Below are 57671 nucleotides of genomic sequence, written 5' to 3'. Positions count from 1 at the left end.
CTCCTCCCAAAGCTGGCTGGATTTTATTGATGAATTCCCATCTTACTCCGTGAGGAGCGGGAGTTCATAACATCAGCCTTATTGCAGCCGATGCTGCGGGCCTCGATGTAATCCGCTGGCTTGCTCCTCATTCCTCCGACGAGCTTGACGCTCTGGCGACCATACAGGCTTAGCGAGTCACGGTCTTACCTGTCTTTGTCATCATGATTATTGCCTCCGCAATCTTTCTGCATTCAGCCTTGTCATTACATGTTGAGATTAATCAGTGTCAGGTTTTAATTAAGCGGTCTGACACTGACGTAATCTTTTTGGTAATCCCGCTGATGGGCTACCAGAGCCCAAACAGTACGAGCCAGTTTATTGGCCATCCCCACTATAGCCACGCAGGCCGGCCGTCGTTTTTTGAGTTCAGTCACCCAGGGTAAGGGCGTTTTTGTGGTTAAGGTGGCGACTCTTGCTCCATGGATAAACAGCGTTCTCAGATAGGTAGCTCCCCGTTTACTGCTCCCCAGTAATTTGATCCGGCCTCCCGTCCCCGTCTGTTTCGGCACTAATCCCAGATAGGCCGAAAATTCTCTGCCCGACCGGAACGCACGGGGATCGCCCATTGTGGCTATGGCGGCGGTCGCAATCAGCACACCAACACCGGGTATTTTCATAATCCGCTGGCAATCGGCATTCTGTTTTGCCCACGCTATGAGTTGTTTTTCCACCTGTTCAATTTGTTCATCAATTTCGTTCAAGCGGTGGTATTGTTCTTCAAGAAGATTGAGCAGGAAAGGGGCCAGTTTTTCCCTTAGCCGCTCAAGTATCTCCGGCATCGCTTTATCCAATGAAGCTCTGCCCTTATGCACAGTTTCACCGAACTCCAGTAGCAAACCATGCAGCGCATTGATTTGCGCAGTTCTGAATTTCACTAATTGGTAACGCATCCTGTGTAACGACAGAATAGCCTGGTGTTCTTCGTTTTTGACGGCAACCGATTTACCGGGTTGTTGAACCGCCTGCCATATGGCTCGGGCATCCTGAACATCATTCTTATTTCCCATCCGGAATGCCCTGACGAATCGCGCCTGAAGCAAACGCACTTCATGCCCCAGTTTTCTCAATTCCCGTGCCCAGTAGTGAGCACCGCCACACGCTTCCATGCCAATCAGGCAAGACTCGCGGTTACTGAAGAACGTTAAAAAATCCTGCCGCCGCAGCTGTCTATCAATAACTTCACCGGTGTATTCATCGACAAAATGAATTTGCATCAAATGTTTTGCAATATCGACGCCAAAAGGAGTAAATTTCATGAGTGGTTCCTCCCGTCATCAGGGAGCAACAGGCTCCCGCTTTTAGGCACTATAAGGCCGGAAATCTGCGAGGAACCATGCCTCATCTCTCAATTCCAGCACGGTGCCAAAGGTTCAGTGGTTGGGATGCGTTCATTATATTCCTCCGTGCTCTGGGTTTTGGCGTGAGAAATCCCCGTAAAACCTTTCGTCAACTGGGTATCTAAAAAGAGTTTGATATCATCATGAAACTCGCCCTGATTGCCTTTTAACGCCAGCACATAATCGGCCTGGTTCTCGACAATCTGGTCAGCGATTTTGTACTGGCAACCCATCGCGTCAATCGTGATGGTAGAACCTTCAATATCCAGCAAGGCCAGCAGTTTTGGGATCGCGGTAATTTCGTTCGATTTATCCGAGAATTTCACCTGACCAAAGCAGAGTTGATTCGCGACTGACCAGGCGCTGACCAAATGGAGAGCAGGAACGCCATTGGGTAAAAGCGTGCCCAAATTACTGGGGAGCAAGCCGGTTTATCACATCGTTAAAGGTATCATGGCTGGGGATGCCATTGGGAAGATCCAGAAATTGCCGAAACCAATCTTCTTTGGATTTACCGTATTCTTCAATCGCATTGAAACCTTCACAACCACAGATCACGGCACAAATCGAGATGGTCAGAATATCGATGAGGGTATACTGTTTAGTTCGGCTAACACGTGGATCAGTGAGGTGCCCAAAGGCATGACTCAGGGTGGTTGCTTGCATGGCAGTTTCTACGGTTATTCTTGACAGGATGCTGATTATAAATAACAAACTACCGAATGCACTCAGTTAATCACATTGGTCAATTTAGACCCGTTTGCCCTGGCTATAAAACAGGTTATGTATTGAATAGTTAGTTATTGTAATATGCTCTAACTTTTTAATGGTGGAATCTGGCTAAAGTTGACGTTTATTTTCGTTATTGTCACACAGTAGAACATGTCAAAGGGCATGGAAAAGGAAATGGCGGTCATCGCTGTTATGCCTGCTGTAAGATCTTTCAATTGGAATACACCTATCAAGCCTGCAAACTCGGTGTTAAAAAGCAATCTATTGATATGGCAATGAATACCGCAACACCGCCCGTGTCCTGAAAGTGGCCACAAGCACCATCATGACAACGCTAAAAACTTACACCCCGAAATATGACGACGCGTCCTCTTGGCGGGGATAACATTCAACTTATCTGTGAAATGGATGAGCAAGGGGCGTTTGTGGGAACAAGAAAAATCAACGCTGGCTCTGGTATGCTCGGGAACCCTCTCTGAAACAAAGAGTGGCGCCTGTTTTTGGGATCGCAGCCAGAAAAACATTAGACAAACTACTTACCTTTTTATCGCCCTTTACCTTTAATATTCATTGTACGGATAATGATGCTGTGTATAACAACCTCCCAGAAGCAGAACACCTGACTGGGAAAATATTCACCCAACATTTAGAAAGAAACAATTTAACGCATGAACCCGGATAAAAAGACTGAATCGAAAAATGTAGTGGTCAAGAACTTTCGGACACATTTTTAGCCGCTTCCCACTGTCTTTCGTATTCAGCCGGAGAAATTCCCCCATTAAAGCTATGGGGACGGATGTCGTTGTGACATCCCTCATTGCCTCATGAATATCCCGATAGCCTTCTGGCGGGATCCTTCACTTTTCAAACTCCGGAATACCCGTACCATGGGAGAATTATCGTAGCAATTGTCCTTGCGACTCATGCTTTGGATAATTTTATTTTGCCAGAGTAAGCGGCGAAACTTTTTACTCCTGTATTGACTGCCTTGATCTGAATGAAAAACCAGCCGTCCTTCAAGATGACGCGTTTCCAATTCGTTATTCAATACCCGGCAGACCAGCTCAGCATCCGGCGAGGAGCCGATGGCCATTCCCACCACCCGACGGGAAGTGAGTTCATCCAATTGATAAAACAGAAGTTAAATTGTTATAGGTTGATCCGCTAAACGATCCGGGCAAACGTATCATCAACGGGTACACCTTCTTTGAACATGCCTTGTTGCAGAAACCACTCATGGTAGCCCTCGATATATTCCTGAATATCGTTCCAGCCTTCTGCCCCCGCAATCATTGCACAAAGCGACGCAAACAGGATATCAAATAAGGAATAAGCGACTTTCGCTCTCTGGCGCGGGTCTTGGATCTCTGAAAAATGCAGGCTAAAGTTTTCGAGGTACATGGTATTGATTTTCAACTCTCAAAAAAGAGTATAAGATCACAGCTCTTTACGCGAAGCAACTTGTTTATTTTTGACTAAAAAACATTCGTGATCTTGCCCTGACTGACCACCGGAGGTTCAGCCGTGTGATCAACGCATAGAGCCACTGCGCATCTCGCTCATCAGCACGGCCACCTGCTTTAAGATTTCTTTTTCCATTTCCAGATATTTCACTTGTTTTTCTAATGATTGTATCTGGCGTTGTTCGGGCGTCAGTACCTTACCCACAAGCGTTATTCCCTATATTTCGGCCTGGTACTGGCGAACCCATTTTCCCAGCGTGCTGTTATTGATCCCCAATGAACGGGCGATATCGACAACCCGTTGTTGATGGAGAACAACCTGTTGAACCGCTTCCAGCTTAAATTCAATGGAATAATGGCATTTGGTGAGTTTCACTTTCATTGTCACACGTCATTATCATATGAATAACATTAGAAGGCTTTTGAGGTGTCCAAGATCCTTATACTACTACAAGTGACCTATGTCGGGGGGTATAAAGAAAAACTCTGATTTATTTATCAATATGTTAGAGAAAATTAATCGTCAGTATCGCCAAGCCAAAAGTATCACGTTGATTTTGGATGATTATGGTATTCACAAAAGCCGGAAAGTCAGGGAATGACTAAAACAAAATCCTCAATTTAACCTGCTATTTTTACCGATCTATTCGCCATGGCTAAATAAGATTGAACGCCTGTGGCAGTCTTCGCATAAAACCGTCACACGGAATCATTGCTGTCAGTCTATGTGACAACTTTTAGCGTGCGTTGAAAAACTTATGACTGCATTTTCATTAGGGCAACAACCGGAAATGAGAAAAATGAGTCTATCGTTATTATGAAAGCTTATTTACTTAAATTGATAAATTAAAGATATGTTTTTATTTATAAGTCGTCTAATAATTTTATAGGATAAAGTTAGCCAGTTTATTCAAGAAAAACAAAAAAGCTCACGTTAAGATATTTTACTTATCGCTAAATGGAATAATTAATTCTTAAATAATATAACGACTAACAGGATTAATGATATGTTCAAAGCAGTTGAGCTGTATGAAAGAATAAAAGATGCAAAAGGAGATGCTATAAAATGGATAGTTACAAATAGTGATTTTCTTTATGCCCTTCCAATTGAAGAACAACAGGAATTAAAAACCCACATTATTAGAGATGCTTTTAGATATCATTTTGAAAATAATATTTACTATCGTAAACAATGTGACGAGAAAGGTATCCACCCTAGTGACATCCAAAATTATGCGGACTTAGTAAATATTCCAATTATTCCAGTCTCTACTTTTAAATCTGCAAATAGTCACAGATTGTTAAGCAAACCTCTTTCCAGTATTGAGCATGAAATGCGTTCTACAGGTACTAGTGGTATCCCCAGTGTTGCCCGTCGATGCGATGAAACAATGGACTACGCCACTATAGCTCTCTATAACTCATATCGCGATATGCTTAAGCTCTCTAGTGGAGCAGGACTCTGTCTATGTCCTTCGACAGAGGAAATCCCTGAAATGGGAATGATAAAAGCGTTCAACTGGCTGGCCGGATTGTTAGATACCAATCGTTTTATGGTTAAAAAAGAGCGTTTTGTTCCGGAAGAGGCAATTAGCCAATTAAAAGAATGGCAAGGAAAATTTACTCGCCATGTAATAGGCCCCCCGTTTCTTATTCATCGCTTTATTAGTTTCTTAAAAGCGACAAATACTAAACTGGAACTAGATAGTGGAAGTATGGTGATCACGCTCGGTGGCTGGAAACGTTTCACTGGAGCTATGATATCTCGTACCAAATTTAATCAAGAACTGGAAACTTGGTTAGGTATTTCCACCAACCGGATACGTGATATGTATGGGCTTGTTGAGGCTAATTTTTTGGCTATAGAGGATGAATTTAATCAAAAACATATTCCTCCATATATTCACTTTTCTGTCCGTGATCCAGAAAACTTATCTCGCGAGGTGGAAGATGGTGAAATTGGGCAGCTTGTTATTTTCGATCCCATAGCACGTTCAACTCCTGGAATGTTACTCACTGAAGATATGATCTATCTGCGTACTGATAATGATCCTTCAGGCCGTAACTCTCAGCGTATGCAATATGTTATGCGAGCACCTTCTGCAACCGAATTCGGCTGTTGTGCTGTTAATCTGGAGAGAAAGATAGCCGATGACGAGCAAAAAAATGCTTGTCCTGTTACTCAGTGAGGTTTGAATATGTTTAATGAGATTATCACTGATAACTTCTGTAATCCCGATTGCCAGGGATATCTAAAAAATCCCGATATTCAACTCAAGCTAGGTAACTCCGTATGTGGCGATAAAGTTGATATTGACTTATCGCTGAATAACGAAGGGTACATTAATGAAGCTCGATTTCAAGCTTGGGGATGTACTGCCTCTTTAGCTATGTCCAATCAGTTCTGCCGGCAAGTTCAAGGAAAAACGCTGACCGAAATTGCCCAATTAAGCACATCAGAAATCGACACAATGTTAGGTAAATTGCAGCCTTCACAGCAGCACTGTTTAGAGATGTTACATGCTCTATTTCAACAAATAAGGATGCATATATGACAATGCTATACTTTGATTTCAATGCGACCACTCCATTGAGTCATAAATCAAAAATAGCAATTCAGCAAATGCTGGATCAATTTGCCAATCCTTCCGGCAAATATCGTTTAAGTCAGAGTTTACATACCTTAATTAGCTATACAAAAGAATCAATAGCTCAATTACTGGGGGGCTCGGCTGAAAGGATCATTTTTACTTCCGGAGGTACAGAAAGCAATAATCTCGCTCTACACAGTGTATTCAGCCAGATCCCTATTAACCAGTTATCTCGTTATCATGCTATCTGTTCTGCAATTGAACACTCTTCAATTCTGGAGCCTCTAAGTTGGTATCAAAAACAAGGTTTGAAACTCACAATCATTGCTCCCAATAAAACAGGAAGAGTAAATCAAGACACGTTATGTAATGCCATTACCCCCCAGACTTGTTTAATTGCGCTGATGGTTATTAACAATGAAACGGGTGTCATTCAGCCTTACGATACACTTGCTTCCAGACTGAAAGGGAAAGGTATTCACCTTCATCTTGATGCAATACAGGCAGTGGGAAAATGGCCTATGTACTGCCCTGATGATATACCACTAACAGTTGCCTTTTCTGGGCATAAGTTTTACGCCCCTAAAGGGATAGGCGGGCTGTACTACAGCCCTCAGACAAAAATGTGTCCTCTGCTGCATGGTGGTGGACAAGAACAAGGGTTACGCAGCGGCACAGAGAACACATTAGGCATAGCAGGGTTAGCTGCCGCAGCAGAAGAAGCCTGTGAGGAATTAATACAGCGTCTTTATTATTGCCGGGAAATGAGACGTTACCTTATTAATCAATTGGATAATTCATCCATCAAGTATCACTTAAATGGTGAGATAATACCTGAATATCAGGCTCCATGGACACTAAATATTAGTTTTCCCGGAGTCAGAGCAGAAGCGTTAGCAAGCAGATTGGATTTATGTCACGGAATTTCGGTTTCTCTGGGATCCGCCTGTAGTAATAACGCACAAACACCTCAACGTTCACATGTCTTACTTGCAATGCAGTCTCCTTATTCCTATATCGATAGTGCGCTGCGCATCAGTTTTGGGCATGTTACTGAACGACACGAAATTGATGTTCTGATTAATGCTCTGAAGCAGGAGATACAGAATTTATTAGCTATTGCAGGAGAGGAAACAATATGATTCTGAAGGATGCTAACACGCTATTATGTTGTGTTAAACATTATGTTGCACAACAGCCAAACCATATTGTGTACCGATTTTTGCCTTCAGGGGATTCAGATTCTATTACTCTGACCTGGCTAGAATTGGAACAACAGTCTCACTTACTTGCCTGCTCACTTGTGGCCGCCGGACAACAAGGAAAAACTGTTGTTCTCATGTATCCTCCTGGACTGGAATTTATTGTGGGGTTATTGGCTTGCTTTAAGGCTGGTGCGGTTGCTGTTCCATCTAATGTCGTTCAGGGAAGCCGTCACCTGAAAAGATTAATGCAAATTTTGAATGATTCAGGAGCGGACCTGATTCTCACCACGTCAGGATTAAGCAGTTCTTTAGCACATGAATTTCCCAACCATAATTTCATGTATTATTCGGAAAATCAGTTAGTAGATGAGACAGTCAAACTTCCTTCAATTGCTCCAGAACAGTTAGCTTTCTTGCAATATACCTCTGGTTCTACAGGAATTCCCAGAGGAGTAATGGTTACTCATAATAACCTAATCCATAATTTGCGGGCAATAAATGATACTTTCAGCTTGCATGAAGGGTTAGTTATCGGGGGCTGGATACCTCAGTTTCATGATATGGGATTAGTGGGCCATATCATGCTGGCTATGGCTTTAGGCGGACAATATAATTTCATGCCACCACTATCTTTTATCCTGCGACCATTACGTTGGTTACAATTGATGCATAATTTTGGTGCTGAATTCTGTAGTGTCCCCAATTTTGCTTACGACCTCTGCGCTAATCAAGACTGCACTGGACTTAATTTGGATCTGTCCCGCTGGCGTTGGGCTGGTAACGGTGCCGAGCCAGTGAGAGATGAAACGCTGATGCATTTTTATCAGGCAGTTAAAGAGTATGGATTTCTTTATCAAAGCCAAATACCTTGCTATGGAATGGCTGAAGCGACATTAGTCATCAGTGCATCCACTCATGACGATCCTCCATTTGCATTAACGCTTTGCGACAGCAGTCTGGAAAAAGGAAACATTGTCTTAAAATCCGATGGGGTTGTCATGCAATCCTGTGGTCAAGTTGCACCCGGTCACCATGTCATGATTGTTAATCCAGAAACAAAAGCCTTGTGTAAGCCCGATGAAATCGGTGAGATTTGGGTTCAGGGACCAAGTATTGCCAAAGGATATTGGAATAATCCAGAGCAAACCCAGCAAAACTTCATGGCCCATACAACCACTGGAGAAGGGGCTTTTCTCCGCACCGGTGATCTTGGTTTTCTGCATAAACATCATTTATTTATCACAGGGCGTCTGAAAGATCTGATTATTATCCGAGGGAGGAATATTTACCCGCAAGACATTGAATATACAGCGACTATGCAGTCCACCGCCTTCCGTCCAGGAAAAGTAATCGCTTTTGAACTGGAGCAACGGGTTGTTATCGCCATAGAGCTGAAAAAAAATGCAGAACGGGAGAATAATCTCGAAGAATTGAAACTCAATGTAATCCAGGCTATTAATGCTGCATTCGATGTTGATATCGCTGACGTCGTTTTTATTCAAACCAACAAGTTGCCTACAACCAGCAGTGGAAAAGTCCAGCGACAACTTTGCCGTTCTCTCTATTTACAAGACAAATTACATCGGGTCAATGTCCTGTTCACCACTGAGATTCAAGGAGCATAAAATGACTGAACTAGAGCTAAAAAGTTGGCTAATCGAATACTTGACGCCTTATTTCCAACGCTATGAAATTACCATCAGTGAACACGTTTCTTTCGATAGCCTCGGTCTTGATTCTGTGAACAGAGTAATATTGATCAATCAGTTAGAAAAAGTATTACAACGTAAGCTGGATCCTGTTCTTGGCTATGAATATCCCACTATCCACTCCTTGTCTGAGCATATATTACAATTGGAGCAAACATCATGAAAATCGATTGTTTGATCGTGGGTGCAGGACAGGCGGGGCTAGCACTGGCTGCTGTTCTTAACAAAAAAAAAATCAATACATTGATTCTGGAACGAGACCAGCGTGTTGGCGATATCTGGCGTAGGCGTCCTGATAATATGTTGTTATTTACCTCCCGTAAGATGAGTCAACTCGCTGATTTTCCTTTGCCTGGTTCTCCTAATGGTTATCCCAGCAAGGATGAAATAGCAGATTATCTGGAACGTTATGCTCTTCACCACAGGCTTAATATCTTAACGGGAATGCAGGCTATCAGTGTTAAACATCAAGCTGATTTGTTTACTCTAACTACTCAACAAGGGGAGCAGTTTTCTGCTCCTTGTTTAGTGAATGCCACTGGTGCTAATCAAACCTCAATTATCCCTGAGATGGCAAGCAATTTGTCCCCCTCTATTCAGCAACTAAAGGCTGACCTTTATCTGAATCCGGGGCAATTTCAGGCGGGTTCTCAGATCGCTGTTATAGGTGATGGAGCTAGCGGTCGCCAGATAGCACGCGAACTTTCTTCCTCGGTGAAAGTGACATTATTCTGCGGCTCCCCTCGGCCTCTCGTCCCCAATAAAGTACTGGGTAAAGATCTGTTTTGGTGGCTAGATAAGTCAAAGCTATTGTATGCAGATACATCGAGTCTGGTTGGTAAAATAGTACAACAGCGTAATCCAATCCCATGTAGTGAGCTTAATAACAAACGCTTGTCTGCGCTTAATGTGCAAATAGCACAAAAATTAGTAAAAGCTGAAAATGAAACACTATATGACCAACAAGGTAAAAAATATCACATTGATGGATTAATTTGGTGTGTAGGGTATAGGGAAGTCACTAATTGGTTAACATTACCCGGCGTTCATAATGAGCAAGGATTTATCTGCGAGAGTGGGCGCATCGACGGGGGGAAAACACCTTATCCGGGTTTGTTTGTTGTAGGCAGGAAATGGCTCAGCAGTCGTAGTTCTGAATTATTACTTGGTGCATCCAGAGATGCACAACGAGTTGCTCTGTGGGTAGAGCAGAAGCTGAGAACCTAAAACAGTTATAGTTTCCTGTGTCCTACACTATTCTGTTCTTTCATTTCAGTCAGATTATTCAATCTAATCACATTATATAAGTTATACAATGAGTATATTAAAAATGTTGGTGTGTGATATTTATGGATCTGATTGTTTTTATTTCAAATTACATATGTAAACAATGAAAATAACATCGTTATATTACTATGAATAACAATTAATTATCTCAGATAAGAGTGATAAGTCTGTAGTAATGAAATATGGATGCCTGACAGAAACATATAAAAAAATTGATTGCATATGTTTTGAAAGATTCAATAAATTGGAGTAATACATGGGAAATCATACTCTTGAAACAGTGGCTGAACCAGATAGAGGAAAAAGTAATAAGAAGAGAAAAATAATACTTCTTAGTGTTATATCACTTTTTTTATTTTCTGGTATAGCTTACCTATCATACTGGTATTTAATATTACGTTTCTATCAGACAACAGATAATGCATATGTTGCTGGAAATCAAGTCCAAGTCATGTCACAAGCTCATGGCAGTGTAAAAAATATTTATGTTGATAATACTGACTTTGTTCAACAAGGAGACCTTCTCTTAACGTTGGATAGTACTGACGCTGAAAATGCCTTTGAGAAGAGTAAACATTCATTAGCACAAGCAGTACGTGAAACACAAAAAATCATCCTCAGTAATCCCCAGCTTCTAGCAAATGTGGAACTAAAGCAGCTTACCTTAAACAAGTTAAAAAATGATCTGGCACGAAGAGAAAGACTGGGTAAGGTCAATGTCATAGCCGCTGAAGAATTAGAACATGCTCGCAAAGCCGTTGATATTGCTAAAGCAGATCTAAAAATTGCTATACAACAGTATAAAATTAACCAAGCTTTGGTTATAGGAAATCCACTGGAAAAACTGCCTAATATAGAAAAGGCGGCCTCCAATCTACGCGAAGCCTGGTTATCACTACAACGTACCAAGATTTACGCACCAGTAAGTGGGTATGTATCACGTCGTAGTGTTCAAGTCGGAGCTAGGATCAGCCAATCAACACCCTTGATGATAATCGTCCCTTCTGAGCAGTTATGGGTTGAGGCTAATTTTAAAGAAGTCCAGTTCACCAACATACGTCTGGGGCAGCCAGTTAAATTAGTCAGTGATTTTTATGGTGACAATATTATTTATCAAGGCCGTATTATAGGCATGGATATAGGAACCGGCAGCGCTTTTTCTATTCTTCCTGCTCAAAATGCGACAGGTAACTGGATTAAAGTGGTACAGCGCCTCCCTGTACGCATTGAATTAGATCCGAAACAAGTTGCCCTCAACCCCTTACGAATCGGTTTATCAATGCATGCGACGGTTGATACCAGAGATACAAAAGGCACAACTCTGGCAACCAAATCACCGCAACGGATTATTTATCAAACTGATGTTCTTTCATTCAATAATAGTGAGATAGATAAAATCATTGAGCAGATAATACAACACAACACAAGTAATGAAAATTAAGGATCACATTGCTATGGAACCTTTATCAGTTAATCAGCGCTGGTGGTTAATCCTAGCTCTAGCGATTATTGCCTTTCTGCAAATCCTTGATTTAACCATTGCTAATGTAGCACTGTCAACCATTGCAGGTGATCTTGGTTCATCCATGTCACAGGGCACTTGGGTTATCACGTCATTCGGTGTTGCTAATGCGATCTCTATCCCCTTAACCGGCTGGTTGGCAAAACGAGTTGGGGAAGTACGGCTATTTGTCATATCAACCACGCTGTTCATTATCTCCTCGTGGCTTTGTGGTATATCCAATAGCCTTGAAATGCTAATTGTTACCAGAATTATACAAGGTGCTGTTTCAGGTCCTATTATCCCCTTATCACAAAGCCTGTTGTTAGCGAACTTTCCTAAGTCTCAACACAGTATGGCCTTGGCCATTTGGTCTATGACCGTCATTATAGCTCCTGTTTGTGGGCCTATCCTCGGTGGGTGGATTAGCGATAACATTCACTGGGGGTGGATTTTCTTGATCAACGTTCCCATCGGTTTGGTTGCTATTTTTATTACTTACTTACTGTTACGTAAGCGCGAAACAAAAACTGAGGTAATCCCAGTGGACAAGGTGGGCTTGATCCTGCTGGTTATCGGTGTTGGTTGTTTACAGCTTATGTTAGACAGAGGGAAAGAACTCGATTGGTTTAATTCCAATGAAATCACTGCACTAGCTATCATTGCAACGATAGGTATTATTCTATTTGTCCTTTGGGAACTGACGGATGACAACCCGATCGTTGATTTATCTTTGTTTAAATCACGTAATTTCACAGTTGGTACGATTTGTATTAGTTTAGCATTTCTATTACATATTGGTGTCTTAGTCTTACAGCCTCAGTTATTGCAGACAGTTTTTAGCTATACTGCTACTTGGGCAGGGCTGGCATTAGCTCCTCTTGGCATTATCCCTATTATTCTGGCTCCAGTTATCGGTCGATTTGGCGCTAAAATTGATATGCGCTATTTAGTTACCATCAGCTTTATGGTCTTCTCTTTCTGCTTCTTTTGGCGGGCATATACTTTTGAGCCCGGAATGGATTTTGCCAGCGCAGCATGGCCACAGTTTATACAAGGGATTGCGATTGCCTGTTTCATTATGCCACTCAATGTGATTATTTTATCTGATATACCCCAGGAAAAGATCGCTTCAGCGGGAAGTTTATTTAACTTTTTTAGAACTCTGGCTATATCGATAGGTACATCGTTAACCAATACATTATGGTCTCAGCGCGAAGCCGTTCATCACTCACAACTAACTGAAAATGTGACACAAAATAACTTTATCGTTGATTTAGCTTATCAGGATATCAAGCTATTGGGATTATCTGACCTACAGGCAACTATTTTTCTGGCGAAAAAAATTACTAGCCAGAGCTTAATATTGGCAGCCAATGAGATTTTCTGGCTCTTTGGTTTTATTTTCCTGGCACTAATTTTGATTCTTTGGCTGGCCAGATCGAATTTATCATCTACATAGCCTGATGCTTTACCTCATTTCATTTTCATTAAGAAAGTTGTCCTTTGGTAATATTGTGTATGAACTGTTTGTTAATATTATAGAAGCATTGGCATGTATTACAGTTTAATCTTGAGTCATTATTAATCATATGTTTAAGATCAGAAGGACGTATTCCATAGGCCATTTTACATGTCCGACTCAAATGAGCATTATCAGAAAAACCACAGTTATTCGCTATTAATGTTAATGAATCAGTGACATGAATTTCCTCCATAGCATCACTCAAACGTAACCATAGCAAGTAAGCACGAAAATTAATGCCTAATTGAGAGCGGAAAAGATGTAAGAAACGACTTTCAGACAGATAAATTTTATCGGCGACTTGACGAGATGATATTCGTTTTACTGATAGTGATTCGATAAACAAAACTGCTTTTAAAATACGTTTATCAAACTGACAACTGCATGGCAGGCAAGGAGTAATCAACTGATAAATTGTAAAGGTATCTGGTTTTTCACCATACAGAAACGATTTCACCAAGTAATTTCTTATTGCTACAATATCAATATGCTTTAGCAAAATTACAGCCTGCTCCTCTGTGAGATGATTAAATAAGTGATAGTGTTCATCAATAGGTTCAATTAATAACGTAACACTACAAGTATTAGATGAATCCATCTTATGCATAACGTTGGAACGAATAAGGAAACCATAAGTAGCATAAGTTTCATCCTGAACTGATAAGGCTAACAACTCATGGTGGTGTAGCGACAGGCTGAGTTGAATACACGGGTGTTGATGCCACTCAGTTGATACATTGTAAAGAAAGTTTAATTCACAAGTAGCGTATTTATATTGCTGGATAAACTTAGGAACAGATGGAACATTTGACAACATGAGCCTCAATCCTTATTAACAAAATAGTGAGTGAATGTAATCTACTTGAACTTACAATCGTACCTATCTTATTCTTTTTGCATAATCTTATATTGTCAACAAGCAATTGGTAAATAATTTGTCTAGGTGAAAATTCATTTACTGTTTTAATATAATTCATATTATTATTTTAAAATAAATTTTAGCTCTTCATTTAAGTTGAAAAAACAAAAAACATCCTTATTATCTTATTTGTATATCTATCACTATTAATAACCTTAGGATACTAATATGTCTAAAGAGTTATTTACTGCAACAGTGGAGTCCATAGGGCCTCTGAAAATGAAATGTTCCTCGCGAAATTTTTCCTTCTATCTAGATGAACCAGAAAGCTTGGGAGGAAAAGATGAAGCAATGACGCCTGTAGAAGCATTACTTTCCGCTTTCGGTGCCTGTCAGAATATGGTAGCTAAAAGTTTCGCTAGTGCACACAAAATAAATCTGATTGATATCAAGGTAGAACTAGAGGGTGAGTTGGATTTAGATGGAATCAAAGGGAAAAATAAAAATGCCAAAATCGGTTTTTCCAAAATCACGTCAAAATATTATATAAAGGCAGATAATACTGACCAAGAAATTCGCGACTTTATTCAATTTGTAGAAAGTAATTGCCCTATACTCGATACTATCGTCAATACGCCGGAAATGGTAACTGAAATTTATCCTGTCAGATAAGTGATAAATTCCCCGTAATATTTATTACCCATGACATTGTTGTTATGGGTAATTTTTTTATATGTAATTATCAATAAGCTATTTCACCATCCACAAAATCCATCAATACATCCACAAACTCATCAGGATGAGAAACAAATGGTGCATGAGCCGCATTGCGCATAGTGACAGAGCGGGTATGCGACCACTGGCTGTCAAGTAATGCCGCAATCTTGCGTGGCACTAAACCATCAAGATAGCCATAGATGCGTAAGAAAGGTAATTGAAGCTGTGCCAATTCAGCCCTCAAATCCTCTGTGCACAGCATTTCCAGCCCTGCATTGAGTACTTCCACGGTTGGCATCGGTTGGTTCAATACCACCGATTTCAGTAAACGGGCATCCTGACGCGCGCTATCTGTTCCCAACGTTTGCAGTGCCAGAAAACGCTCAATAGTTTTCTGGAAATCTTCGCTCAGTTGGTGTTTGAAAACGCTCAGAACAGTTGGTTTGATTCCCGGCCAATCCCCGTCTTCACTGAATTTTGGGGAAGATGCCACTGTGATTAATCCAGCCACGTGTTCAGGATGATCTAACGCAATCTGACTAGCAACCAATCCTCCCAACGACCATCCAAGCCACAAGGCATTTTTTGGTGCCTGTTGCCACACTGTCTCGGCCATCTCTTTCAGTGTCATAGCCGGATACAGCTGACTACGACCATATCCCGGCAAGTCCACTAAATGTAAACGAAAATGCGAAGCCAGTCGCGTTTCCACTGAACGCCAAACTTCAGCATTCAGCCCCCATCCATGCAGCATCACAATATCACGAGGAACTTCACCTAAAGTCTGCCAAAATAACTTACCCATTGTTATTCTCACCTTTAATTTGTCATCAGGGATTTTTCATCAAGGAAGAAAACTATGCTAACAATGGTTGGACACTGTTGGCTATGCCATCAAAATTTGTATTTTGCCCATCATGGAATCTGCCATATCTGCAACCAGGGACTAAAACGATTAGAACGAGTTTGTCCGCGTTGCGCGTTACCTGCCGAATCCAGTGATTTCCTCTGTGGCCGCTGCCTGAAAAATCCACCTCCATGGCAACGGCTTATCGCTGTTACTGATTACGTTCCACCATTGAGCCAGCTTATCCGTCGTTACAAATATCATGGCTCACCACAAATAGCGACAGTATTGGCTCGTCTGTTTCTTCTGCATTGGTTACAAGGTTATCGTGAAGGCCGTTGGAGCAAACCGGATTACATACTTGGCATTCCCCTGTACCATCAGAAGCGCTGGCGGCGAGGGTTTGACCAGGTTGAACTTATCATCAACCCTTTGGCACGTTGGTTGCGATGCCAATATCAACCCAATATTTTACAACGCACACGTGCTACACTCACACAACGGGGCTTATCTGCCGCCCAAAGGAAAACCAATCTTAAGCATGCCTTTCAATTGCGCGGCAATTTTACTGATCAACATGTCGCCATTTTCGATGATGTGATCACCACAGGCACAACTCTGCACGAAACCACACAGTTGTTAATTCGTGCGGGTGCCCGCTCCGTGCAAGCGTGGGCAATATGCCGAACCTTGTAGTTCCTTCATGAATGGGCGTATTATAACCAACTAGAACAGTCAACTATTGAGCAAATGACATGATTAATATTACTGAAGCAGCGCAAGCGCACTTTGCCAAGCTACTGGCAAATCAAGAACCGGGTACACAAATCCGCGTTTTTGTCATTAATCCAGGAACGCCGACGGCGGAATGCGGTGTTTCCTATTGCCCACCTGATGCTGTTGAAGCCACTGATACCGAATTAAAATTTGACAAGCTTTCTGCCTATGTTGATGAAGTCAGTGCTCCTTTTCTGGAAGAGGCTGTCATTGATTTTGTGACTGACCAGCTTGGCTCCCAACTGACCCTGAAAGCACCAAACGCCAAGATGCGTAAAGTGGCTGACGATGCACCACTGATTGAGCGCGTTGAATATCTCCTGCAATCACAGATCAATCCTCAACTCGCAGGTCATGGTGGCCGTGTCAGCCTGATGGAAATCACCGATGATGGTTATGCCATCCTGCAATTTGGTGGTGGTTGCAACGGTTGTTCTATGGTCGATGTCACCCTGAAAGAAGGGATTGAAAAACAGTTATTACAGATGTTCCCTGAACTGAAAGGCGTCAAAGACCTGACCGAACATCAGCGTGGCGAACACTCTTACTACTAATTTTATTTTCTGTTCTTAGTACTTCTGCCCGCTTGATCATGCCTTCCCAATACCAAAATTGGGAAGGCTGTAGAGTTATGAAATAAGATTATTAAGAAACTAACACCTTAAAATGAAAATTTAAGAAATAACATTGAGTATTTATGGATCATTTTCAAACAATAAGCTCTGAACAAGCCTACCAAAACTGGCTCGATAAAAGCGCCCTGATGGTGGATATCCGTGATCCGCAAAGTTTTCGTGCAGGGCATGTAGCAGGTGCATTTCATTTAACGAATGAAACTATCAATAAATTCCTGCAAGAAGCTGATTTTGACCAACCGGTCATGGTGATGTGTTACCACGGGCACAGCAGCCAAGGCGCCGCCCAGTACCTAATCAATATCGGTTTCGAAACCGTATACAGCGTTAACGGTGGCTTTGAAGAGTGGAAAAAAGATTATCCTCATGCTGTTCATTCTGACTAAGTTTTAATCTTTTGCTATTTACTATGGCGTCTTTAAGTACGGTGTCTTTAACTGCGGTACAGTCCATTTCTGCATAACAAGCTCCTGTGCCATTAACCCCAATTTAAGGCAGATAAAACGCACAATGATCCATGTAACTTCAATATCTAACCCAAGACTGGCTCAAGCCTTCATTGATTATATGGCGACGCAGGGTATTCATCTGACCATGCGTCCTGCCAATGAACCACATGTGGTTGAATTATGGCTGGAAGATGAAAGCCAATTAAATTTTGTTGAACAAGAACTCAACACATTTGCCCGTGATCCGCTTAATGAACGCTATCAAGCTGCTAGCTGGCAAACAGGTAAATCGAACATACCTTTGCAATACCATAACAACCTGAGCTGGAACACGCTGAAAAGCCAATCCGGCCCATTAACTGTCGCCATAATTGCGCTCTGTATTCTGGTTTATCTCTGGATGCAGTTTACTGGAATTAATGAGGTTATGCGCTGGCTGGCATGGCCCAATAATGAGCAATATCTGGAACTGTGGCGCTGGATCAGCCCCATATTACTGCACTTTTCATTGCTACATATCCTGTTTAATTTGGCGCTTTGGTGGTATTTCGGTAGTCAGGTTGAAAAAAATATTAACACAGCAAAACTGATTGAAATAACAATAGTTTCTGCATTTTTCAGTGGTTGGGCACAATCGTTGTTCAGTGCCTCGCATTTTGGTGGGCTTTCCGGTGTGGTCTATGCTCTGATCGGTTATGTTTGGCTGACAGGAGAAATGTCTCCCGGAAAGGGAGTCAGCGCTCCCAGAGGGCTTATCGCTATCTCGGTTATTTGGTTATTCGTTGGCTATTTCAATATGTTTTCGCTCAATATCGCCAATGCAGCCCATTTTTCAGGCTTAATCATCGGGTTATTGATGGGATTATGGGACAATTTACGCAAACCAAAAAATGAATAATATTCCAAATAAAGTCAGTCAATTATAATTAATTTAGGTAAAACATTAGGGGAATGTTGTGAAGCAAACTCAGCGACATGATGCAATAATCGAGCTGGTGCGTCTTCAAGGTTATGTCAGCACTGAAGAACTAGTCGAGCACTTTGACGTCAGCCCACAAACAATCCGGCGTGATTTGAACGAATTGGCCGACAAAAATAAAATCCAACGTCATCACGGCGGTGCCGCTTTACCCTCCAGCTCCGTCAACACGGCTTACCATGATCGCAAAATTATGTGGTCAGATGAAAAAGCCCGCATTGCCCGGCAAGTTGCCACCCAGATCCCAAATGGTGCAACCTTATTCATTGATATTGGCACCACCCCGGAGGCAGTAGCTCACGCACTAATCGATCATCGGGATTTGCGGATTGTCACCAACAACCTTAATGTTGCAACTCTGCTCATGGGAAAAGAAGATTTCCGCCTGATCCTGGCAGGTGGCGAAATACGTTCCCGTGATGGTGGCATCATTGGTGAAGCAACACTGGATTTCATCTCCCAATTCCGCCTTGATTTCGGTATCCTCGGCATTAGCGGCATTGACTCTGATGGTTCTCTGTTAGAGTTCGATTATCATGAAGTCCGAACCAAACGCGCAATTATCGAAAATTCGCGCTGCGTCATGCTGGTTGCAGATCATTCCAAATTTGGCCGCAGCGCCATGGTTAACCTCGGTACTATGAACCTGATCGATTTTCTGTTCACGGATAAAGCACCACCATCCAACATTCAGAAAATCATCGAACAATATAACGTTAAACTGGAACTGTGTTAAAACCAGGATCATGTTAGTTATACTTTGTTAATGTCCCGCCTAGAAAAACAGGCGGGCTATTCCCACCCCCACGTTTTTCCTGTTCACAACTTCAGACACTCTTCCTTGTCTCCCCACAGTAACGCACTGCCTATGATTTGCTTCTGACAATTTCCTTATTAATCTTATATATAAGGATAACTATTTGTTATCTGCATCACGCAAATATGTTTTTTCCTCGTTAATAGTTGGCGATTGATGAATTTTTGATTACAATTCTTGAGCGAAAACGAACATTAAAGAACTGTTTCGAACATTTCAGAGGGTATGCAATGGAAACCAAAGACTTAATTGTTATTGGCGGCGGAATCAACGGCGTTGGTATTGCGGCAGATGCTGCTGGCCGAGGACTTTCTGTCCTGCTGTTAGAAGGCCAAGACTTAGCCAGTGCCACGTCATCAGCCAGTTCCAAACTGATCCACGGTGGCCTGCGCTATCTGGAACATTATGAATTCCGACTGGTCAGTGAAGCACTGGCAGAACGCGAAGTCTTATTAAAACTGGCTCCCCACATTGCATTCCCTATGCGTTTTCGTCTTCCACACCAGCCACACTTGCGCCCGGCCTGGATGATCCGCATTGGCCTGTTCCTTTACGATCACTTGGGCAAACGTGTGAGTTTGCCGGGTAGTAAGGGGCTGAAATTCGGTGCAAACTCAGTTCTGAAACCTTCCATTAGCCGTGGCTTTGAATATTCTGACTGTTGGGTTGACGATGCACGTCTGGTCGTGCTGAATGCGCAGGAAGTCCAAAAACATGGCGGTGAGGTCCGTACCCGTACTCAAGTCACCCGTGCATGGCGTGAAAATGGCTACTGGATGGTAGAAGCCAAAGATCTCCCCACGGGTGAGACCAAAATATGGCAGGCAAAAGGTCTGGTTAACGCAACTGGTCCGTGGGTTAAGAGCTTCTTTGATAACGGCCTGCACCTGAAATCTCCTTATGGTATCCGTCTGATCAAGGGCAGCCACATCGTTGTACCTCGCGTTCACGATGAGCCTCAGGCCTATATCCTGCAAAACGAAGATAACCGTATCGTATTTGTGATCCCGTGGAATGATGAATTCTCCATTATCGGTACAACAGACGTTGAATACAAAGGCGATCCAAAAGAAGTCAAAATCGATAATCAAGAAATCGATTATCTGTTGAAAGTTTATAATGATCACTTCAAGAAGCAACTTAGCCGTACTGATGTGGTCTGGACTTACTCCGGTGTGCGCCCATTATGTGATGATGAATCTGATTCACCACAGGCTATCACCCGTGATTACACGCTGGATGTTCAAGATGAGCAGGGGCAAACACCATTGTTGTCTGTCTTCGGCGGTAAACTAACGACTTACCGTAAACTCGCCGAACATGCAATGGATAAACTGGCACAATATTATCCAAACGCTGGTAAAGCGTGGACTAAAAATAGCAAACTGCCTGGTGGAGAGCTGGAAGGCTATGACCGCGATGGATACGCACGTTTACTGCGTCAACGCTATAATTGGTTGCCAGAAGGAGTAGCGCGACGTTATGCCCGCACTTACGGCAGCAATAGCAACATCATTCTGCATGGTGCAAATGAGCTGGCAGATTTGGGCGAATTCTTTGGTAACAGTCTGTACGAAGCCGAGCTGCGTTATCTGGTAGCACATGAGTGGGTCACTCAGTTGGATGATGCAATCTGGCGTCGCACCAAGTTGGGTATGTGGCTGACTGATGAACAGAAACAGCGTATTGCTGACTGGTTGGTGCAGAACGTTAAGTCAACGCAATCACAAGATTGATTTAATCTGGCCCGTTAAAATGTTTGCAAAATGGCGGTAATCTTTTATCGCCATTTTCTATTTCCACCATTAGGGAAGCAATAATAAAAGATACCCAAATGATTGGAGAAAGTTACCGTTTTTATTTTTCTCATTTCTATCTTCAATTTCTATTAGCACATCATTTGCTGTAATTTTCATCAATAATAACCCTATGCTATATCAGCACAATCATCAAAAATAAAACTTGAGAACAATAAATATACGTATTTTGTCTTTTCTTACAGCAGAATAGAATAAAACTTAATAGGATTAAAATAAAAAATGTAACTATCCAATTAATTACTTTGCGGCAGAACAAAGAACAAAATATAATCAAACTGTTTCATAAGATGACAAATAGTGAAGCAAAAATCACCACCCAGGCGGAAAAATACAGCAGACATAGAAGCGAGAAACAAGTAATTTCCCTATATTCTCCCATAATGCTTATTTTTATATCTTCAATGCAAAATTGAAATATATCTTCAAAATATTGATAATATTAGTTTTTATTATTTTTTAAATTTTCATTTATTTCGTAATTGTGATATTACTCCCTTTTCTTTAATTCGCTTATTGCGGTTTATGTTCAAATTTATGAAGATAAACGAGAATGGATAAAAACTTGTAATGATGAGTCAAACATTCATTAAAAAAGAGGGGATTGCGCAATCATTTTTGGCTCGTTATCTCCTCTCTGAACAATGTGGCAACCGCCTGAAAACCATAGAATTACTGGCAAAAGAGTGTGGGTTGTCCGTAGGTTTAATGCAGGCAGCATTAAAATCTCTCGAACAATCACAGGCGGTTGGGATTAAGCGTCGTGGTCGGAATGGCAGTTTTCTCTCGCATATTAACCACAAATTGTTGCTGGAATACGCCGATATCGGCAATGTGGTCTGTGCAATGCCCCTTCCTTATACCCGTGCCTATGAGGGTCTGGCCAGTGGTTTAAAAGCATTATGTGCAGGAGTTCCTTTTTACTTTGCGCATATGCGAGGTTCAGATATCCGCATTGAATGCTTACTGAATGGAGTCTATGACTTAGCAGTAACATCAAGACTTGCCGCAGAGCAACACCCAGAAATTAAAGATATTTATATTGCGCTATCACTAGGGACACAAAGTTATACAGACAGACATCGATTAATCTTTCGTCAGGGCGAGATGGAATGCATCCGTCGTGTAGGGTTAGACAGCACGTCAGCCGACCAGAAAATAATGACAAATCAGTACTTTGCAGGAAAAGAAATTGAGCTGGTCGAGGTCTCTTATCATGAATGTCTGAATCAAATCAAAAAAGGCCACATTGACGCGGCCATCTGGAATGTCGGGCAAGGTCACGAGCTAATTGCAGAGGGCCTGATGACCCAACTTCCGGACGACAGTGAATGTTTTATCAAAGCTTCCGAAGCCGTTATCCTTGCCCGTAAAGATAATATTCCTATCCAACAGCTTTTGCATACTATGGTTGACAGAGATGCTCTGCTGACTCACCAACAGAATGTGGTAGCGGGTATTATCGAACCCATTTATTGACCTCTATTAACCAATAGCAAGCATCGATCAAAACAAGTAATAACCAAAAAATAAATTCTGACGTGTAACAAAAAAGTGATGGTAGAACAACGGTTAGCTATCCTGTTGCAAGGTGGTGTCATCGATAAAGATATCTACGATAACATGCTTGATGTCGTGCATATTCTGGAAGATATCTGGTTGATCCCTGTCCGTCATCCACAAGGTGAAATGGCGCTTACCCATATGGCAAGTGCTTTCATGCGATCACGTCGTGGCGAAATCGTTTCCCCTATAGAAAAAGAAATTCTGGAAAAAATAGAGCGATCCGGATATTACTCACAACTACTCACAATTCATCATTCCCTGCTGGAGAAATTTACACTCACCCTACATCCTAATGAAGAAGGCTATCTGTTGATAAATTTATATGGTTTAATACTTGCAACAAAAACTCATTGATCTTTTTTATACTATAAATATTCAAAAAAATGAAGATTAATATTCTTCAATAGTTTTTATTTTTCGCACAGACGAGCTGCTTTGCAGCTATGAAGGGAAATCTATGTTTATTAATGCATTAAAAAAACAGAACCCTAAATTGATTGAAGTAGCAAAAAGTCTTTGGCAGCAAGGCGTTATCTTACCAGATACTTACATCATTGATGTCGACCAAGTGTTAAATAATGGCCAACATTTACTGCAAACAGCAAAGCAACATGGTATTGAACTCTATTTGATGACCAAACAATTTGGTCGTAATCCCTGGTTGACCAAGAAACTGATTGAACTCGGTTATCCTGGTGCCGTGGCTGTAGATTTCAAAGAAGCCTATAGCCTGAGCCAACACGACATACCGTTATGTCACATTGGTCATCTGGTACAGACGCCAACTCACCTGATAGAAACCATGCTTAAGCGTAATCCTGAGATAATCACAGTATTTTCAATAGAAAAAGCTCAGGCAATATCGGATGCGGCTGAGAAATTAGGACGCGTTCAGCCCATCATGCTGAAAGTCTTTACTCAACGTGATATGTCCTTTACTTGTCAAGAAGCAGGCATTCCCTTTGATGAGATCGACAAAGCTGTTGATGCTTTAAAACAAATGCCGGGTATTAAACTATGTGGCCTGACCCATTTTCCTTGTCTGGCATGGAATGAGCAGTATCAGACAACTTTGCCAACCGTCAATTTGCAGACACTTATCAGAGCACGGAATAAACTTGCACAACTCGGTGTTTCCCTTTCACAAATCAATGCACCTTCTGCAACAAGCTGTAACACCATTCCCCTGTTAGCGAAATATGGTGCAACTCATTTAGAACCCGGACATGCTCTGACCGGAACAATACCTGCCAATGCCATTGGCCGAGAGCCTGAACATATCGCTATGGTTTATGTATCAGAGATATCCCATCACTACGATGGCAACAGTTATTGTTATGGTGGCGGCTACTACAAACGCAGCCACATGAAGCATGCATTGGTTTTTCCTGCCAAGAATCAAGAAAACAATAGTTCATATAAGACAGTACGCATATTACGGTTAGGTGAACCTTGTATTGATTACCATCTGCCATTAGCAGGCTCCCATCCTATCGGTAGCCCAGTCATTATGTGTTTCCGCGCTCAAGTTTTTGTGACCCGCAGCGATGTCGCCTTAATTTCAGGTATTCAGTCAGGAGAACCCAAGCTGGAAGGTATTTATGACAGCCAGGGTAACTGGAAAAACAATGGCTATACCCAATAAATACTCAATAGAGGTATTACAGTTAATATTATTCCGCCCTTAAATAATGTTATTTTCGCTATAGTCGATTTACAGCATCATGCTGCGTAACTATTTTTTTACGGAATAGTTATGTTTTGTTTATGGAATAGTTATGGAATACCAGAAAAAGACTGGGAATACCCCCACACATTCCGCTCCGTATTCCTCATCCAGGATTGATACATCAGGCTACACCTATGTGCATGAGCATTTACATATTGATCTATCCGAAGCTAAAGGCAACCTCGATTGTCGGTTAGATCAATACGAGCTAATTGCTAATGAACTTCGCCACCTGTATACGCTAGGATTACGCAACATTGTGGAAGTCACCAACCGCTACATGGGACGCAATGCCCCCTTTCTGCTGAATTTGGTACGTGATACCCACGTCAACATCCTCGCATCAACGGGTTATTATAAACAGCCTTTCTTCCCTGCCCATTTCAACGAATTAAGCATACAAGACATTGCCGAAGATATGATCACTGACATTGAAACAGGCATTGACGGTACGGAGTTAAAAGCCAGCGTCATTGCAGAGATCGGCTCCAGTTTCGGGCAAATCACCGAAGATGAACGAAAAGTATTTGCAGCGGCAGCTCTGGCTCATCATGCAACCGGGTGTCCTATTTCCACCCACACAACGTTAAGCACTATGGGGCGTGAACAATTGGCGCTCCTCAGGGAATTTGGTGTTTCCCCTGAACATGTGGCGATTGGTCATTGTGACCTGAAAGACAATCTGGACACAATTATTCCCCTACTTGAAGAAGGTGCATGGGTACAATTCGATACCATTGGTAAAAACAATTACTATCCAGACAGCCGCCGCATTGCGATGTTGCAGGCGGTTGCCAAACGTGGGCTACTCGACAGAGTGATGCTCTCGCAAGATATAACCCGCCGTTCTCATCTGAAAAGCAACGGAGGAATTGGTTTCGATTACTTACTGACTGTATTCGTTCCGATGCTGCGGGCAGCCGACTTTACCCAAACACAGATAGACCGAATGTTACGTGACAACCCTGCACAATTCTTCCGGCATCACTTTTTCAATACGCTTTTTTCCAAAAAATAAACAATATCTTATAAAAGATAATTTAAAGAGAGGGATAACAACATGAAATTTGTCGTTGGTGGACAAATAGAAAAAGAAAAAATAGCCGAATGTATCCGGCAACTGGCAGGAAATAAAGCTACCTCAATTGTCATCATGAATGATATCGAAGCATCTATGGCGATTAAAAATGGCGATGCCGATTACTATTTTGGTGCCTGTAATACCGGAGGAGGTGGAGCACTGGCAATCGCTATTGCACTTATCGGCTTAGATCGCTGTGCCACCATTGGCATGCCGGGAAAAATCTTACCGGACGATGAGATTATTGCTCATGTGAAAGCAGGCAAAAAAGCGTTTGGCTTTACAGGGCAAGATATCGACATTGTTCTGCCAGTGATCATTAACTCGATCATTTCTCAAAATACGACCATTTCTCAATAAGGAGCATATCATGCAACATTTTCATGATTTCCTGACGAGATTGATGGAAGTCGATCCCTTTAAAGCAGGATTACTGGCGGCAATTGGTGCGATTGCTGCCATGATGGCAAACCGTGGTATCGCTGTTTTCCATGATGGTCTGCGTCCACTGCTTCCTGAATATCTTGAAGGGCGAATGAGTCGTAAAGCACTCGCTGCGACGAGCTTTGCCCTAAGCATCGGTCTGGTTGTGGGATTTGGTATTCCCTTTTCGCTGACAGCGCCAATCGTACTGGTTCACAGCCTGTTGCTCGGCACGGACATGATTGGTATCTGGTGTGCCAACAGCCGCAGAGGGTTTATCGCGTCAGGTATTATTGGCGCGCTGTACGCCATTGCCTTACTGGCAGGGCTGCGTTCAGTGGTGGAACTCTTTGCCATGCTGCCGGTTAATTTCACCGACGATCTGAAAAAAGTCGGCGATCCGATTGTGGCCTGTTTTGCCCTGTTCCCTGCGATGGTCGTCGGCTACCAATATGGCTACCGCAAAGGGTTGTTAGTGATGTTAACCGCTTTGATTGGTTATCTGGCGACCAAAGCCGCTGGCCCGCTCAGTTTTGGTGGTTTAATCGAAAAACCTGTCAGCGTCGATCCAAATGGAGCGGCTTTGCTGCTGTCGATGATCGCAATGTTCTACTTTGCCATGCGTGAACGCCCGGCACATCTTGCAGATAATACACCATCAACAAATCAAACCTCAGCAGCACCAAAAGGCGCTAATGAAATCTTAGTGGGCCTGTTTTCGACCCGTATTGAACGTATTCAAAAAAACAAATGGCTCCTCATTCTCTGTGGTGGTCTGACTGCAAGTGCGGCTACCATGTCTTTCAGCCTGCTGGCAGAAGGTCCGGTATCACTGCAATTAATGGCGCAAGATGAACAAACCAACGCCTTGCTGGTGGCGCTGGCTCGTGCCATTGGGTTTGTTCCACTGGTCGGTACGACGGCAATCGCCACCGGCGTGTATAGCCCCAACGGGATGAAATTCGTCTTTGTAGCAGGTCTGGCAACCAATACCCCGTGGCTCGCCTTTATTGCAGGCGGTATCACTATGTTTATTGAGATCCAGTTGCTGGCGAAAATTGCAATCTGGCTGGATAAATACCCCGGCGTTAAAGCCTGTAGTGGCCATATTCGTACCGCGATCACCAAAATGCTCGAAGTCGCCCTGTTAGTTGGTGGTATGATTGCTTCCAACGCGATTCTGCCGGGTATGGGCTTTATGATTGTGGCAGGTATCTACCTGCTCAACCGGACTTCCAAACGTCCTTTGGTTGAAATGGCAATCGGCCCGATTGCAACCATTGCGGTAGGTATTCTTGCCAACGTGCTCTATTTAGCAGGAATCAATTAACAGGAATAAAGTAAGAGAATGAAAACAGCTTCATTGCAAAGCTATCTACTGAAAAGCTATCCACTGAATAGTATGACTATGACACAAGCCCAACAGCAGCAATTTAAGTTGGTGGATATTATCTGTCGTCACTTTCCCGGAGCTGATTTTCTCTCACAAGGCGATCTGGGATTAGTCCCGGATCTCCATCAACCCCGGATGACTCAGCGTATTGAAAGGGTAATCGCCGAGTACTTCGGGGCTGAAGCATCGGCCTTTGTCAATGGTGCCGGAACCGGCGCTTTACGTGCCGGGTTGGCGGCACTGCTTCGTCCTCACGAGACATTACTGGTGCATGATGCCCCCGTTTATCCCACAACAAAAACATCGATTGAACAAATGGGTCTTAATGTTGTATATGCCGATTTCAACTGTACAAACCAACTAGAGATCAGCATTAAGCAATATCAGCCAGTAGCCTGCCTGATCCAGCATACACGGCAAAAAATCGATGATTACTATGCCCTGCAAGATATCATTGCCATCTTAAATCAATACCACATTCCTTCATTGGTAGATGACAATTATGCCGCAATGAAAGTGCCACATATTGGTTGTGAATACGGCGCAACCCTTTCTGCCTTTTCTTGCTTCAAATTACTGGGGCCACAAGGTGTAGGCGTGGTTATCGGCCAACAGACTGCGATTGATAAATTGCGCCACGGCATGTACTCCGGTGGCTGCCAGATTCAAGGTTATCAGGCGATGGAAGCATTACGTGGGTTAGTATTCGCCCCGGTCATGCACGCAGTGCAATCTGAAGTGAATGAATCTCTGGTAACAAGGCTGAATCAGGGCGAAGTGCCACAAGTGAAGCGGGCATTTATCGCCAACGCTCAGTCAAAAGTTGTCTTAGTGGAATTTCACGAACCGATTGCAGATGCCGTACTGACCACAGCACACACATTGGGTGCATTACCTTATCCCGTCGGTGCCGAATCGAAATTTGAAATTCCCCCATTGTTTTACCGAATTTCCGGCACATTTCGTCAGGCGGATCCCGCCCTGGAGAAACGCATGATCCGCATCAACCCTAATCGCAGCGGGGCCGAAACCATTATTCGTATCTTGCAAGCAAGTTGTCGATATAAACCTTGAAGCAGGTATGACGATATACCCAGATTTGCAAGAAAATATCCACGATTATCATCCTGCTACATTACATAATATTCGCTCCTATCATCACCCATCTGGCTCAACTTACCTTAAAAATATAAAAAAATTCCCTACCAGATAGACACAAATATCTCCTTTAAATGTGGTTTATGTCCACTTAATCAGATGCTATTATATTTACATAAACCACATTTAAAAGTGATATAAGTGTAGACTTAATACCATGAATCAAACTACCGCTATTCAACGACTGAGTAAATTTGATCAACAAGGCCGCTATGTCTTCACCACTAAAGATCTTGCCAAAATTTTTTCAGAGGACAGCAAACGTGCCTTTGAAGCCAGCCTGCACCGTCTCGTTAAGCACGGTGTATTATTACGCGCTTCTAAAGGCATTTACGTATTTAGCCTATCGCAACGTAAAGGATTAAACACGCTGGAACTCATTGCCAAGGCAATGAGAAGAGGTGAATACAACTATGTCAGCTTAGAATCTGCACTATCTGAATACGGTGCCATTTCACAAATTCCAATTGATCGGCTGACAGTGATGACTACAGGCCGTAAAGGAACCTACAAAACCCCTTTCGGTATCATTGAATTTACACACACAAAAAGGTCAGTTCCCGACATTATCTGCAATATCAAAGAAATTGGCAGACCACTCCGCCTGGCAAGTAAACAAGCCGCCTACCGTGACCTAAAACGAGTGGGTAGAAATACACATTTAGTTGAAGAGGAGATAATCTATGAGGATTAATCGTGCAGATTTCTCACAACTGGTCGATCACATTTTGCAAAATGGTCAAATAAAACATATGCGACCCGTTATTGAAAAAGAAATTCTCCATTATGACATCTTATTTTGTCTTGAGCAGAGTGGATTACTTGATGACCTTATTTTTCAGGGAGGGACGTCTTTACGCCTCTGTTACGGGGGCAACCGTTTTAGTGAAGACCTAGACTTCGCTGGTGGAAACGATTTCTCATTCAGCCAATTAGCAGATATGAAGCAATGTATTGAAGATTACATTGGAACACGATATGGCTTAGAAGTCACAGTAAAAGAGCCAGAAACACTAAAACAACAGCCTGAATATTCTGAACTTAAAATCAACAAATGGCAGATTGCTGTTATTACTTCTCCCGATAGAAAAGATTTACCCAAACAACGCATTAAGATTGAAGTTGCCAATATTCCTGCTTATACCCGAAATATTTTACCATTACGTAATAACTACGATTCTCTGCCCGATGGTTACAATGATACCTTGATACATGTCGAAACCTTAGATGAAATTATGGCAGACAAACTGATTGCATTACCTGCTACCAGAAATTATGTGAGCCATCGGGACATTTGGGATTTGGTTTGGTTACAACAACAAAATGCCAAATTAGACACTGATTTGGTGAAGAAAAAAATTGCTGACTACAAACTGACAAATTTTACTACCTTACTCGAACAGTGCCGCCAATCCTTACCAGAAGTGATCACTGGTCAAGCGTTCATGGCGGAAATGGAGCGTTTTTTGCCAAATGATATCTTTACACGTACTTTAGGAAACGAAAAATTTATCCCTTATTTAATTTCGAGCTTAGAAGAACTATTCAAAAAGCTGCAACTTTCGCTCTCCAATAATCATGATCAACCCGAATTCTGGATATAAATGTAAAAATTGGCCTGAGGAATATCACCACTTTGTTTTATTAATATTGTTCCTCAGGCACTTCATCTTTCTTATTTAGAGCATATTAACGAGTTAAACATAATCCCTCTGCCGCCGCTCCACCAGTGTGAGGATGCTGTAAAGAGCGACAGGCTGTTGCTCCTGATTCAAAACTTGCACATCCCAAATGACAACACCTTGTGGCTTGTCATCCGGGGTCTTCTGAACTTTCTTAATCTTCTTCTTGCAGGTCAACCGAACCTGAATCGTATCGCCAATTTTCACTGGTTCAATAAAGCGCAGGTTTTCCATACCATAATTCGCCAATACTGGCCCGACAGGCGCATCAACAAACAGCCCGGCAGCAGCCGATACAACAAAGTAACCATGCGCCACACGCTCACCAAACAGGGATTCAGCCGCACCAATTTTATCCATATGAGCATAAAAATGATCCCCGCTCAGACAGGCGAAATTGACGATATCCGCTTCCGTCACCGTCCGGCGAGCCGTCAACAGACTTTCCCCAATTTCAATTTGTTCGAAATAGTTACGGAACGGATGGACAGGAGCTTCCTTCACTTTTGCACCGCGCACCCACTCACGACCAATAGCCGCCAGCATACTTGGGCTGGCCTGAATTGCAGTGCGCTGCATATAGTGTTTCACCGCACGCAATCCTCCCAACTCTTCACCACCACCAGCACGTCCCGGCCCGCCATGTACCAACATAGGTAACGGAGAACCGTGTCCTGTGGATTCCGCTGATGCCGCCTCATCCAGAATCAACATACGGCCATGAGCACAAGCTGTTGCCCGGATAACCTGCATCGCAATTTGCTCATCTGCCGTGACCAATGAACCCACCAGACTACCTTGTCCCATCAAAGCCAAAGCAATCGCTTGTTCTGTGTCCTGATAAGCCATCAAAGTGGAAACCGGCCCAAAGGCTTCCGTTTCATGTACGATCTGATTGGTCATCGGCTCTGTACAATAAAGCAGAGTTGGCGGGTAGAACGCCCCATCGCTGTGGGTATTATTTGCCAGCACTAACTTATCCAACGCACCGCCGCACAGTAATTCACAGCCACTGTGTAACAGCTCATCAACCTTGGATTGGACCTCATCCCGTTGTTCAAGGTTGATCAATGCTCCCATACGTACATCCGGTAAAGCAGGATCGCCCACCACTACACCAGACAGACGTTTAAGCAACGCTTGTTTAACCGCCTCAAGTTGACTGACCGGCACAATAATACGCCGGATAGCCGTACATTTTTGCCCTGCTTTTACCGTCATCTCACGCACAACTTCCTTAATGAACACACCGAATTCCGGCATTTCCGGCGTGACATCCTCCCCTAAAATACAGCAGTTAAGGGAATCTGCTTCCATCGTGAATGAAATTGATTTTTCAATCAACCGTGGATGAATCCTCAATTTCTGCCCAGTCTGAGCTGAACCTGTAAAAGTGACCGCATCTTGATAATCGAGATGATCAAACAGATCACCCATACCACCGCAGATCAGTTGCAGTGCACCTTCCGGCACTAAACCACTATCAAGGATCAATTTCACCATCGCTTGTGTTAATTGTGCTGATGCGGTCGCAGGTTTGATAATTGCCGGCATACCCGCCATCCAGGTCGGAGCCAGTTTTTCCAACATTCCCCAGCAAGGGAAGTTAAACGCATTGATATGTAGTGCAACACCGGGACGAGAGGTCAGAACATGGCGAGCGACAAACTGGGACTGTTTCGACAGTGGGATCATCTCATCTTCCGGCCACAGAACATCATCTGGTAACTCACGTCCTGCCAGACCCGCATAGGAAAATAACGTCGCAATGCCTCCTTCAATATCGATCCAACCATCCGAACGGGTCGCTCCGGTTTCCGCTGAAATAGCATACAAGGCTTCTTTATTAGCAATCAGATGCTTTGCAACGGCTTTCATCATCTGAGCCCGCTGCTGGAATGTCATAGCCGCGAGGGCTTTGCCCCCTTTTTCCCTGGCATAACTGAGACTATCAGCCAGTGGTAGCCCATCTGAACATACCTGATACAGGGCCTTACCATTTACTGCATGGTGAATAGTTCTGGCATTACCTTTCCCATAAACCCAGGCACCACATATATAACTGGTTAACTGTTGCATTTTTTTCTCCACCGATCGTATTAATGAATCATCATTAACTACATCTACAACATTTGTGTATCACATAATCCATAAAGAAGACCATCTGGTAAATTAACAAAATTAGAACACCTTAGAGACGTCGCATGTCAATATCCTTACTTTTCCCTAACAATAAAAATTAATCACGGCTTTTTAAAAAAATAAAAAGCAAATATTGTGATGTGTTCGACAAATATACAAACAAACCGTTTGATATTTTTGTTATCGATTTGTAGATTTACAGTTGCATTTAATGATTCATTTTTATGATTAAACTTAAAAAATAAGAATCATATTCGGAGCACATATGACAACTGATCAACTCCAGGCGCACTTTGACACCAAGATCGAAGCCGATCTTTCCATTGAAGCTAAGGACTGGATGCCCGATGCCTATCGCCAAAACCTGATACGTCAGATCGGTCAACACGCACACTCGGAAGTTGTCGGTATGTTGCCAGAAGCCAACTGGCTCACTCGGGCCCCCACACTGCGCCGTAAGGCCGTGTTATTGGCAAAAGTACAGGATGAAGCAGGACACGGGCTTTACCTCTACAGTGCCGCAGAAACACTTGGCTGCTCTCGTCAGGACATTTACCAGAAACTACTGGATGGCAAGATGAAATATTCATCAATCTTCAACTATCCCACCTTAAACTGGGCAGATGTCGGCGTCATTGGCTGGCTGGTGGATGGTGCTGCAATTGTTAATCAAGTCGCCCTGTGCCGGGCATCTTACGGCCCTTATGCCCGTGCTATGGTCAAGATCTGCAAAGAAGAGAGTTTCCACCAGCGACAGGGATATGAGGCGGTTATGGCATTAGCAAAAGGTAATGAAGCTCAGCGGGCCATGCTGCAAGATGCCATCAATCGATTCTGGTGGCCGACTCTGATGATGTTCGGCCCCAATGACAGTGATTCCCCCAACAGTGCCCAAAGCATAGCCTGGAAAATCAAACGGTTCAGTAATGATGAACTGCGACAGAAATTTATCGATAACACTGTCCCTCAATTGGAAGCATTAGGCATGACTGCTCCTGATCCAGAGTTGACCTGGGATGAGACCATTGGCCATTACCGTTTTGGTGAAATCAATTGGGATGAATTCTATCAAGTGCTCAAAGGGCGGGGCATATGCAATCATGAACGTCTGGAAGCCAAACGCCGTGCTTGGGAAAACGGGAGTTGGGTACGTGAAGCGGCTTCTGTTCATGCCAAAAAACAGGCTGCTTAATCCGTTGCGTTATTAGTACAAATTCGGAAAAGGAGACAAAACATGAACGATACCGATTGGCCGCTGTATGAAGTCTTTATCCGCAGCAAGCAGGGGCTGACTCACCGTCATGTCGGCAGCCTCCACGCAGCAGACGATCAAATGGCACTGGAAAATGCACGTGATGCCTATACCCGACGCAACGAAGGTTGCTCTATCTGGGTAGTGAAATCCATGTATCTGGTTGCATCACAACCAGAAGATCGTGGCGCTTTTTTCGAGCCTTCAGAAGACAAGATCTACCGTCATCCGACTTTCTACACGATCCCTGATGGCATTAAGAATATGTAGAGGTGAGACATGAATACATCTCGTATTGTTTCACCCAACGAGACGCTTTTTAACGATAACCTTGCTAACTACGTACTGCGTCTGGGAGACAGCCCGCTGATTCTGGCGCAACGCTTGTGCGAATGGTGTGGTCATGCACCAGAGCTGGAGATTGACTTAGCGCTGTCCAATATTGGTCTCGATTTACTGGGACAAGCACGTCATTTTCTCGGTTATGCCGCCATGCTTTACGAGACAAATCACGGGACAAATGTTGATGAAGATAAACTGGCTTTTGGTCGTGAAGAACGAGAATTTCGCAATCTTTTGTTGGTAGAACAACCAAATGGTGGCTTTAACGATACGTTAGCACGCCAGTTTTTCATTGATGCCTATCACGTCTTACTTTATCAGGCATTAGGGCAGAGTCAGGATCCTCAGTTAGCAGCCATCAGTAATAAGTCATTAAAAGAAGTGAAATATCACCTGCGTTTTAGCCGTGGCTGGATGATCCGTCTGGGGGATGGCACAGAACAAAGCCACGAAAAAATGCAAAACTCTGTCAATCAATTGTGGCGCTTTACCGGCGAACTATTCCATTGTGATGAAGTGGAACAACAACTTGCTGAAACTGGAATTGCCATCGATCCCCGCACACTCTATGAGCCGTGGCAACAAATCGTCAAAGAGACCTTTGCGCAAGCCACGTTAGACATACCACAGGACATACCTTATCGACAGGGTGGCAAACAAGGGCAACATACAGAACATTTGGGTTACATACTGGCAGAAATGCAATTTTTGCAACGGACTTACCCAGACTGTAACTGGTGACTGAGGCTGATAACCAAATCCGATAACTAAGCCCGATAAGATCAGGAGGAAATGATGGAACAGCAATTCAAAACATTGCAGCAGCCGGAAGTCCATCAGATCTGGCAGTGTTTACATCAGATTGCCGATCCAGAATTGCCAACACTATCCATTACCGATCTCGGTATGGTACGGGCCGTTCTGCCTTTCCACACTGAACAAGCCGGTCAAACAGGCTGGCAGGTGATATTCACTCCGACTTATTCAGGCTGCCCGGCGACAGAATTTCTGGTCAATGAAATCCACACAACACTGACTCAGGCAGGGTTCTCGCCAGTGCATGTCGATGTGAGTCTGAGTCCGGCATGGACAACTGACTGGATGAATGCAGATGCCAGACAACGTTTACGTGAATCCGGTATCGCACCGCCGCAAGGTTCAGCCTGTGAGAAACCGGCAGACAGAGAATCCACCATCTGCCCTCGTTGTAGCAGTCATGAAACGGAAAAAATCAGTGAATTCGGCTCCACTGCCTGTAAAGCGCTTTATCGCTGCCGGCAATGCCTGGAACCCTTCGATTATTTCAAATGTATTTAATTTTAAATGTCTTTAACAAGGGAGCAGCAGATGACTATTCTTCATCGTCCCGGTTCTCAACAAAAACAGCGCCAACAGGAACAATTTTACCGGACGCAACGCCAGCAGACACCGTTTCAGCGAACGCAATTTCATCACTTACGTATTGTCGCTATCGAGCAGGAGACCCCTGATTCCGTTGCCGTCACGCTGCATGTACCCGATGAATTAAGAGAATTCTTTCACTATCAGCCCGGCCAGCATCTGACACTCAAAGCAAAGGTGGATGGAGAAGAGCTGCGCCGCTGTTATTCCATCTGTAGTTCGCCACTGGATAATGTATTGCAAATCGGCGTCAAGGCCGTTTATCAGGGGCGCTTTTCCACCTTTATCAACCAACAATTGAAAGTTGGCGATGAATTAGAAGTCATGCAGCCACAAGGTCATTTTGGCCATCTTCCTGATACTGATACGCGGGGAAATTATCTGGCTATTGCGGCGGGTTCCGGTATTACCCCGATTCTATCGATTATCAAAAGCACACTGGCCCTGGAGCCAGAAAGTTTTTTTACTCTGATTTATGGTAATCGTACCAGTCGCTCCGTGATGTTCAAAGAAGCGTTGTCTGATCTCAAAAACCGCTATCTACAACGTTTTCAGATAATATACCTGTTCAGTCAGGAAACTACCGACAGCCCGCTGTTCAACGGTCGTATCAATACAGAAAGCCTCTTACGTATTGGCAAAACCCTGCTCACTTTTGCTCAGTTTGACCATGCCTTTCTTTGTGGACCTGAAGCTATGCTGGATGATGCCAAAATAGCACTTGAGCAGGCTGGCATGCCGTCTGAACACATTCATAGTGAACGTTTCAACACAGGGAATCGTCCCCTTTACTCCACTTCCCGTCCAGACAATCTGATCGAACGCAATGAAACCCGTGTCGAAATTCATCTGGATGGTCGCATCTTGAATATTGTCATGAACGCTGAGGATAACAGCATTCTTGATGCAGCTCTGCGTCAGGGAGCCGATTTACCCTATGCCTGTAAAGGCGGGGTTTGCGCCACCTGTAAATGCCGGCTTAAATCCGGTGAAGTGAATATGGGAGTGAACTACAGCCTGGAACCGGATCAACTGGCTTCCGGCTATATTTTAAGCTGTCAGTCGTGGCCACAAGGCGACGGTGTCGTTGTTGATTTTGACGTCTAAGATTTCTCATCACTAAGAAATTTTCAAGCAAAAATGGTCATAAATCAGGAGCTATCATGAACCAAGAATGGATTTTATGTCAGCAGCAACAGCGGGTACGCACACTGACTCTCAACCGTCCAGAAATGCGCAATGCTCTCAGCAATGACTGTCTGGAACAACTTGTACAGCATCTGGAGCAGGCGGATACCGATGCCGACACCGGCGCTATCATCATTACCGGTTCACAGCGCTGTTTCGCCGCGGGTGCCGATCTCAAAGAACTACAGCAACAGACCGTTGCTACCGCAATAATCGATCGTCGTCCTCAACTCTGGCAACGCCTGAACAATATCAGCAAACCGATAATAGCTGCTGTTAACGGCTATGCGCTCGGCGCAGGTTGTGAACTTGCATTGGCCTGTGATCTGGTGATCTGCGGTGAAAGTGCCCGCTTCGGCCTGCCGGAAATCACTCTGGGATTAATGCCGGGCGCAGGAGGTACACAGAGACTGATTCGCAGTGTTGGCAAAGCCCTTGCCAGCCAGATGATATTAACAGGTGAAGCTATTGATGCTCATCAGGCACTGCAAGCGGGGTTAGTGAGTGAAGTCTGTATCGAAAACCTGACGTTGAAGCGTGCACAACAGATAGCAAACCGCATCAGTGAATTTTCGCCGCTGGCATTGCGGGCGGCTAAGGCTGCGCTCAGGACTGCACACGAAACCGGCCTGTCACAAGGGCTGTCTGCCGAGCGCCAATACTTTATTGCTTTGGCAGGTACAGCCGACCGTCAGGAAGGCATTTCGGCCTTCCTTGAAAAACGTAAACCGACCTTTAAAGGATACTAGTAGATGGAAAATGAAAATATACCCACGATCCTCACTGAAATTAAAGCAGGCGTCCTTAGCATTAAACTCAACCGTCCCAAATGTATAAACAGTTTTAACGAGGAAATGCACCGGCAGCTAAGTGAGGCGCTAAAGATCGCTGAACAGGATGAATCAGTGCGCTGTGTACTGCTCTCAGGAGCCGGACGTGGATTTTGTGCGGGGCAAGATCTAAACGATCGCAACGCTGTTATCAATGTAGATGGCGCTCCTGATCTCGGTTATTCCATTGAAACTTTCTACAATCCGTTGATCCGTCGACTGACGTCCCTACCCAAGCCAGTGGTCTGTGCTGTGCATGGTGTCGCCGCAGGAGCCGGTCTCTCTATCGCTTTGGCCTGTGACATTGTGATCGCAGCCCGCGACACCAGCTTTATTCAGGCGTTCTGTCGTATTGGTCTGACACCGGATGCGGGCGGTAGCTGGTTCCTGCCCCATCATATTGGTCATGCCCGTGCTATGGGAATGGCTTTGTTAGGAGACAAAATCACCGCTGAACAGGCACTGGAATGGGGAATGATCTGGCAAGTTTTCGAGCCTAATGAGTTAGAGGAGAAAGCCTGGGAAATTGCGCAGCGTCTGGCAACCCAACCCACCTTCTCTCTCGCGTGTATTAAGAAATCCACTTACGCGGCGGCAAGCAATACGTTAGATGAACAACTTGATCTCGAGCGCGATCTACAGCGCCAGTGCGGACACACTGAAGACTTCCAGGAAGGCGTTAACGCATTCATAGAAAAACGCGAACCACAATTCAAAGGGAAATAATCATGAACATGCCCATACATCATCGTTCAATATCTAATCATTCAATGCTCAATGAATCAACACTGAACGGCCCAATCGCTGTGATTGGTGCAGGCACGATGGGTATCGGCATTGCTCAGGTAGCAGCTCAGGCAGGACATACTGTCCTGCTATTTGATGTAAACAGTGAAGCTGCACAACGTGCGCTGAATACGCTCCACACCCGCCTGCATCAACGTGTCAAAGCAGGCAAGGCAGATGCAAGCAAAACTCAGGAACTGTTGCAACGTATCACGCTGGTAGATTCATTACATTCACTGGTATCAAGCGCGCTGGTCATTGAAGCGATTATCGAAAAGTTGGCCGCGAAGCAGGATCTATTCCGTCAACTGGAAACCCTTTGTTCAGCACAAACCCTTTTTGCCAGTAACACCTCATCGCTGTCGATTACTGCCATTGCCAGCGTACTGGAAGCGCCTCAGCGTATGGCAGGGCTGCATTTTTTTAATCCTGCCCCATTGATGAAACTGGTAGAAATCGTGCAAGGGTTGGAAACGTCCCCACAGACAATGGCAACTCTTAAACGCCTCGTGATCGGCTGGCAAAAACAGCCTGTCATTTGTCGTTCTACACCCGGTTTTATCGTCAACCGTATCGCACGCCCTTTTTATGCGGAAGCCCTGCGTGCACTGGAAGAACAAATTGCTTCCCCCGCAACACTGGATGCGGTTATGAAAGACTCCGGCGGCTTTGCAATGGGGCCATTGCAGCTTACCGATTTAATTGGACATGATGTTAATTACGCCGTGACCGAATCCCTGTTCGATGCTTTCTACGGTGATACACGTTTTCAGCCATCACTACGACAAAAAGAACTGGTAGAAGCTAATCATCTGGGGCGTAAAAGTGGCCGGGGATTTTATGTTTATGCGGGCAAGGATTATGCTGACAAAACGCAACAACAATTTATTCCCACCATTACGGAGATAATTACAGAGACATCGCCGACAGCACTAATACCATCTGAACAAATTAAAATAATCGGTAATTGGTCTGCCTTGCCGCACTTTACCACGCTGTTACAGCAACACGGATTATTACACCCCAATAAAATTGCTGCTGAAAAAAGCGAAAATATTCAGCTACCATCACCAGTATTACAGATTGACGACGTTATATTTATGCTGGCAACAGGGAAAACCAGTTCACAACTTACTGATGAAATTGGGATGCCGGTAGTGCAGTTTGATCTATCAGCCAACCATCAGACCGCACCGATAATGACGATCAGTGCAGCCTGCCAGAATACCCAGCAACAGACCGCAAAAGTGATCAACTTTCTATACGCCCTCGGCAAACAAGTGATTTTACTGCCGGATTATCCGGCTCTGCTGACCATGCGTACTGTAGCGATGCTGTGCAACGAAGCATTGGATGCCCTTAATAAAGGTATCGCCAACGCCGAAGATATCGATCTGGCAATGTGTTATGGCGTGAATTATCCCATTGGCCCTTTAACATGGGGTAACCAGCTTGGCTGGCAGCAGATTCTCAGTACGTTAGAAAACTTACAACACTTCTACGGCGAACCCCGTTACCGTCCGTCTCCTTTGCTGCGCCAACTGGCTGCGGGTTATGTCTCACTGCCACATATCTCACCGCAACACCCGTCGTCTACACAGCAACATGAACATCAATTTAAGAAGAAAAATCATGCCTGATAAAACCAACAACTCTCCTAAACAACTTGCCCGGCACTCCATTGAAGCTATGTATACCAGAGATGCTTGCGCCAACCATATGGGCATACACATCGACTATATCGATATCGGGATCGCTCAATTAAGCATGACCGTTGAGCCTACTATGCTCAACGGTCATAAAACCTGTCATGGCGGCATCATATTCACTCTGGCTGACACGGCTTTCGCCTACGCCTGTAACAGTGAAGGACTTGCTGCTGTGGCTTCAGGATGCAGTATAGATTTCATTCATCCGGTCTTTAACGGTGACCAACTCACAGCTATCGCTTCGGTGCAACATCAGGGAAAAACGTCTGGATTGTATGATGTTAAAGTGACCAATCAGAATGGCAAAACAGTAGCCTTCTTCCGTGGTCACGCTCATCGCCTTGGTCACTCAGTTTTAGAAGAGCCTTCAAAAGCTCCCCCTTCTCAATCCTCTCTACCTAAAGATCATCGGAGAGAAAAATCATGAATCATGCATTTATTTGTGATGGAGTACGCACCCCTATCGGGCGTTATGGTGGAGCCCTTGCCAGTCTACGGGCGGATGATCTGGCCGCTCTGCCATTACAAGCATTGATAGCACGTTATCCCACATTAGATTGGCAAGGGTTAGATGGGCAAGGTATTGATGACGTCATTCTCGGCTGTGCCAATCAGGCTGGCGAAGATAACCGTAATGTCGCACGTATGGCGGTACTACTGGCTGGACTACCATATTCCGTCCCCGGAACAACTCTCAATCGATTGTGTGGTTCTGGTCTGGAGGCGTTGGCTTTTGCGGCCCGCAGTATCAAAGCTGGCGAAGCTCATCTGATACTGGCTGGTGGTGTTGAATCCATGACCCGTGCGCCATTAGTGATGGGAAAAGCAGAACATGCGTTCAGTCGTCAAGCACAGATATTCGATACCACGATTGGCTGGCGTTTCATTAATCCACGCATACAACAACAATTTGGTACGGATTCGATGCCGGAAACCGCAGAGAACGTTGCTGCCCAATTTAAAATCAGCCGGGATGCTCAGGACGCTTTCGCTCTGCGTAGCCAGCAACGTACAGCCAAAGCTCAGCAATGCGGTATTCTGGCCGAAGAGATCACTCCTGTTACCCTGCCTGGCATCCGCAAAACCGCTTTAGTTTCACAAGGCTTGGTTTCACAGGATTTATTTTCACAGGATGAACATCCCCGGTCTGACACAACATTCGAGCAGTTGCAAAAGCTCAAAACCCCATTCCGTGTTGACGGCACAGTCACTGCTGGCAATGCCTCCGGCGTTAATGACGGGGCAGCCGCTCTGATCATCGCTTCAGAAACAGCAGTTCAACAACATGGTCTGACCCCACGGGCACGTATTGTCGCAACCGCCACCAGTGGTGTTGAACCGCGCATTATGGGGATAGGACCACTGCCTGCCACTGAAAAAGTACTGGCACTTACGGGCCTGAGCCTGAGCCAAATGGATGTGATTGAACTGAATGAAGCTTTTGCAGCCCAATCACTGGCGGTCATTCGTCAATGGGGATTGCCGGATGATGCAGAGCATGTCAACCCGAATGGCGGCGCAATTGCGCTTGGGCATCCATTGGGCATGAGTGGTGCCCGCCTTGCACTGACAGCCACTCTTGAACTGGAACGGCGGGCGGGCCGTTATGCCCTATGCACCATGTGCGTTGGAGTGGGACAAGGTATCGCCATGATTATCGAGCGCATATAACTTATAAAAACAGCCTGTTACAACCAAATCAACAAAATGGCGGGAAATTATGAGCAACAACGTACAACACTTCAACTCACACGTTACTCCACACACCAATGCACATTTCGATCCTATGGAATTTGCTTCACGCGATGAAATTCAGACACGGCAATTTGAGCAAATAAAATGTACGCTGCATCACGCCTATAACAACGTACCAATGTATCAACACAAATTTGATGCCATTGGCATTCATCCCAGTGATTTCAGACAACTCGATGACATCAAGAAATTCCCTTACACCACCAAGCAGGATCTAAGGGATAACTACCCCTTTGATACCTTTGCCGTGCCAATGGAAAAAATTGTGCGTATTCATGCGTCATCCGGCACGACTGGTCATCCGACCGTCGTGGGCTATACCCAACAGGATATTGATAACTGGGCTGACTTGGTCGCCCGCAGTCTGCGTTTCGCCGGGGGAACCGCCAAAGACAAAGTACACGTTGCTTACGGTTACGGCCTGTTTACGGGGGGATTAGGTGCACATTATGGTGCTGAGCGTCTGGGGGCAGCCGTGATCCCCATGTCTGGAGGACAAACGGAAAAACAAGCACACCTGATCCGGGATTTCAAGCCTGACATCATCATGATGACACCTTCCTACTGTCTGACACTACTGGACGAGCTGGAGCGCCAAATGGGAGGCGATGCCAGACAATGTTCCCTGCGGGTTGGCATTTTCGGTGCCGAACCGTGGACGAAAGGTCTGCGCCAGGAAATAGAGACACGCATGGGCATTAAAGCACTGGATATTTACGGCTTGTCCGAAGTCATGGGGCCGGGTGTTGCGATGGAATCAGTGGAATACGCAGATGGTTCCACCATTTGGGAAGATCACTTCTATCCAGAAGTAATTGATCCGGATAACCTGAATGTCCTGCCGGACGGAGAGAATGGCGAACTGGTTTTCACAACGCTGACCAAAGAAGCCATGCCTGTGATCCGCTACCGTACCCGTGACCTGACCCGTTTATTACCGGGAACCGCCCGCAATATGCGCCGTATGGACAGGATCACCGGACGCTCCGACGATATGCTTATTATCCGCGGTATTAACGTCTTCCCCTCACAGATAGAAGAACAGATTGTACGTTTCAGAGAACTGTCACCACACTATCAATTGGAAGTAAATCGCGTGGGTAATTATGACAGCCTGTTCGTCAAGGTCGAACTGAAAGAACCTAATCAACTCAGTCTCCAACAACGCTGTGGCATTTGCCACCAACTGCATCACCACATTAAATCCATGGTCGGTATCAATACAGAAGTCAGCATCGTCAACTGCGGAGATATTCCCCGTTCAGAAGGCAAAGCGGTTCGAGTGATTGATAACCGTCGGTATGGATAATTATGCTAATGTCATGACACAGTTTCGATTCGAAAATAACAAAATATGACTCACAAACTCGATGATTTTATTCAATATGCTCTTGCTGCCCAACCGATTAGCGGAACATCGCTGATCATTTCCCTGTATGGCGATGCCCTCAGTCACCGGGGTGGTGAAGTCTGGCTAGGTAGTCTCAGCCTTCTGCTGGAGCCGATGGGATTCAGTGACCGCTTTGTGCGGACATCTGTCTTTCGTTTGCAAAAAGAGGGATGGCTGGAGGTGGAAAAAATCGGTCGTCGTAGCTATTACCGCATCACAGAACGCGGCATGAACCAATTCCGCCATGCAGAGAGTAGAATTTATCTCAGCGGACAACCTGCCTGGGATGGCAAATGGGATCTACTGCTACTGGAAGAGAGTAACAAAGAAGAACGCATCCGCCTGAAAAAAGAGTTGAGCTGGCTTGGATTTGGTCAACTCAATAGCACATTAATGGCTGCCCCTGGCAGCTCACAAAGTGATATTCCGGCCCTGCTCAGAGAACTTAACGCCAGTGACTCTGTTATCTACTTCCGGGCGGATTATCCTTATCCCCGTTCAGAACAAAGCCTGAAAGAGCGGGTATCCGCCAGTTGGTCGCTGAACCAAGTCGCTCAGCACTACCATGAATTTATCATCTCATTCCGTCCTTTGATGAAACTATTGCAAGACTGCAATCCAGACGAACTGACACCAGAACGCTGCTTCCAACTACGCCTTCTGCTTATCCACTTTTACCGCCGTGTCGTGCTGCGCGATCCACTACTACCGGATGCCCTGCTGCCTGCACAGTGGGAAGGGCAAATCGCCCGTCATTTATGTATCAACATCTACCAACGCATCGGCCCTGCCGCAACACAGTACATCGGTGAACAATGTGAAACTACCATAGGTAAACTGCCCCAACCTGCTGCCGCGTATTATTGCCGTTTTGGTGGATTACGCAGTGGATCTTAGTATTTTCTGACGATTGATTTTGAGGAAATGTTTATGCCTGTCTATACAGGCACCACCTGTTCGCGATCTGCGAGCAGGTTCTCTATTATTTTATATCAATCACCTCAGAAGGTTTTATTGTTATTTTCTGACCATGTAATTCACAATCTTCCATCATTTGGATAACACCTTCTTTAGCCCATAAAGCTTGTGCTCCTTCTGCTTCTTTATATGGAACAACATATTCACTCATATCAATAAATGGCTTGCTGAATAAAATGGCTTTATAATCATAACCATCTCCACTATCTGGAATGACCCAATCAATTAGATAATTAGCATTTTTCCAAAAAATAATCATACTTTCAAATTCATCATACTCTTTTATTTTATCAAAATTATATCCAATCAAACAGTATTGATTATTAACTTTTTGTAAATTAAACTTTCTTATAAGATAACTCAACGCAGGAAAATAATTTTCCTTATATTTTTTTATCTTTAGTGGATTAAATGTATTGTCTGGTTTTTTATAATATATTCCCCATTGCCCTGTTTTCTCCCAAGAATTAAAATCTAATGCTTCTTGCTTCTTCGAAGAAGCAATTAAAGGGAATAAAATCATACATAACCCAATTAAATATTTCATATTCAATCTCTTATTTTAAATAACTATCAGACAGCTTATAAAAATCTTGCCCTTGTAATGAAAATAATTTTATGAAATTTGGACCAGGAGAACCACGCCCGGTTGTTCTCCATGCAACTATCTCTACATTAGATATTTTATTACTTTTAGCTATATTTATAGCATTTGTAATTAAACGTCTATATGCTAGAAATTTCGAATTAGTACCATCATTCGCAGTAGCAATCATACCTTCAATTCTATCCTTTATACTGGATTTAATATTGGGATATTGCTGAAATCCTTCTATTGTCCGAGGCCCTGAAATTAGTCCAATTAATTTATTTCCATGTTTTGGTACATCAAGTTCATGTGCTTTAGGGGACTTAACTCTGTTTAATAAAGCATCATGCATATACTGCATAGTATCTTTAGCTTCTTTTTCATCATACTTTGTTCCCAGTGAATCTGGAGATTTCGTCTCCGCCAACAATACCATCAACATCGCTTTCTGTTCAGGAGTGAGATCCGTAGGAATCGATATTTTAGATAACACATTAATTGTTAACGGTGGGAAACAATCCTCAGCAACACCGGCGGCAAAAAAGGAACAGTAATCGATATTCGTATCTACCGCCCTAATGATACTCACTCCCATATTGACGGCCGTTATTTGTAGGATTTGTTCTCTGAGCAGAGGATTATCACGTTGAAAAATGGAGACAAGGCCATTGTTCGGTTGAAATTTAAGATGTTTTTTGGTGCCACTATTTAGACCATCAATCTTTAATGTCAGTGTATTGCCCGGCGTCAGATAAAAAACAGTTTCATTAAGTAACGCCCGGTTATTCCGCATGATAATAAATTTAGACATAATTAATTATCCTTTTTATTTTGGTTAAATACGATCCATAACCCATTGAGTTATAATAAAAATAATCTTATGAACAAATCGAACTACTGTCCAGTAAGACACCTCTTATTTTTTAAATATGCTTTTCATCTTTCAGAATATAATTATCAATAATGGAAATTATTTATTACTGTTCTATATCCTCAGTATTTGTGACAAACATCTATCTTAAACACGCATTTCTAAAATATTACTTTAAAAAGCTAATCGGTTTCTGGTTCTCCTGATAGAGTTATTAATTAACTTAACGAAAATTTATCTCAACATCTATTGGTTTTTTCAAACATACATAAATCCTAAAATTAAAAATGAGGAAAGATATGTCAAAGCTTGTTTATTATGTCGCGGCCACAATGGACGGTTATATCGCTACAGAAAACCACGAATTAGGTTGGTTAGAGACATTTACCCTCAGCGAAGATGCCACTCCTTACGAGAAATTTTATCAAAGCATTGGCGCAGCGATTATAGGTGCACGGACTTATGAATGGATTATGAAAAATATTTCAGGTCACTGGCCGTATCAAAATATTCCCTCTTTTATTCTCTCCTCCAGAAATTTGTCCATTCCGGCAGAAATTAATGCCGTTGTCACTCATGATTCAGCCCATCAAATTGTTACCAAAGCAAAAGCGGCAGCTAAAGGTAAAGATGTTTGGCTCATTGGTGGAGGAAAAACGGCTGCATTTTTTGCAGATGCAGGAGAATTACAACAACTGTTTATTACTACGGTTCCCGTGTTCCTGGGTTCAGGTATTCGCGTTTTGCCAGTCAGCCGTTCGATTCAGGCAATACCTAATCAACAACGATTCTTGAGCAGTGGTGCAATCGAAACCATTATGGATATCAAGTCAACAGCATAATTATTTGCAAAAGGTATCATCGTGGCCCTGTTCCCCGATTCCTGCCGGACGGATGACCACACTGGGCGTTTCAACACCACACCCTGAGGTGATTGAACAAGTTGCCACAGGACTTCACCTGATAAGTAAGGAAAAGGAACTGAAGAAAAATATTATGGCAAGTGATCATAGTTTTCATGATAGTTTCTACTGACTACTTTCTCAATGCTTCTTTCATTATTCAAATTAATTTCGGCATAATGGGGAATATAATGGACATAAATAAATACAATGTCAGTGAAAAATTATTTTCATTAGAAAAGTTCAGTAAAAAAACCCGACAAGATTTACATAAAATCGCCGAACTTTCTGGCCGGGAATTTAAAACTGCAAAATATTGCCGTGATTTAATAACAAGTTTCGGTTATGCCACTAAAAATTATGCAGGTTATACCGGTTTTCTTGCTGATTTAATTATTGATCCAGCCAAACCTTTAATTGCATTTCGCGCTGATATGGATGCGCTCGCTATGCCCGATATGACGAATAATGAGCATAGCTCTACCCATGAGGGTTATGCACATAATTGTGGTCATGACATCCATATGGCAGTAGCCCTGACCGCAGCCAATTATTTGTCCCAGTATCAGAATGAAATGAATGCCAACGTACGTTTCATCTTTCAAATGGCTGAAGAAGACATGCGGGTTCCGGGAGCGGATAAAATGGTTGAGCTAGGATGTATGGACGGAGTGAGTGAAGTCTATGCCCTGCACAACAATGCTGCTGTGGAGACCGGAACCATCAGTCTCAATAGCGGTGTAGTAACATCATGGGGTTCAACATGGACACTGGATGTATACGGTGTTTCTGCTCACGGCTCTACACCACAGAGGGGGTTGGATGCCATTCGAGAAGCATGTCGTATCATTGATTACCTGGACTATGTCGTTGCCAAAAAAACCAGTCCTTTCAGCCCTGCGGTATTCAATTGCGGTATGATTACTGGCGGCACAATTCCCAACACCGTAGCCGATCATGTTCAGGCTCAGGGAACTATCCGGGCAATGGATAAAGAGACCGACCAGATTCTGAAAAACAGTATTCAAGAAATGATTGCCCGCAGCGAAGCGGGGGGATTCAAAGCTACAATGGCTTACGTCAGCTATCCCGCGGTAGAAAACCATCCTCATGCTTACTGGCGAATCATCGAAGCTGCCAGCAACTTCCTGCCACAAAGAAATATCGAAACTAACAGCCGACCAACGACGGCCAGTGATGATTTCAGCTACATGGTTAATGCCACCCAAAATCGCACAGGTGCTATGTTCACACTTGGCAGCGGAAATAAAGCGAAAGGAATAAATAACTTTCCACACTCTAATCCTTATTTTGTTGACGATAATTGTCTACTGATTGGAGCACAGATTTTTATTAATCTTGTTATTTATTAATCATATTTGGCGTCCGACAGTGGAATATCGGATGCTGAGTTACCCTGATTCAAACATATTCACTTGTTCAATTAAACACAAAGAAAAAAAGAAAAAAAGGTAAAATACTTCATAATATTTTTAAACAAGCAAGAAATATGAATATAATCTATATAAGTACAATCCATATAATATGTTTAATCAAGCACCTTGTAATATAAAATAAAAAGTCAAATTAAACAATGGAATATGGAATTTTTATATTAATGACGGAGGAATAACTGCATTTTTTCAATTAAATGGGAATACACATTAAAAAATCCATAAAATTAGTTTTCACTGTATAATCAATAGATAATAAACATAACGAAAACAACATTCATCACCCACATCTATTAATTACAAATGAAATTAAAACCATTAAAACAATAAATTTAAGTAATATAAAAAGTATTATATTTTCACACTAATAGAATAAAGTGTGATCTAAAACTCAAACAACATATCTTTTCATATTCAAAATTCTGAAATCTGACTAGGATGGGGTGATTATTACTTCATTCTATGAATTATCTCATCATAAAAGTAATTATTCTGTTATACCCTATGGATTTCAGACTGCGAACTTGAAAGACGACGGGTATAGCACCAATTTACGTTATTCAATTCACTACTCCTGCCATATGAAGGAGAAAAGGCATGAAGAAAAAACAAATAAATCAAAAGGATATTGATAATCTTATTCGGCTAATCGGGGGGCAAGAGAATATTGCCTCCGTAAGCCATTGTATCACCAGACTCAGATTTGTTCTTAATGCACCAGAAAAAGCTGACGCCAAAGCTATTGAAGAATTACCTATGGTAAAAGGTTGTTTCACCAATGCCGGCCAGTTCCAGGTAGTCATCGGGACAAATGTAGATATTTATTATAAGGCCCTGCTCGCCGCCACCGGAAAGCAGTCAGCCAATAAAGAAGAGGTCAAACAGGCCGCGCGACAAAATATGAAATGGTATGAAAATGCAATTTCACATTTTGCTGAGATCTTCTTCCCATTGCTGCCTGCACTTATCAGTGGCGGTCTGATATTAGGCCTCCGCAACTTGATCGGGGGAATTCCATTTAGTGAAGAAAAATCCCTCGCTCAGATATATCCAATCTGGCAAACCATCTATGATTTCCTCTGGCTGATTGGTGAAGCCATATTTTTCTATCTGCCTGTCGGTATTTGCTGGTCTGCCGTAAAAAAAATGGGCGGAACTCCCATCCTGGGCATTGTTCTGGGGATCACACTGGTCTCCCCACAACTAATGAATGCCTACTTACTTGGGCAACAGGTGCCTGATGTCTGGAATTTTGGTTGGTTTACCATCTCCAAAGTGGGTTATCAGGCTCAGGTTATACCTTCCCTGATGGCTGGCCTGACGTTGGGATGGATTGAAACACGTTTGAAGAAACTGGTGCCGGATTATCTTTACCTGGTGATTGTTCCGGTGGTTTCCCTGTTGCTGGCAGTTTTCCTTGCCCATGCACTCATTGGCCCGATTGGGCGTGCAATCGGTGATGGTGTTGCATGGTGTGTCAAAGGGCTGATGACCGGAAGTTTTGCGCCGATTGGGGCTGCCTTGTTTGGCTTCTTCTATGCTCCATTGGTTATCACTGGTGTACATCAGACTACGCTGGCCATTGACCTGCAAATGATCCAAAGCACAGGCGGCACACCTATCTGGCCAATCATTGCCCTGTCCAATATTGCTCAAGGCTCTGCGGTTGTCGGAATTATCTGGGCAAGCAAAAAAGAAAAAGAGCGGGAGATTTCAGTTCCGGCAGCGATTTCAGCCTATCTCGGCGTTACCGAACCTGCCATGTATGGTATTAACCTGAAATACCGTTATCCCATGTTCTGTGCAATGATTGGAACCAGCCTGGCGGGTCTGATATGTGGACTCAATCATGTTACCTCCTATGGTATTGGTGTGGGAGGAATACCGGGTATTCTATCCATAAAACCCCAGTTCTGGGTAATCTACCTTATCGCCATGCTTATCGTTATTGTTGTGCCAATGGCACTTACCGTTCTGATGTATCGCAGGAATGAGCGTAAAGTCGCATTGGCTAATGGAGCAGCAAGTTAATAGGATACAGGTTAATAGGAATTGTTATGACTGAACAACAACCGTGGTGGTTAGACAGTACTATCTACCAGATTTACCCAAAAAGTTTTCAGGATAGTACAGGAAGTGGTACGGGGGATATTAATGGGATCACCCAACGTCTGGATTATTTACAGCGCCTCGGTGTAGGCGCTATCTGGATCACACCAATTTATCCATCTCCACAGGTAGACAATGGCTATGATGTCGCCAATTACTGCGCCATTAATCCTGATTATGGAACAATGGAAGACTTTGATAATTTGGTGGAAAATGCCCATCGTCGTGGCATTCGCATCATTTTAGATATGGTCTTTAACCACACCTCAACCGAGCACCCGTGGTTTAAAGCAGCACAGGATATTAATAGCCCTTATCGCCAATTTTATATCTGGCGGGAAAGTACCAAGGATTCCCTTCCCAATAACTGGAAATCCAAATTCGGGGGTAACGCGTGGCAATGGCATCCAGCGAGCCAACAGTATTACCTTCATCTGTTTGCTGTAGAACAAGCTGATTTGAACTGGGAACATGAACCCGTTCGAACCGAGCTGAAGAAAGTCTGTGAGTTCTGGGCCAACCATGGGGTTGATGGACTAAGATTGGATGTGGTTAACCTTGTCTCAAAACAACAGGACTATCCTAATGATGAGCATGGTGATGGCCGCTGTTTTTATACCGATGGCCCGCGGATACATGAATTTTTGCAGGAAATGAGTCGTGATGTTTTCCAACCTAAGGGATTGATGACTGTCGGAGAGATGTCCTCCACACGCCTTGAACACTGTGTCCGCTATAGCGCATTGGATGGCAAAGAACTCTCCATGACGTTTAACTTTCATCATCTGAAAGTTGATTACCCTAATGGTGAGAAATGGACTCTCGCTAAGCCTGATTATATTGAACTGAAAAGGATTTTTTCGACTTGGCAACAAGGTATGCATCAAAAAGCCTGGAACGCACTTTTCTGGTGTAACCATGACCAACCTCGCATTGTTTCCCGGTTTGGCGATGAAAACCAACACCATAAGATATCTGCCAAAATGTTAGCCATGGTGCTACACGGCATGCAGGGAACACCCTATATTTATCAGGGTGAAGAACTGGGTATGATGAATCCTCATTTTAAGCGTATTGAAGACTATCGGGATATTGAAAGCCTGAATATGTATCAAGAGCGTATTGAAAAAGGCGTACAGCCTGAAGAAATTCTGGCAATTCTGGCACAGAAATCCCGTGACAATAGCCGAACTCCAATGCAATGGGATGATTCCAGCAACGCGGGTTTCACTTCGGGTACTCCGTGGATCGCTACTTGCGATAATTATCGTGAAATCAATGCAGAAGCCGTATTACAGGACAACGATTCTGTATTTTACTGCTACCAAGATTTGATTAAGTTAAGAAAAACACAACCCATCCTAACTCACGGTGATTACCTGGATCTTTTACCTGACCACCCTTCACTGTGGTGTTATCTGCGTCGTTGGCAGGATCAAACTCTGCTGGTTATCGCCAATCTCAGTGACGAAACACAACTTTGGTCTCCAGAGTCTGGACTCACACACCAAAATTGGCGGGTACTTATCAGTAATTACCCATCATCAGCAAAAAAAATAGAGAAGGAAATTAAGCTCAATCCTTATGAAGCAATATACTTAATTTCAACATAACAATATTATTTATGTTTTTTATTTTATCGTAATACATTGTTTATAAGATGATTTAAATATTATGCCTCGCCAAATAAAAGGTGAGGCATAATATTAATTAGAAAAAAAACTTATAAATAAAAAAGTAAGAAAATAACATATATCTCCCCAGTACAAAGAAAATTCCATATCCAGCTTTACTTTTATTAACACCTGCTATACTTAAAAATGAAATATACAAATACAATCCACCTTTCAAATTACAGCTTCCTTGACTGACATTCTCTTGTTGTCACACTGTATTTTGAACGTAAGCAGGTAATTTTTTAAATAGAGGGAATAAAAATGAAACCACTTAAAAAATATATCGCATACAGTTTATCTTTAAGTATGATACTTTTTGCAAGTAGTGCTTTCACTAAAAACAGCACAGTGCAAAATGATCATAAAATAGAAAATAACAAAGCCATCCATAAACCATCTGTTTTTTCCGCATATTATAATACGCACTTCAAAAATAATAGCAAAACTGCCAAAGTAATCATTACACGTACAGGATCCCAATGTATGTATAATGCCGGACCATCAGATGACATAATCTTACTCCCTCAACAAGAAAAAAACTTTAGATTAGAAGATAATAATAATTTATTTGATAATTGCCACTCAATAGATAAATGGGTTACATGGTCTATTGAGTATTACAAGGCAAGCGCCTGGGGCAAACACTGCAATGTAAAATTGCGCACAGCATACATTGATATGATGACAGGCTGGCGTACCTATTTTACGCCTGATACTGCGGATACAGAATGCGAGATTCCTATTAAATTTATTTGTGACGACAATGAATCAAATTGTAAGAATGGATATGTAAGCCATGATGGAACGCAGATCACTATGGAAATAACTGAATGATTTTTATTTCTATTAATAATAGTGACTAGTCTCTGATTATATATAAGAAGAAATTAAACGCAATCCTTATAGCCACCTTTCAAATTACAGCTTTGTTGACTGACATTCTCTTGTTGTCACACTGTATTTTGAACGTAAGCAGGTAATTTTTTAAATAGAGGGAATAAAAATGAAACCACTTAAAAAATATATCGCATACAGTTTATCTTTAAGTATGATACTTTTTGCAAGTAGTGCTTTCACTAAAAACAGCACAGTGCAAAATGATCATAAAATAGAAAATAACAAAGCCATCCATAAACCATCTGTTTTTTCCGCATATTATAACGTGCACTTCAAAAATAATAGCAAAACTGTCAAAGTAGCCATTGCACGTAAAACATTCCAATGTATGTATGATCCCGGACCATCAAATGACATAATCTTACTTCCTCAACAAGAAATAAACTTTAGCTTAAAAGATAAAAATGATTTCTTTTATGATTGCCTTTTATCGGATAAATGGGTTACATGGACTATTCTATATCATACTTGGTCACAACACTGCGAAGTAAAATTGCGCACAGCATACATTAATATGATGACAGGCTGGCTTACTTATTTTACGCCTGATCCTGCGGATACAAAATGCGAGATTCCTATTAAATTTATTTGTGACGGCAGTGAATCAAATTGTAAGCATGGATATTCAAGTCATGATGGAGCGCAGATCACTATGGAAATAACTGAATGATTTTTATTTCTATTAATAATAGTGACTAGTGATTTTATTATATATAAGAAGAAATTAAACGCAATCCTTATAGCCACCTTTCAAATTACAGCTTTGTTGACTGACATTCTCTTGCTGTTACACTGTATTTTGAAAGTAAGTAGGTAATTTCTTTTTGAATAAATTTCTTTTTGAATAAATTGTTTTTAAAGGAAAGATTATTATGGTTGAAATTGCTAACATATTACTCGTTAATAGTACAAATTCAGTTTGAAAAAAATATCCAGTACGTCTCAACATTTTAATATTAACAATTTCCCAGAATTAATAACTTCGTTAAACATTAAGCGTTTTTCTATTTATTTCGACAATGATAATATAAGAGACTGCAACTTTAACATAAAATATCAAATAATGGACTCTGAGAAAAGTACCTTCATAATATGTGGTAAATACAAAAGTGATCTTGAACGATTAGATATAGAGGTTTATTCAGAAAGTTTAGAAACAACTAGCCTTAAAAAAGATTCCACATTCAGCCTTGGTTGGAGAACTGATCGAATAATCCATTTTATGCTTATCGGTGATATGGGTAATTACATAGGGCCGGATATAAATAGCGAGTCCTGGATGCAAGACTATCGGAGTATATTGGGAGATTATTCAATAAATAAACTTTGCATTCCTGGTTCCCATGACGCCGGAATGAGTTCAATTACATGGAAAACAACTCTTGTTCGTGAATGCAATACTCTAACACAATCAAACAATATATTAGAGCAATTGAAGTTAGGCATAAGATATTTTGACATCATGCCCGTTCTCAAAGATGGCCACTTTTTTACTGGTCACTATAGAGAAATTCTATTCATGTGGGAAGGCGCAAATGGTGAGTCAGTTGACTCTATTATTGATGGAATTAACGACTTTACAAAATCTAACAACGAATTAATTATAATCAGGCTTGATCACTCTCTTGATCTAGATGTAGGTTTTTTTGAAAAATATCACTCTTTTTACCAAGAACAGTGGGTTAATTTATTTAATAAACTATCTGGAATTGAATATTTGTATTTTCATAATGGTGAATATAATATTTCAGGATTAACATTTGATAAATTAACAGATAATGGAAACCATGCAGCAGTTTTAATCTTTGTAGAAAGTAAAGATACAAAAGTTGATTTGCAAGAATATCATAATCAAGGATTCTTCTACCTTAATAAGCTGAATAAGCTGAATAAGCTGAATAAGCTGAATAAGCTGAATAAGCTGAATAAGCTGAATAAGCTGAATAAGCTGAATAAGCTGAATATGTACCATAAATACTCTAATACAAGTAGCATATTTCAAATGGGCTCAGATCAAATTGCAAAGATGAAAAAACATGCTCCAATCCAATATTTTGTATTATCCTGGATTCTTACCCAAGATATTGCACAAGTAACAACATGTTACTCTAGCATAAAAGATTTGGGAGATGAAGAAAATAATGAATTAACCTATATTCTTTATCCTCATATCACAAAAATGGAATATCCGAATATCATCCTCACAGATAATGTGAAAGATAAAATAGCAGCAATATTATCTTTAATAATCAATTGGACAATACAATTAGGCAATTTATAAAAATTAATTTCGTTGATAATTAATTGTGTATTTATGAAATGGGAATATGTTCATACTTTGCTTTATGGCATTTGTACAAAAGCTATGCCATACTTCTTTGAGTCTCAAACGAAGAGTATGCCATTATGTTTTACTAAAGATACTTACTTGGGGATTATTGGGGGATTAGTCGCTGAATTTATTTGCTATTCTTATAAGGGGAAATAATGCGATATATACTGTTATTATTGTATATCCTGCCACCACTTAGTTTTGCTGCCAGTTTTGACTGTACGAAAGCCAGAGCGTCAGATGAAAAGGCGATTTGCGCCAGCCCAAAACTAAATGATCTGGATGTAGAAATGAATGTGAAATACCATTTTCTGCGAGGGTTATTTGCTATGGGGATATCAGGAGAGATGTACGATGATCAGAAGGCATGGCTGAAAAAACGTCAGCAATGTAAGGAAAATATATCATGTCTGAGAGAGAGTTATCGTCAACGTATTAATCAATTAGATACGCTTTATAACTCAATAGAAAAGCCGATTTAATTAATCGTTCAAAGATTAAGATAAGAATTTATCATTTTCAATTCCTGCTATTTTTTCCTATTATCCGTCATTCCGCACCGTATTTCTGATTTAAAAATAGGGTGATCTTGCACAGGTTTTTTTGTATTAATGACATCGGTGGGATTGACGGTAATCGCCCATTTTGATCTATTACTTTTATTTGCCGGAAAATGAATATGCCCACACCCGTACCCGCCATTAAACGTCTTGATCATCTTGGCCTTATCGTCGCTTTTTGTCATGAAACCGGTTTGCCCCGCATGATTGATGACATTATCCCAAAATATTTATCGCATACCGTCTCTCACGGTGACGCTTTTCTGGCAATGATCCTTAACGGGCTGGGGTTTCACAGCCGGACATTGCACCTGTTCCGGTCTACTCGCCTTGGTTAAACAAAATAGAACGGTTATGGCAATCACTCCATGAAACAGTAACACGCAATCATTGTTGCCAATTTATGTGGCAGCTTATTCGTAATGTGAAAATTTTTTTGAAAAGAGCCTCGTTAACGACTTGGAAAGAAATGAGAAATATAAGAGTCTCATCATTATGACAAACTATTTATGACTCACTTTGAATGCAGGCAGCTAAAGGTTACTATTTATCATTATGATTAATACTTCCATCAGGATAGTGATAACCATCCATCTCGTAATGTCCATGTTTCCAGGGACCCATGTTAGGGAATATGTTTACTATAACAAAGGAAATAACTATTACTGATATAGTAATAAATATAACGAAAACACTTAAATTTATTGATGTAAAAAGTGGGTGGTATATTTCGTATTTTTTTATGACAGAAGCGGGTTATGGTTATAACGTGAAAATATACGATGAAGATACACAAGAAGTTTATGCCCAATGGACAAAGCCAGACGATGGAGATAGTGAAATAGATAAATATGATGGTAAATCTTTTAAATACATGGGAACAGACGGAAGGCTAGTATGTACTGTCGATTGTCCTGAGAGTAGTCATCTTGATAACAGTTGGAGTGAAGGTTCGATACAACCAAGTTCGGGAACTCCGATACTAGGGAGAACTTATTGTGCAGCTTTTGAGGATTTTGGTGGCTCAATCGATTACAACGACTTTTTTGTTTGTTTGGTAGCGTGGTCCCACGAAGGATAAGCACCACATTTTGTCACCAAAGTATCTCTTTGAATATTATCACTTTGGGAGATCATCCCCACAGTTTTTTTAGTTAATTACGTGGTAGACATTGGCTTAATTACCACGTCACCCTTAGACCAATTTTTGCACTCAGTTCATAGCTGTCTGCAAAATTATTCAGGCTGGTGTTAACTGAAGTCTGGCCATAGACGAAAGAATGGCTATCATTCCAACTGTAGGAACCCCCGATGCCTGTTTCACCCCAAGTGCGATCATTCCCACCGTGGAAGGTTACATTAGCCACATCAACCGCGTCATTACGCCCCAGAAGTTCCTGACGAATGTTGAAAAGGGCGTAAAGATTAGCGGTTTTTTCATCCTTGCTCTGATCATCGTGCCACTTTTGGCTGTAGTCTATCGTCGTGCCCACGCGTAATTTCATATTCCTGCTTTGATCAAAGCGGACTTTGGCACCAAATGTGTCATGGAAGTTATTCATGTCGATGGAGGAGAACACGAGTTGCGCCTGCGGGGTCAGTGACCATTCTGGACTCAAGTCAACTTGTTGTCCTGCTTCCAGGCTCAGTGCATATCCCAGAGCGGACTTATTATTCCCCAGTTGCCGGCTGGCAGTTTTTGAATTCAGGTCATTGCCAAAGTAGGTAATCTGAGCTAACCCGTCCAAATAAAACTGATTATTGCCGTACCACGTGCTTGTTGTGCCTATTGTGTAACCCTGCGCACGAATGTTACCTGCACCATGCACAGAGCCTGCATCAGCATTAATATTCGAATATTGCAGGAAAACACCGCCTGCCGCTGAGCCCTGGTCATTTTCATAAAAACGTCTGTCTATGCCGATTTGAGCACGGGTCATGTTATAGGTGATGGCGCCAGCCCCCGATGTAGAGACTCGTGGCGATAATTTACCGTAAGAAGCGGTCATCCGCCCCCATACTCCATTGGGTATCTGGCGTGTACTCTCGCTGGTGTTGTACTCACTAGCGGCATTTCTGAAATTATCTATGTCAATCGGCTTGCGCTTACGTCTGCCGATCCGGTCACGCAAGGACGCTGGCGTATTCAGCGTCTGTAAAACTCGTCCGTAAGCCTCGTAAACACTC

56 protein-coding genes and 6 pseudogenes are annotated in these 57671 nt (G+C 42.7%); 49 read left to right on the top strand and 13 right to left on the bottom strand.

Annotated elements, in window-relative coordinates; all coding sequences use genetic code 11:
* Positions 1-275: 275 nt before the first annotated feature.
* From Xind_RS13215 to Xind_RS21700, 3 genes and pseudogenes are all read right to left on the bottom strand, one after another.
* Positions 276-1298: an IS110 family RNA-guided transposase gene (locus Xind_RS13215; protein WP_187650223.1), complete on the bottom strand. Its 1023-nt coding sequence runs from the start codon at positions 1296-1298 to the stop codon at positions 276-278.
* An 89-nt stretch (positions 1299-1387) separates the two neighbouring features.
* Positions 1388-1759: pseudogene (locus Xind_RS21705) on the bottom strand (ISAs1 family transposase); the annotation flags it as partial.
* A 31-nt stretch (positions 1760-1790) separates the two neighbouring features.
* Positions 1791-2045: a transposase family protein gene (locus Xind_RS21700; protein WP_246432539.1), complete on the bottom strand. Its 255-nt coding sequence runs from the start codon at positions 2043-2045 to the stop codon at positions 1791-1793.
* A gap of 170 nt (positions 2046-2215) precedes the next feature.
* Here Xind_RS21700 and Xind_RS25465 point away from each other — a divergent pair.
* A pseudogene (locus Xind_RS25465) lies at positions 2216-2810 on the top strand (IS1 family transposase); the annotation flags it as partial.
* 115 nt (positions 2811-2925) lie between these two features.
* Here the strand turns inward: Xind_RS25465 and Xind_RS13200 are convergent.
* The 4 genes and pseudogenes from Xind_RS13200 to Xind_RS13185 form a co-directional block, all read right to left on the bottom strand.
* Positions 2926-3237, bottom strand: a complete 312-nt coding sequence (locus tag Xind_RS13200) for a DDE-type integrase/transposase/recombinase (protein WP_276511086.1) — start codon at positions 3235-3237, stop codon at positions 2926-2928.
* A gap of 41 nt (positions 3238-3278) precedes the next feature.
* Positions 3279-3512 (bottom strand): annotated as a pseudogene (locus tag Xind_RS13195) (transposase family protein); the annotation flags it as partial.
* 129 nt (positions 3513-3641) lie between these two features.
* Complete coding sequence (locus Xind_RS13190) at positions 3642-3779, bottom strand: hypothetical protein (RefSeq protein ID WP_187650221.1); 138 nt, start codon at positions 3777-3779, stop codon at positions 3642-3644.
* Between the two features lie 12 nt (positions 3780-3791).
* Entirely contained in the window at positions 3792-3956 is a 165-nt protein-coding gene (locus Xind_RS13185; protein ID WP_187650220.1) for a transposase, read from the bottom strand.
* An 88-nt stretch (positions 3957-4044) separates the two neighbouring features.
* On the opposite strand from Xind_RS13185, the pseudogene Xind_RS13180 reads away from it, so the two are divergent.
* The 9 genes and pseudogenes from Xind_RS13180 to Xind_RS13140 form a co-directional block, all read left to right on the top strand.
* Positions 4045-4395: pseudogene (locus Xind_RS13180) on the top strand (IS630 family transposase); the annotation flags it as partial.
* A 186-nt stretch (positions 4396-4581) separates the two neighbouring features.
* Positions 4582-5763: a LuxE/PaaK family acyltransferase gene (locus Xind_RS13175; protein WP_187650219.1), complete on the top strand. Its 1182-nt coding sequence runs from the start codon at positions 4582-4584 to the stop codon at positions 5761-5763.
* A 9-nt stretch (positions 5764-5772) separates the two neighbouring features.
* Complete coding sequence (locus Xind_RS13170; RefSeq protein ID WP_187650218.1) at positions 5773-6129, top strand: iron-sulfur cluster assembly scaffold protein; 357 nt, start codon at positions 5773-5775, stop codon at positions 6127-6129.
* Positions 6126-7307 carry a cysteine desulfurase family protein gene (locus tag Xind_RS13165; RefSeq protein WP_187650217.1) on the top strand — a complete coding sequence of 394 codons (1182 nt, stop codon included), beginning with the start codon at positions 6126-6128 and terminating at the stop codon, positions 7305-7307. Before Xind_RS13170 ends, Xind_RS13165 begins: the two co-directional genes overlap by 4 nt.
* Positions 7304-8995 carry a fatty acyl-AMP ligase gene (locus tag Xind_RS13160; RefSeq protein WP_187650216.1) on the top strand — a complete coding sequence of 564 codons (1692 nt, stop codon included), beginning with the start codon at positions 7304-7306 and terminating at the stop codon, positions 8993-8995. Before Xind_RS13165 ends, Xind_RS13160 begins: the two co-directional genes overlap by 4 nt.
* Position 8996: 1 nt before the next feature.
* Positions 8997-9242 (top strand): acyl carrier protein, encoded by a 246-nt coding sequence (locus Xind_RS13155; RefSeq protein WP_187650215.1) that lies wholly within the window; start codon positions 8997-8999, stop codon positions 9240-9242.
* On the top strand, positions 9239-10306 hold the full coding sequence (locus Xind_RS13150) for an NAD(P)-binding domain-containing protein (RefSeq protein WP_222941804.1): 1068 nt from the start codon (positions 9239-9241) through the stop codon (positions 10304-10306). The genes Xind_RS13155 and Xind_RS13150 overlap by 4 nt, the downstream gene beginning before the upstream one ends.
* 316 nt (positions 10307-10622) lie before the next feature.
* On the top strand, positions 10623-11807 hold the full coding sequence (emrA, locus tag Xind_RS13145) for a multidrug efflux MFS transporter periplasmic adaptor subunit EmrA (RefSeq protein WP_187650214.1): 1185 nt from the start codon (positions 10623-10625) through the stop codon (positions 11805-11807).
* 7 nt (positions 11808-11814) lie between these two features.
* Positions 11815-13329 carry a DHA2 family efflux MFS transporter permease subunit gene (locus Xind_RS13140; protein ID WP_420856074.1) on the top strand — a complete coding sequence of 505 codons (1515 nt, stop codon included), beginning with the start codon at positions 11815-11817 and terminating at the stop codon, positions 13327-13329.
* A 28-nt stretch (positions 13330-13357) separates the two neighbouring features.
* Here Xind_RS13140 and Xind_RS13135 read toward each other — a convergent pair whose 3' ends face one another.
* Positions 13358-14209 (bottom strand): helix-turn-helix transcriptional regulator, encoded by an 852-nt coding sequence (locus Xind_RS13135; protein WP_187650212.1) that lies wholly within the window; start codon positions 14207-14209, stop codon positions 13358-13360.
* Positions 14210-14479: 270 nt separating this feature from the next.
* Here Xind_RS13135 and Xind_RS13130 point away from each other — a divergent pair, with 270 nt between their 5' ends.
* Complete coding sequence (locus tag Xind_RS13130) at positions 14480-14923, top strand: OsmC family protein (protein ID WP_187650211.1); 444 nt, start codon at positions 14480-14482, stop codon at positions 14921-14923.
* 70 nt (positions 14924-14993) lie between these two features.
* Here Xind_RS13130 and bioH read toward each other — a convergent pair whose 3' ends face one another.
* Complete coding sequence (gene bioH, locus Xind_RS13125) at positions 14994-15773, bottom strand: pimeloyl-ACP methyl ester esterase BioH (RefSeq protein WP_187650210.1); 780 nt, start codon at positions 15771-15773, stop codon at positions 14994-14996.
* Between the two features lie 54 nt (positions 15774-15827).
* Between bioH and gntX the strand changes: the two genes are divergently transcribed.
* The 15 genes from gntX (at position 15828) to Xind_RS13050 (ending at position 30243) form a co-directional block, all read left to right on the top strand.
* Entirely contained in the window at positions 15828-16511 is a 684-nt protein-coding gene (gntX, locus tag Xind_RS13120; RefSeq protein WP_047685127.1) for a DNA utilization protein GntX, read from the top strand.
* Between the two features lie 59 nt (positions 16512-16570).
* Positions 16571-17146: a Fe-S biogenesis protein NfuA gene (gene nfuA / locus Xind_RS13115; protein ID WP_038264683.1), complete on the top strand. Its 576-nt coding sequence runs from the start codon at positions 16571-16573 to the stop codon at positions 17144-17146.
* 143 nt (positions 17147-17289) lie between these two features.
* Positions 17290-17613 (top strand): thiosulfate sulfurtransferase GlpE, encoded by a 324-nt coding sequence (glpE, locus tag Xind_RS13110; protein ID WP_047685124.1) that lies wholly within the window; start codon positions 17290-17292, stop codon positions 17611-17613.
* A gap of 124 nt (positions 17614-17737) precedes the next feature.
* Positions 17738-18574 carry a rhomboid family intramembrane serine protease GlpG gene (gene glpG / locus Xind_RS13105; RefSeq protein ID WP_047685122.1) on the top strand — a complete coding sequence of 279 codons (837 nt, stop codon included), beginning with the start codon at positions 17738-17740 and terminating at the stop codon, positions 18572-18574.
* Positions 18575-18632: 58 nt separating this feature from the next.
* Complete coding sequence (locus Xind_RS13100; protein ID WP_047685119.1) at positions 18633-19391, top strand: DeoR/GlpR family transcriptional regulator; 759 nt, start codon at positions 18633-18635, stop codon at positions 19389-19391.
* Between the two features lie 311 nt (positions 19392-19702).
* Positions 19703-21208 carry a glycerol-3-phosphate dehydrogenase gene (gene glpD / locus Xind_RS13095; protein WP_047685117.1) on the top strand — a complete coding sequence of 502 codons (1506 nt, stop codon included), beginning with the start codon at positions 19703-19705 and terminating at the stop codon, positions 21206-21208.
* A gap of 651 nt (positions 21209-21859) precedes the next feature.
* Positions 21860-22768 (top strand): GntR family transcriptional regulator YhfZ, encoded by a 909-nt coding sequence (yhfZ, locus tag Xind_RS13090; protein ID WP_081989130.1) that lies wholly within the window; start codon positions 21860-21862, stop codon positions 22766-22768.
* Positions 22769-22846: 78 nt separating this feature from the next.
* Positions 22847-23209, top strand: a complete 363-nt coding sequence (locus tag Xind_RS13085) for a hypothetical protein (protein ID WP_047685111.1) — start codon at positions 22847-22849, stop codon at positions 23207-23209.
* A gap of 103 nt (positions 23210-23312) precedes the next feature.
* Positions 23313-24500 (top strand): YhfX family PLP-dependent enzyme, encoded by a 1188-nt coding sequence (locus Xind_RS13080; RefSeq protein WP_047685108.1) that lies wholly within the window; start codon positions 23313-23315, stop codon positions 24498-24500.
* A 133-nt stretch (positions 24501-24633) separates the two neighbouring features.
* Positions 24634-25602: a phosphotriesterase-related protein gene (locus Xind_RS13075; RefSeq protein WP_187650209.1), complete on the top strand. Its 969-nt coding sequence runs from the start codon at positions 24634-24636 to the stop codon at positions 25600-25602.
* A 42-nt stretch (positions 25603-25644) separates the two neighbouring features.
* The gene (locus tag Xind_RS13070) at positions 25645-26025 is read left to right on the top strand and encodes a DUF2620 domain-containing protein (RefSeq protein ID WP_047683891.1); all 381 of its coding nucleotides are present in this window, start codon (positions 25645-25647) and stop codon (positions 26023-26025) included.
* A 10-nt stretch (positions 26026-26035) separates the two neighbouring features.
* A complete protein-coding gene (locus Xind_RS13065) occupies positions 26036-27418 on the top strand; it encodes a YhfT family protein (protein WP_047683893.1) in 1383 nt (460 codons plus the stop codon).
* Positions 27419-27466: 48 nt separating this feature from the next.
* Positions 27467-28555: an aminotransferase class V-fold PLP-dependent enzyme gene (locus Xind_RS13060; protein ID WP_187650239.1), complete on the top strand. Its 1089-nt coding sequence runs from the start codon at positions 27467-27469 to the stop codon at positions 28553-28555.
* Positions 28556-28796: 241 nt separating this feature from the next.
* Positions 28797-29333 (top strand): type IV toxin-antitoxin system AbiEi family antitoxin, encoded by a 537-nt coding sequence (abiEi, locus tag Xind_RS13055; RefSeq protein WP_187650208.1) that lies wholly within the window; start codon positions 28797-28799, stop codon positions 29331-29333.
* Positions 29323-30243 (top strand): nucleotidyl transferase AbiEii/AbiGii toxin family protein, encoded by a 921-nt coding sequence (locus tag Xind_RS13050; RefSeq protein WP_187650207.1) that lies wholly within the window; start codon positions 29323-29325, stop codon positions 30241-30243. Before abiEi ends, Xind_RS13050 begins: the two co-directional genes overlap by 11 nt.
* A 93-nt stretch (positions 30244-30336) precedes the next feature.
* On the opposite strand, the gene paaZ is transcribed toward Xind_RS13050, so the two are convergent.
* Positions 30337-32400 carry a phenylacetic acid degradation bifunctional protein PaaZ gene (gene paaZ / locus Xind_RS13045; RefSeq protein WP_187650206.1) on the bottom strand — a complete coding sequence of 688 codons (2064 nt, stop codon included), beginning with the start codon at positions 32398-32400 and terminating at the stop codon, positions 30337-30339.
* A gap of 328 nt (positions 32401-32728) precedes the next feature.
* On the opposite strand from paaZ, the gene paaA reads away from it, so the two are divergent.
* The 12 genes from paaA to paaX are packed head-to-tail and all read left to right on the top strand — an operon-like array spanning position 32729 to position 44013.
* Positions 32729-33655: a 1,2-phenylacetyl-CoA epoxidase subunit PaaA gene (paaA, locus tag Xind_RS13040; RefSeq protein WP_047684646.1), complete on the top strand. Its 927-nt coding sequence runs from the start codon at positions 32729-32731 to the stop codon at positions 33653-33655.
* Between the two features lie 42 nt (positions 33656-33697).
* Positions 33698-33985 (top strand): 1,2-phenylacetyl-CoA epoxidase subunit PaaB, encoded by a 288-nt coding sequence (gene paaB / locus Xind_RS13035; protein ID WP_047684643.1) that lies wholly within the window; start codon positions 33698-33700, stop codon positions 33983-33985.
* A 9-nt stretch (positions 33986-33994) separates the two neighbouring features.
* A complete protein-coding gene (gene paaC, locus Xind_RS13030; RefSeq protein WP_187650205.1) occupies positions 33995-34798 on the top strand; it encodes a 1,2-phenylacetyl-CoA epoxidase subunit PaaC in 804 nt (267 codons plus the stop codon).
* A gap of 54 nt (positions 34799-34852) precedes the next feature.
* Positions 34853-35374: a 1,2-phenylacetyl-CoA epoxidase subunit PaaD gene (gene paaD, locus Xind_RS13025; protein ID WP_187650238.1), complete on the top strand. Its 522-nt coding sequence runs from the start codon at positions 34853-34855 to the stop codon at positions 35372-35374.
* Positions 35375-35404: 30 nt separating this feature from the next.
* Entirely contained in the window at positions 35405-36565 is a 1161-nt protein-coding gene (gene paaE / locus Xind_RS13020) for a 1,2-phenylacetyl-CoA epoxidase subunit PaaE (protein WP_187650204.1), read from the top strand.
* 56 nt (positions 36566-36621) lie between these two features.
* The gene (gene paaF, locus Xind_RS13015; RefSeq protein WP_187650203.1) at positions 36622-37395 is read left to right on the top strand and encodes a 2,3-dehydroadipyl-CoA hydratase PaaF; all 774 of its coding nucleotides are present in this window, start codon (positions 36622-36624) and stop codon (positions 37393-37395) included.
* Between the two features lie 3 nt (positions 37396-37398).
* On the top strand, positions 37399-38202 hold the full coding sequence (paaG, locus tag Xind_RS13010) for a 2-(1,2-epoxy-1,2-dihydrophenyl)acetyl-CoA isomerase PaaG (protein ID WP_047684635.1): 804 nt from the start codon (positions 37399-37401) through the stop codon (positions 38200-38202).
* Between the two features lie 2 nt (positions 38203-38204).
* Entirely contained in the window at positions 38205-39902 is a 1698-nt protein-coding gene (locus Xind_RS13005; protein ID WP_420856073.1) for a 3-hydroxyacyl-CoA dehydrogenase, read from the top strand.
* Positions 39895-40398, top strand: a complete 504-nt coding sequence (paaI, locus tag Xind_RS13000; protein ID WP_052189703.1) for a hydroxyphenylacetyl-CoA thioesterase PaaI — start codon at positions 39895-39897, stop codon at positions 40396-40398. Before Xind_RS13005 ends, paaI begins: the two co-directional genes overlap by 8 nt.
* Entirely contained in the window at positions 40395-41642 is a 1248-nt protein-coding gene (pcaF, locus tag Xind_RS12995; protein WP_047684632.1) for a 3-oxoadipyl-CoA thiolase, read from the top strand. Before paaI ends, pcaF begins: the two co-directional genes overlap by 4 nt.
* Positions 41643-41691: 49 nt before the next feature.
* Positions 41692-43035 (top strand): phenylacetate--CoA ligase PaaK, encoded by a 1344-nt coding sequence (paaK, locus tag Xind_RS12990; protein ID WP_052189701.1) that lies wholly within the window; start codon positions 41692-41694, stop codon positions 43033-43035.
* Positions 43036-43080: 45 nt separating this feature from the next.
* Positions 43081-44013 carry a phenylacetic acid degradation operon negative regulatory protein PaaX gene (paaX, locus tag Xind_RS12985; protein WP_047684629.1) on the top strand — a complete coding sequence of 311 codons (933 nt, stop codon included), beginning with the start codon at positions 43081-43083 and terminating at the stop codon, positions 44011-44013.
* 85 nt (positions 44014-44098) lie between these two features.
* Here the strand turns inward: paaX and Xind_RS12980 are convergent, their stop codons facing one another.
* Both Xind_RS12980 and Xind_RS12975 read right to left on the bottom strand, forming a co-directional pair.
* Positions 44099-44641 (bottom strand): hypothetical protein, encoded by a 543-nt coding sequence (locus Xind_RS12980; protein WP_187650202.1) that lies wholly within the window; start codon positions 44639-44641, stop codon positions 44099-44101.
* A 10-nt stretch (positions 44642-44651) separates the two neighbouring features.
* Positions 44652-45494: a hypothetical protein gene (locus Xind_RS12975; RefSeq protein ID WP_187650201.1), complete on the bottom strand. Its 843-nt coding sequence runs from the start codon at positions 45492-45494 to the stop codon at positions 44652-44654.
* 359 nt (positions 45495-45853) lie between these two features.
* Between Xind_RS12975 and Xind_RS12970 the strand changes: the two genes are divergently transcribed.
* The 11 genes and pseudogenes from Xind_RS12970 (at position 45854) to Xind_RS12920 (ending at position 56565) form a co-directional block, all read left to right on the top strand.
* A complete protein-coding gene (locus tag Xind_RS12970; RefSeq protein WP_187650200.1) occupies positions 45854-46396 on the top strand; it encodes a dihydrofolate reductase family protein in 543 nt (180 codons plus the stop codon).
* 251 nt (positions 46397-46647) lie between these two features.
* Entirely contained in the window at positions 46648-47829 is a 1182-nt protein-coding gene (locus tag Xind_RS12965) for a M20 metallopeptidase family protein (protein WP_187650199.1), read from the top strand.
* A 678-nt stretch (positions 47830-48507) separates the two neighbouring features.
* Complete coding sequence (gene treB, locus Xind_RS12960) at positions 48508-49941, top strand: PTS trehalose transporter subunit IIBC (RefSeq protein ID WP_047684620.1); 1434 nt, start codon at positions 48508-48510, stop codon at positions 49939-49941.
* Between the two features lie 26 nt (positions 49942-49967).
* Positions 49968-51632 (top strand): alpha,alpha-phosphotrehalase, encoded by a 1665-nt coding sequence (gene treC / locus Xind_RS12955; protein ID WP_187650198.1) that lies wholly within the window; start codon positions 49968-49970, stop codon positions 51630-51632.
* Positions 51633-51956: 324 nt separating this feature from the next.
* The gene (locus Xind_RS12950) at positions 51957-52529 is read left to right on the top strand and encodes a hypothetical protein (protein ID WP_187650197.1); all 573 of its coding nucleotides are present in this window, start codon (positions 51957-51959) and stop codon (positions 52527-52529) included.
* A gap of 169 nt (positions 52530-52698) precedes the next feature.
* Complete coding sequence (locus Xind_RS12945) at positions 52699-53262, top strand: hypothetical protein (RefSeq protein WP_187650196.1); 564 nt, start codon at positions 52699-52701, stop codon at positions 53260-53262.
* Between the two features lie 393 nt (positions 53263-53655).
* Positions 53656-54873 (top strand): PI-PLC domain-containing protein, encoded by a 1218-nt coding sequence (locus Xind_RS12940; RefSeq protein ID WP_187650195.1) that lies wholly within the window; start codon positions 53656-53658, stop codon positions 54871-54873.
* A gap of 206 nt (positions 54874-55079) precedes the next feature.
* Positions 55080-55406 (top strand): lysozyme inhibitor LprI family protein, encoded by a 327-nt coding sequence (locus tag Xind_RS12935; protein WP_047686366.1) that lies wholly within the window; start codon positions 55080-55082, stop codon positions 55404-55406.
* A gap of 197 nt (positions 55407-55603) precedes the next feature.
* Positions 55604-55801, top strand: a pseudogene (locus Xind_RS12930) (DUF4277 domain-containing protein); the annotation flags it as partial.
* A pseudogene (locus Xind_RS12925) lies at positions 55798-55983 on the top strand (IS630 family transposase); the annotation flags it as partial. The pseudogenes Xind_RS12930 and Xind_RS12925, both read left to right, overlap by 4 nt.
* Before the next feature lie 123 nt (positions 55984-56106).
* Positions 56107-56565 carry a hypothetical protein gene (locus Xind_RS12920; RefSeq protein ID WP_231571673.1) on the top strand — a complete coding sequence of 153 codons (459 nt, stop codon included), beginning with the start codon at positions 56107-56109 and terminating at the stop codon, positions 56563-56565.
* Positions 56566-56665: 100 nt separating this feature from the next.
* Here the strand turns inward: Xind_RS12920 and Xind_RS12915 are convergent.
* Positions 56666-57671 (bottom strand): autotransporter outer membrane beta-barrel domain-containing protein (locus tag Xind_RS12915; protein WP_187650194.1); only part of this gene is annotated, 1006 nt, incomplete at its 5' end.

The organism is Xenorhabdus indica, assembly GCF_014467235.1.
Taxonomy (GTDB): Bacteria; Pseudomonadota; Gammaproteobacteria; order Enterobacterales; family Enterobacteriaceae; genus Xenorhabdus; species Xenorhabdus indica.
This window is presented reverse-complemented; position numbering and strand designations above follow the sequence as displayed.

Coding starts and splice junctions, on each gene's coding strand:
- Xind_RS13215 (WP_187650223.1), bottom strand. CDS start 1,298: ATGAAATTTACTCCTTTTGGCGTCGATATTGCAAAACATTTGATGCAA.
- Xind_RS21700 (WP_246432539.1), bottom strand. CDS start 2,045: ATGCAAGCAACCACCCTGAGTCATGCCTTTGGGCACCTCACTGATCCA.
- Xind_RS13185 (WP_187650220.1), bottom strand. CDS start 3,956: ATGAAAGTGAAACTCACCAAATGCCATTATTCCATTGAATTTAAGCTG.
- Xind_RS13175 (WP_187650219.1), top strand. CDS start 4,582: ATGTTCAAAGCAGTTGAGCTGTATGAAAGAATAAAAGATGCAAAAGGA.
- Xind_RS13170 (WP_187650218.1), top strand. CDS start 5,773: ATGTTTAATGAGATTATCACTGATAACTTCTGTAATCCCGATTGCCAG.
- Xind_RS13165 (WP_187650217.1), top strand. CDS start 6,126: ATGACAATGCTATACTTTGATTTCAATGCGACCACTCCATTGAGTCAT.
- Xind_RS13160 (WP_187650216.1), top strand. CDS start 7,304: ATGATTCTGAAGGATGCTAACACGCTATTATGTTGTGTTAAACATTAT.
- Xind_RS13155 (WP_187650215.1), top strand. CDS start 8,997: ATGACTGAACTAGAGCTAAAAAGTTGGCTAATCGAATACTTGACGCCT.
- Xind_RS13150 (WP_222941804.1), top strand. CDS start 9,239: ATGAAAATCGATTGTTTGATCGTGGGTGCAGGACAGGCGGGGCTAGCA.
- emrA (WP_187650214.1), top strand. CDS start 10,623: ATGGGAAATCATACTCTTGAAACAGTGGCTGAACCAGATAGAGGAAAA.
- Xind_RS13135 (WP_187650212.1), bottom strand. CDS start 14,209: ATGTTGTCAAATGTTCCATCTGTTCCTAAGTTTATCCAGCAATATAAA.
- Xind_RS13130 (WP_187650211.1), top strand. CDS start 14,480: ATGTCTAAAGAGTTATTTACTGCAACAGTGGAGTCCATAGGGCCTCTG.
- bioH (WP_187650210.1), bottom strand. CDS start 15,773: ATGGGTAAGTTATTTTGGCAGACTTTAGGTGAAGTTCCTCGTGATATT.
- gntX (WP_047685127.1), top strand. CDS start 15,828: ATGCTAACAATGGTTGGACACTGTTGGCTATGCCATCAAAATTTGTAT.
- nfuA (WP_038264683.1), top strand. CDS start 16,571: ATGATTAATATTACTGAAGCAGCGCAAGCGCACTTTGCCAAGCTACTG.
- glpE (WP_047685124.1), top strand. CDS start 17,290: ATGGATCATTTTCAAACAATAAGCTCTGAACAAGCCTACCAAAACTGG.
- glpG (WP_047685122.1), top strand. CDS start 17,738: ATGATCCATGTAACTTCAATATCTAACCCAAGACTGGCTCAAGCCTTC.
- glpD (WP_047685117.1), top strand. CDS start 19,703: ATGGAAACCAAAGACTTAATTGTTATTGGCGGCGGAATCAACGGCGTT.
- yhfZ (WP_081989130.1), top strand. CDS start 21,860: ATGATGAGTCAAACATTCATTAAAAAAGAGGGGATTGCGCAATCATTT.
- Xind_RS13085 (WP_047685111.1), top strand. CDS start 22,847: ATGGTAGAACAACGGTTAGCTATCCTGTTGCAAGGTGGTGTCATCGAT.
- Xind_RS13080 (WP_047685108.1), top strand. CDS start 23,313: ATGTTTATTAATGCATTAAAAAAACAGAACCCTAAATTGATTGAAGTA.
- Xind_RS13075 (WP_187650209.1), top strand. CDS start 24,634: ATGGAATACCAGAAAAAGACTGGGAATACCCCCACACATTCCGCTCCG.
- Xind_RS13070 (WP_047683891.1), top strand. CDS start 25,645: ATGAAATTTGTCGTTGGTGGACAAATAGAAAAAGAAAAAATAGCCGAA.
- Xind_RS13065 (WP_047683893.1), top strand. CDS start 26,036: ATGCAACATTTTCATGATTTCCTGACGAGATTGATGGAAGTCGATCCC.
- abiEi (WP_187650208.1), top strand. CDS start 28,797: ATGAATCAAACTACCGCTATTCAACGACTGAGTAAATTTGATCAACAA.
- Xind_RS13050 (WP_187650207.1), top strand. CDS start 29,323: ATGAGGATTAATCGTGCAGATTTCTCACAACTGGTCGATCACATTTTG.
- paaZ (WP_187650206.1), bottom strand. CDS start 32,400: ATGCAACAGTTAACCAGTTATATATGTGGTGCCTGGGTTTATGGGAAA.
- paaA (WP_047684646.1), top strand. CDS start 32,729: ATGACAACTGATCAACTCCAGGCGCACTTTGACACCAAGATCGAAGCC.
- paaB (WP_047684643.1), top strand. CDS start 33,698: ATGAACGATACCGATTGGCCGCTGTATGAAGTCTTTATCCGCAGCAAG.
- paaC (WP_187650205.1), top strand. CDS start 33,995: ATGAATACATCTCGTATTGTTTCACCCAACGAGACGCTTTTTAACGAT.
- paaD (WP_187650238.1), top strand. CDS start 34,853: ATGGAACAGCAATTCAAAACATTGCAGCAGCCGGAAGTCCATCAGATC.
- paaE (WP_187650204.1), top strand. CDS start 35,405: ATGACTATTCTTCATCGTCCCGGTTCTCAACAAAAACAGCGCCAACAG.
- paaF (WP_187650203.1), top strand. CDS start 36,622: ATGAACCAAGAATGGATTTTATGTCAGCAGCAACAGCGGGTACGCACA.
- paaG (WP_047684635.1), top strand. CDS start 37,399: ATGGAAAATGAAAATATACCCACGATCCTCACTGAAATTAAAGCAGGC.
- Xind_RS13005 (WP_420856073.1), top strand. CDS start 38,205: ATGAACATGCCCATACATCATCGTTCAATATCTAATCATTCAATGCTC.
- paaI (WP_052189703.1), top strand. CDS start 39,895: ATGCCTGATAAAACCAACAACTCTCCTAAACAACTTGCCCGGCACTCC.
- pcaF (WP_047684632.1), top strand. CDS start 40,395: ATGAATCATGCATTTATTTGTGATGGAGTACGCACCCCTATCGGGCGT.
- paaK (WP_052189701.1), top strand. CDS start 41,692: ATGAGCAACAACGTACAACACTTCAACTCACACGTTACTCCACACACC.
- paaX (WP_047684629.1), top strand. CDS start 43,081: ATGACTCACAAACTCGATGATTTTATTCAATATGCTCTTGCTGCCCAA.
- Xind_RS12980 (WP_187650202.1), bottom strand. CDS start 44,641: ATGAAATATTTAATTGGGTTATGTATGATTTTATTCCCTTTAATTGCT.
- Xind_RS12975 (WP_187650201.1), bottom strand. CDS start 45,494: ATGTCTAAATTTATTATCATGCGGAATAACCGGGCGTTACTTAATGAA.
- Xind_RS12970 (WP_187650200.1), top strand. CDS start 45,854: ATGTCAAAGCTTGTTTATTATGTCGCGGCCACAATGGACGGTTATATC.
- Xind_RS12965 (WP_187650199.1), top strand. CDS start 46,648: ATGGACATAAATAAATACAATGTCAGTGAAAAATTATTTTCATTAGAA.
- treB (WP_047684620.1), top strand. CDS start 48,508: ATGAAGAAAAAACAAATAAATCAAAAGGATATTGATAATCTTATTCGG.
- treC (WP_187650198.1), top strand. CDS start 49,968: ATGACTGAACAACAACCGTGGTGGTTAGACAGTACTATCTACCAGATT.
- Xind_RS12950 (WP_187650197.1), top strand. CDS start 51,957: ATGAAACCACTTAAAAAATATATCGCATACAGTTTATCTTTAAGTATG.
- Xind_RS12945 (WP_187650196.1), top strand. CDS start 52,699: ATGAAACCACTTAAAAAATATATCGCATACAGTTTATCTTTAAGTATG.
- Xind_RS12940 (WP_187650195.1), top strand. CDS start 53,656: ATGGACTCTGAGAAAAGTACCTTCATAATATGTGGTAAATACAAAAGT.
- Xind_RS12935 (WP_047686366.1), top strand. CDS start 55,080: ATGCGATATATACTGTTATTATTGTATATCCTGCCACCACTTAGTTTT.
- Xind_RS12920 (WP_231571673.1), top strand. CDS start 56,107: ATGTTAGGGAATATGTTTACTATAACAAAGGAAATAACTATTACTGAT.